At 35.5% G+C, this 57,671-nt stretch carries 48 protein-coding genes, 1 pseudogene, 1 riboswitch and 1 other annotated feature; of the genes and pseudogenes, 35 read left to right on the top strand and 14 right to left on the bottom strand.

The window, feature by feature from the left end; all coding sequences use genetic code 11:
* Positions 1–132: 132 nt before the first annotated feature.
* A riboswitch (glycine riboswitch) is annotated at positions 133–211 on the top strand.
* A 159-nt stretch (positions 212–370) separates the two neighbouring features.
* Complete coding sequence (locus H9632_RS16290; protein WP_191705130.1) at positions 371–1,708, top strand: amino acid permease; 1,338 nt, start codon at positions 371–373, stop codon at positions 1,706–1,708.
* Positions 1,709–2,089: 381 nt separating this feature from the next.
* Here H9632_RS16290 and H9632_RS16285 read toward each other — a convergent pair whose 3' ends face one another.
* Positions 2,090–3,298: an MFS transporter gene (locus H9632_RS16285; RefSeq protein ID WP_191705129.1), complete on the bottom strand. Its 1,209-nt coding sequence runs from the start codon at positions 3,296–3,298 to the stop codon at positions 2,090–2,092.
* 12 nt (positions 3,299–3,310) lie between these two features.
* Entirely contained in the window at positions 3,311–4,573 is a 1,263-nt protein-coding gene (locus tag H9632_RS16280; protein WP_191705128.1) for a helix-turn-helix transcriptional regulator, read from the bottom strand.
* A gap of 215 nt (positions 4,574–4,788) precedes the next feature.
* On the opposite strand from H9632_RS16280, the gene H9632_RS16275 reads away from it, so the two are divergent.
* The 10 genes from H9632_RS16275 to H9632_RS16230 all read left to right on the top strand — a co-directional run bounded on the left by H9632_RS16275 (position 4,789) and on the right by H9632_RS16230 (position 15,576).
* Entirely contained in the window at positions 4,789–5,340 is a 552-nt protein-coding gene (locus H9632_RS16275) for a GNAT family N-acetyltransferase (RefSeq protein ID WP_191705127.1), read from the top strand.
* A 144-nt stretch (positions 5,341–5,484) separates the two neighbouring features.
* The gene (locus H9632_RS16270; protein WP_191705126.1) at positions 5,485–6,390 is read left to right on the top strand and encodes an ABC transporter ATP-binding protein; all 906 of its coding nucleotides are present in this window, start codon (positions 5,485–5,487) and stop codon (positions 6,388–6,390) included.
* Entirely contained in the window at positions 6,377–7,315 is a 939-nt protein-coding gene (locus H9632_RS16265; RefSeq protein ID WP_191705125.1) for an ABC transporter permease subunit, read from the top strand. The genes H9632_RS16270 and H9632_RS16265 overlap by 14 nt, the downstream gene beginning before the upstream one ends.
* A gap of 264 nt (positions 7,316–7,579) precedes the next feature.
* Positions 7,580–8,308 (top strand): GntR family transcriptional regulator, encoded by a 729-nt coding sequence (locus H9632_RS16260; protein WP_191705124.1) that lies wholly within the window; start codon positions 7,580–7,582, stop codon positions 8,306–8,308.
* A complete protein-coding gene (locus tag H9632_RS16255; protein ID WP_191705123.1) occupies positions 8,308–9,447 on the top strand; it encodes an iron-containing alcohol dehydrogenase family protein in 1,140 nt (379 codons plus the stop codon). The genes H9632_RS16260 and H9632_RS16255 overlap by 1 nt, the downstream gene beginning before the upstream one ends.
* Complete coding sequence (locus tag H9632_RS16250; RefSeq protein ID WP_225223888.1) at positions 9,444–11,198, top strand: thiamine pyrophosphate-binding protein; 1,755 nt, start codon at positions 9,444–9,446, stop codon at positions 11,196–11,198. The genes H9632_RS16255 and H9632_RS16250 overlap by 4 nt, the downstream gene beginning before the upstream one ends.
* A gap of 3 nt (positions 11,199–11,201) precedes the next feature.
* On the top strand, positions 11,202–12,131 hold the full coding sequence (locus H9632_RS16245; protein WP_191705122.1) for a bile acid:sodium symporter family protein: 930 nt from the start codon (positions 11,202–11,204) through the stop codon (positions 12,129–12,131).
* Positions 12,128–13,090 carry an SDR family oxidoreductase gene (locus H9632_RS16240; RefSeq protein ID WP_191705121.1) on the top strand — a complete coding sequence of 321 codons (963 nt, stop codon included), beginning with the start codon at positions 12,128–12,130 and terminating at the stop codon, positions 13,088–13,090. Before H9632_RS16245 ends, H9632_RS16240 begins: the two co-directional genes overlap by 4 nt.
* 353 nt (positions 13,091–13,443) lie before the next feature.
* Positions 13,444–14,676 carry a DNA polymerase IV gene (locus tag H9632_RS16235; protein WP_191705120.1) on the top strand — a complete coding sequence of 411 codons (1,233 nt, stop codon included), beginning with the start codon at positions 13,444–13,446 and terminating at the stop codon, positions 14,674–14,676.
* A 423-nt stretch (positions 14,677–15,099) separates the two neighbouring features.
* Complete coding sequence (locus H9632_RS16230) at positions 15,100–15,576, top strand: hypothetical protein (protein WP_191705119.1); 477 nt, start codon at positions 15,100–15,102, stop codon at positions 15,574–15,576.
* Between the two features lie 733 nt (positions 15,577–16,309).
* On the opposite strand, the gene H9632_RS16225 is transcribed toward H9632_RS16230, so the two are convergent.
* A complete protein-coding gene (locus H9632_RS16225; protein ID WP_191705118.1) occupies positions 16,310–16,810 on the bottom strand; it encodes a nucleoside-diphosphate sugar epimerase in 501 nt (166 codons plus the stop codon).
* 266 nt (positions 16,811–17,076) lie between these two features.
* Here H9632_RS16225 and H9632_RS16220 point away from each other — a divergent pair.
* The 4 genes and pseudogenes from H9632_RS16220 to H9632_RS16205 all read left to right on the top strand — a co-directional run bounded on the left by H9632_RS16220 (position 17,077) and on the right by H9632_RS16205 (position 21,614).
* Positions 17,077–18,150: pseudogene (locus H9632_RS16220) on the top strand (aldo/keto reductase).
* Between the two features lie 468 nt (positions 18,151–18,618).
* Positions 18,619–20,103 (top strand): MFS transporter, encoded by a 1,485-nt coding sequence (locus H9632_RS16215; RefSeq protein ID WP_191705117.1) that lies wholly within the window; start codon positions 18,619–18,621, stop codon positions 20,101–20,103.
* 122 nt (positions 20,104–20,225) lie between these two features.
* Positions 20,226–20,675, top strand: coding sequence for a protoporphyrinogen oxidase (locus H9632_RS16210; protein ID WP_191705116.1), 450 nt, complete (start codon positions 20,226–20,228; stop codon positions 20,673–20,675).
* A gap of 3 nt (positions 20,676–20,678) precedes the next feature.
* The gene (locus tag H9632_RS16205) at positions 20,679–21,614 is read left to right on the top strand and encodes a TRM11 family SAM-dependent methyltransferase (RefSeq protein ID WP_191705115.1); all 936 of its coding nucleotides are present in this window, start codon (positions 20,679–20,681) and stop codon (positions 21,612–21,614) included.
* 250 nt (positions 21,615–21,864) lie between these two features.
* Here the strand turns inward: H9632_RS16205 and H9632_RS16200 are convergent, their stop codons facing one another.
* From H9632_RS16200 to H9632_RS16190, 3 genes are all read right to left on the bottom strand, one after another.
* On the bottom strand, positions 21,865–22,140 hold the full coding sequence (locus H9632_RS16200) for a hydrolase (RefSeq protein ID WP_191705114.1): 276 nt from the start codon (positions 22,138–22,140) through the stop codon (positions 21,865–21,867).
* Positions 22,141–22,431: 291 nt separating this feature from the next.
* Positions 22,432–22,581 carry a YjcZ family sporulation protein gene (locus H9632_RS16195; protein ID WP_191705113.1) on the bottom strand — a complete coding sequence of 50 codons (150 nt, stop codon included), beginning with the start codon at positions 22,579–22,581 and terminating at the stop codon, positions 22,432–22,434.
* Between the two features lie 162 nt (positions 22,582–22,743).
* Positions 22,744–23,193, bottom strand: coding sequence for a DinB family protein (locus H9632_RS16190; RefSeq protein ID WP_191705112.1), 450 nt, complete (start codon positions 23,191–23,193; stop codon positions 22,744–22,746).
* 453 nt (positions 23,194–23,646) lie between these two features.
* Between H9632_RS16190 and H9632_RS16185 the strand changes: the two genes are divergently transcribed.
* The 6 genes from H9632_RS16185 (at position 23,647) to H9632_RS16160 (ending at position 28,080) form a co-directional block, all read left to right on the top strand.
* A complete protein-coding gene (locus H9632_RS16185; RefSeq protein WP_191705111.1) occupies positions 23,647–24,081 on the top strand; it encodes a MarR family winged helix-turn-helix transcriptional regulator in 435 nt (144 codons plus the stop codon).
* A 40-nt stretch (positions 24,082–24,121) separates the two neighbouring features.
* Positions 24,122–25,105: a ring-cleaving dioxygenase gene (locus H9632_RS16180; protein ID WP_191705110.1), complete on the top strand. Its 984-nt coding sequence runs from the start codon at positions 24,122–24,124 to the stop codon at positions 25,103–25,105.
* Positions 25,106–25,135: 30 nt separating this feature from the next.
* Positions 25,136–25,738 (top strand): alpha/beta hydrolase, encoded by a 603-nt coding sequence (locus H9632_RS16175; protein ID WP_191705109.1) that lies wholly within the window; start codon positions 25,136–25,138, stop codon positions 25,736–25,738.
* Positions 25,739–25,972: 234 nt separating this feature from the next.
* Positions 25,973–26,416: a hypothetical protein gene (locus H9632_RS16170; protein WP_191705108.1), complete on the top strand. Its 444-nt coding sequence runs from the start codon at positions 25,973–25,975 to the stop codon at positions 26,414–26,416.
* A 367-nt stretch (positions 26,417–26,783) separates the two neighbouring features.
* A complete protein-coding gene (gene rnz, locus H9632_RS16165; protein ID WP_191705107.1) occupies positions 26,784–27,725 on the top strand; it encodes a ribonuclease Z in 942 nt (313 codons plus the stop codon).
* A gap of 124 nt (positions 27,726–27,849) precedes the next feature.
* The gene (locus H9632_RS16160) at positions 27,850–28,080 is read left to right on the top strand and encodes an acyl-phosphate glycerol 3-phosphate acyltransferase (RefSeq protein WP_191705106.1); all 231 of its coding nucleotides are present in this window, start codon (positions 27,850–27,852) and stop codon (positions 28,078–28,080) included.
* Positions 28,081–28,199: 119 nt separating this feature from the next.
* Here H9632_RS16160 and H9632_RS16155 read toward each other — a convergent pair whose 3' ends face one another.
* Positions 28,200–28,706, bottom strand: a complete 507-nt coding sequence (locus tag H9632_RS16155; protein ID WP_191705105.1) for a TetR/AcrR family transcriptional regulator — start codon at positions 28,704–28,706, stop codon at positions 28,200–28,202.
* 96 nt (positions 28,707–28,802) lie between these two features.
* Here H9632_RS16155 and H9632_RS16150 point away from each other — a divergent pair, with 96 nt between their 5' ends.
* Positions 28,803–29,624 carry an SDR family oxidoreductase gene (locus H9632_RS16150; protein ID WP_191705104.1) on the top strand — a complete coding sequence of 274 codons (822 nt, stop codon included), beginning with the start codon at positions 28,803–28,805 and terminating at the stop codon, positions 29,622–29,624.
* Between the two features lie 157 nt (positions 29,625–29,781).
* On the opposite strand, the gene proC is transcribed toward H9632_RS16150, so the two are convergent.
* A complete protein-coding gene (gene proC / locus H9632_RS16145) occupies positions 29,782–30,588 on the bottom strand; it encodes a pyrroline-5-carboxylate reductase (protein ID WP_191705103.1) in 807 nt (268 codons plus the stop codon).
* Positions 30,589–30,676: 88 nt separating this feature from the next.
* Positions 30,677–30,888 (bottom strand) — a binding site (T-box leader).
* 128 nt (positions 30,889–31,016) lie between these two features.
* Between proC and H9632_RS16140 the strand changes: the two genes are divergently transcribed.
* The gene (locus H9632_RS16140) at positions 31,017–31,958 is read left to right on the top strand and encodes an MBL fold metallo-hydrolase (RefSeq protein ID WP_191705102.1); all 942 of its coding nucleotides are present in this window, start codon (positions 31,017–31,019) and stop codon (positions 31,956–31,958) included.
* 210 nt (positions 31,959–32,168) lie between these two features.
* Here H9632_RS16140 and H9632_RS16135 read toward each other — a convergent pair whose 3' ends face one another.
* The 3 genes from H9632_RS16135 to H9632_RS16125 all read right to left on the bottom strand — a co-directional run bounded on the left by H9632_RS16135 (position 32,169) and on the right by H9632_RS16125 (position 34,104).
* A complete protein-coding gene (locus tag H9632_RS16135) occupies positions 32,169–33,326 on the bottom strand; it encodes a site-specific integrase (protein ID WP_191705101.1) in 1,158 nt (385 codons plus the stop codon).
* Positions 33,327–33,535: 209 nt separating this feature from the next.
* Positions 33,536–33,733 carry an Arm DNA-binding domain-containing protein gene (locus tag H9632_RS16130; protein WP_191705100.1) on the bottom strand — a complete coding sequence of 66 codons (198 nt, stop codon included), beginning with the start codon at positions 33,731–33,733 and terminating at the stop codon, positions 33,536–33,538.
* Between the two features lie 104 nt (positions 33,734–33,837).
* On the bottom strand, positions 33,838–34,104 hold the full coding sequence (locus tag H9632_RS16125; protein WP_191705099.1) for a helix-turn-helix domain-containing protein: 267 nt from the start codon (positions 34,102–34,104) through the stop codon (positions 33,838–33,840).
* Between the two features lie 594 nt (positions 34,105–34,698).
* Here H9632_RS16125 and H9632_RS16120 point away from each other — a divergent pair.
* Positions 34,699–37,497 (top strand): TrlF family AAA-like ATPase, encoded by a 2,799-nt coding sequence (locus tag H9632_RS16120; protein WP_191705098.1) that lies wholly within the window; start codon positions 34,699–34,701, stop codon positions 37,495–37,497.
* A gap of 236 nt (positions 37,498–37,733) precedes the next feature.
* On the opposite strand, the gene H9632_RS16115 is transcribed toward H9632_RS16120, so the two are convergent.
* Positions 37,734–38,363 (bottom strand): hypothetical protein, encoded by a 630-nt coding sequence (locus H9632_RS16115; RefSeq protein WP_191705097.1) that lies wholly within the window; start codon positions 38,361–38,363, stop codon positions 37,734–37,736.
* Between the two features lie 98 nt (positions 38,364–38,461).
* Here H9632_RS16115 and H9632_RS16110 point away from each other — a divergent pair, with 98 nt between their 5' ends.
* The 11 genes from H9632_RS16110 to H9632_RS16060 all read left to right on the top strand — a co-directional run bounded on the left by H9632_RS16110 (position 38,462) and on the right by H9632_RS16060 (position 55,766).
* Positions 38,462–39,313 carry a DUF7662 domain-containing protein gene (locus H9632_RS16110; RefSeq protein WP_191705096.1) on the top strand — a complete coding sequence of 284 codons (852 nt, stop codon included), beginning with the start codon at positions 38,462–38,464 and terminating at the stop codon, positions 39,311–39,313.
* Between the two features lie 364 nt (positions 39,314–39,677).
* Positions 39,678–41,642, top strand: coding sequence for a DEAD/DEAH box helicase (locus H9632_RS16105; RefSeq protein WP_191705095.1), 1,965 nt, complete (start codon positions 39,678–39,680; stop codon positions 41,640–41,642).
* A 110-nt stretch (positions 41,643–41,752) separates the two neighbouring features.
* Positions 41,753–43,228 carry a hypothetical protein gene (locus H9632_RS16100; RefSeq protein WP_191705094.1) on the top strand — a complete coding sequence of 492 codons (1,476 nt, stop codon included), beginning with the start codon at positions 41,753–41,755 and terminating at the stop codon, positions 43,226–43,228.
* A gap of 136 nt (positions 43,229–43,364) precedes the next feature.
* Positions 43,365–43,799 (top strand): helix-turn-helix domain-containing protein, encoded by a 435-nt coding sequence (locus H9632_RS16095; RefSeq protein ID WP_191705093.1) that lies wholly within the window; start codon positions 43,365–43,367, stop codon positions 43,797–43,799.
* Positions 43,800–44,144: 345 nt separating this feature from the next.
* Positions 44,145–45,230, top strand: coding sequence for a hypothetical protein (locus H9632_RS16090; protein WP_191705092.1), 1,086 nt, complete (start codon positions 44,145–44,147; stop codon positions 45,228–45,230).
* 127 nt (positions 45,231–45,357) lie between these two features.
* Positions 45,358–45,807, top strand: a complete 450-nt coding sequence (locus tag H9632_RS16085; RefSeq protein WP_191705091.1) for a hypothetical protein — start codon at positions 45,358–45,360, stop codon at positions 45,805–45,807.
* 169 nt (positions 45,808–45,976) lie between these two features.
* Entirely contained in the window at positions 45,977–46,231 is a 255-nt protein-coding gene (locus H9632_RS16080; RefSeq protein WP_191705090.1) for a TIGR04540 family protein, read from the top strand.
* 193 nt (positions 46,232–46,424) lie between these two features.
* Positions 46,425–49,520: a DUF499 domain-containing protein gene (locus H9632_RS16075; RefSeq protein WP_191705089.1), complete on the top strand. Its 3,096-nt coding sequence runs from the start codon at positions 46,425–46,427 to the stop codon at positions 49,518–49,520.
* 12 nt (positions 49,521–49,532) lie between these two features.
* The gene (locus tag H9632_RS16070) at positions 49,533–50,093 is read left to right on the top strand and encodes a DUF3780 domain-containing protein (protein ID WP_191705088.1); all 561 of its coding nucleotides are present in this window, start codon (positions 49,533–49,535) and stop codon (positions 50,091–50,093) included.
* Between the two features lie 15 nt (positions 50,094–50,108).
* Complete coding sequence (locus tag H9632_RS16065) at positions 50,109–53,051, top strand: anti-phage-associated DUF1156 domain-containing protein (protein WP_191705087.1); 2,943 nt, start codon at positions 50,109–50,111, stop codon at positions 53,049–53,051.
* A 15-nt stretch (positions 53,052–53,066) separates the two neighbouring features.
* Entirely contained in the window at positions 53,067–55,766 is a 2,700-nt protein-coding gene (locus H9632_RS16060; RefSeq protein ID WP_191705086.1) for a phospholipase D-like domain-containing anti-phage protein, read from the top strand.
* 56 nt (positions 55,767–55,822) lie between these two features.
* On the opposite strand, the gene H9632_RS16055 is transcribed toward H9632_RS16060, so the two are convergent.
* Positions 55,823–56,083, bottom strand: a complete 261-nt coding sequence (locus tag H9632_RS16055) for a hypothetical protein (protein WP_191705085.1) — start codon at positions 56,081–56,083, stop codon at positions 55,823–55,825.
* Positions 56,080–57,060: a ParM/StbA family protein gene (locus H9632_RS16050; RefSeq protein WP_191705084.1), complete on the bottom strand. Its 981-nt coding sequence runs from the start codon at positions 57,058–57,060 to the stop codon at positions 56,080–56,082. Before H9632_RS16050 ends, H9632_RS16055 begins: the two co-directional genes overlap by 4 nt.
* Positions 57,061–57,671 lie beyond the last annotated feature (611 nt).

Below are 57,671 nucleotides of genomic sequence, written 5' to 3'. Positions count from 1 at the left end.
AGTTGTTAGTATTAATTATTGTACAATAATAGTATCGTGAGCGACCTGTTTGGAGTTGGAGGTTGCCGACAACAAATAGGGATTAATTACATACATATCAAGCGAAGATCGTCGTGGATAGCACTACTGACGGGAGCAGTTTCTGGAGAGAGCGCGTGTACCGCGTCGCCGAAGGGTTCATTATCTCAGGCAAAAGGACAGAAGACAGGAATAATAAGGGACGTTATTATTCTTATCTACAGGAACTGGTGAATTATCAGTTCCTTTTTTAATTTTCAGAAAACATGATTGGATGAACCGCGAACATTTACCTATTATTTTGCGCTGTCCTTGTGGCAGACAAAATACTTATCCTTTGGAGGAATTCGTTTTGGAACAACATGAACTCAAGCGCGATCTTAAAAATCGGCATGTACAACTAATTGCGATTGGCGGAACAATCGGTACAGGGCTATTTTTAGGATCAGGAAAAGCGATCTCACTTGCAGGACCATCAATAATCATCGGGTATTTAATCGTAGGGATAGCTTTATTTTTCGTCATGCGGGCACTTGGAGAGCTCCTATTATCAAAAGGGGGCTATGCTTCATTCACGGAGTTCGCTACTGAATATTTAGGAGATTGGGCAGGGTACGTTACTGGCTGGACATATTGGTTCTGCTGGATTATGACGGCCATGGCAGATATTATAGCGGTCGGAATGTATACACAATACTGGTTTGATATCCCTCAATGGGTGCCGGCCATTGCCTGTTTAGTGGTCTTACTTATCTTAAATTTACTAACTGTAAAATTATTCGGTGAACTGGAATTTTGGTTTGCTCTTATAAAAATTATTACGATCGTTGCACTTATTGCAATAGGGATTGTATTGCTCATTATTGGATTTGAAACAGATGCTGGGAAAGTGGCAGTGTCTAATCTGTGGGAGCATGGCGGTTTCTTCCCGAACGGAGCATTTGGCTTCCTTATGGCTTTCCAAATGGTTGTCTTTGCATTTGTTGGAGTGGAATTAGTCGGGGTAGCAGCTGCTGAAACGGAAAATCCTCAAAAAAATATACCATCGGCCATTAATAAAATACCGATCCGTATATTACTGTTTTACGTAGGTGCGCTATTCGTTATTTTAACGATTAACCCTTGGGATACGTTAAGTGCGACAAGCTCACCGTTCGTTCAAGTATTTGCTTTGGTCGGTATTCCGATTGCGGCAGGGCTTATTAATTTTGTCGTATTAACATCAGCTGCATCTGCAGGAAATAGTGGGATGTTCTCAACGAGCCGTATGCTGTTTAGTTTAAGTAAAGGAAAACAGGCTCCGAAATCGTTCGGTAAATTAAATAAAAATGCCGTTCCGCAAAACGGGTTATTATTTTCAGCAATCATCGTATCGATCGGTGCACTGCTCAGCTATCTGATGCCGGATGATGCCTTTAGTATTGTAACGACAATCAGTGCGATTTGCTTTATTTGGGTGTGGAGCATTATTTTAATCTCGCATATCATTTATAAAAAGCGCCACCCGGATTTGCATGCGAAATCGATATTTAAAGCACCATTAACGCCGTTTGTGAACTATGTGGTTTTAGCATTTTTCGTATTTCTATTAATTATTATGGCGATTTCAGAGGCTACAAGAACTTCTCTTATGCTGACGCCATTATGGTTTATTATGCTATTTGTTTTATACGCATTTCGGAAAAAATAAATATAAGGAAGGCGCTCCGCATTTGCGAGGCGCCTCCTTTTTTATTAATTGACGAATATCGTGGCCAAAGTGGCGAATATCAAATGAAGGGTGACGATTAAGAGAGAAAAAGTGTCGAATATATAAATGGAAGTGGCGAATACCTGCATAAAAGTGGCGAATATTCCCATAGAACTGTCGAATATCCGCTTAAAACTGTCGAATATGTCAACTACTTTAGTTTACCCATCATGTGCTTTCTTGCCTCCATGTGGATTTTATCGTCGCAGCTATCACAGGAAAACTTTCCACTCATATTCCGTTTATACTTTTGGTATTTTGTTGTCCCTTCCACCAAAAGAAAGGGCTTTTTACAACAAAAGCAGACGGCCTCATAAGTAATCATTGTAACTCCTCCTGTACGAATAATAATGAATTTCTAATTAAATAAACATACACAAAGCAGGCGATTAGTACGCCAATAAAAGCAAATAAACTTGTTATGAGCTGGATTGAATAGAGTTCAGCTAAAAAACCAATGAGCAGGGTCAGCAATATTTGCATCACACTTTCGATTAAACCTAATGTACTGCCAAACCGGCCCATAATTTCAGTTGGAATCGTATGCTGATAAAAAGTTGCATAGCCCGCATTACTAAATGCCATGAATAATCCTAGTAAAATAAAAGAAGCGATGGCCAAAATCAGATTCGATGAAAAATAAAACACAAAATAGCATACTAAAGTTAATGAAAAGCCTGCTCCTATATATGAAATGAGCGATAGTTTTTTGACATATTTAGCAGCCATAAATCCACCAACGATGGCACCAATTCCTGTTAGTCCGACAATTATGCCGTATGCAGTATCCGACACTTTATGAAAATCCTTTAAAAACGACATTTCCTGTGAATCGAGTGAATAACAAATCATAAGAGCGGTTGAATATAAAACAAAAAAGTATAAAATCGCTTTTTTCTCTCGTATAAATTTCCAGACCACATAAAAGTCATCGCGAATAACGGCAGGGGTAATCGTCTTCAATAATTTTGTCATTTCGCCTTGAACATTTGGCAGTAAGTACATCATGCATGCACTAAAAAGAAGCATGCATGAGTTTATCCACATCGCAGTAGAAGTACTGCTAAAGGCAATGATTACACCACTTAAAGCAGGTCCAATCATAAAGCTTCCGGAGCCTAGCATAGCGTTAATAGAGTTGAAGCGTAGACGATCATTTGGCTGTACAAGCTTTGTAATCATATATGTACTGCTAGGATTTGAAAAACATACTGCGATATTTGCAAGGAATATGAAGCAGTAAATGAGCCAAATGTCCGTAAGTAAAGGCATCAAACAAACAATACCTGCACGGGATAAATCACTGAATATGAGAATCGTCCTTTTATTGGACCGGTCTACAATGGAGCCGGCAAAAAAGCTGCAAAGGATTCGGGCAATTGGACCAATGATATAAATTCCTGCAACTGCTGCAGGCGACTCTGTTAAATGCCAAACAGTTAGATTAAGCGCGATTAAATAAATCCAACTCCCTAACTTGGATACGCCAAATCCAAACCATAAATAAAAATACTCTTTTCTTAACTCCATACATTCACCCTCCTAGCTACTCATTCGTTGTCGTACTTTTTCACTTGCAAATAAAGCTTGTTTATAACATTGACTAGCATGCTTATAGGCATAGAGTTGTTCATAAAACTGTCCCCATAGAGGGGCATAAAAAAGGGTTAACGCATAGTACTGCTCTTCATTAAAATGATGAAAAGCCTGTTCTTCCAACTCTTTTAGACCTTGAATGGTATGCTCGTTCTGAATCGCATATTGTAAAAGCTTTCGCTGATAAATATGGTGCTGGATTGAAAATAGCTGTTCCTCATACCGATGGAATAGCTTTTCTAATTGAGTGAAATCTTTATTCTGATAACATGTGCGCATCCAGTTAATAGCAGAATGTAGATCTTCGTCATATTGATTTGCCGTTTCATAATGTTCACTCGCTTTTTGAAAATCATCCTGGCATTCGTAGCAGTAGGCGATGTTATTATGAAGCGAACTCCACTGCATCGGTGTTTGAATCGATTCAACATTTTCCAGTAGCTCAATACCCGCCTCATATTCCTGTAATGCTTCGCGGTATCGGTGGAGATCATTATAAATAACGCCCTTCATCGAGTACAGCTTCAACTGAAATAACGGTTTAAACTGATGAGTAAAATAATGTGCCGCAAGCTCAATATGCTGCAGAGCCTTGTGAAATTTGTAGCTGCGATGGTTCGCAAAGGCGAGATGATAATGATAATTGGCAAGCTCAAAAGGATGTACGTTAGTTAAATATTGCGCATCCTGTTCTTTTTCAGCTAAAAGGTCAAATTCCGAAAATGATAAATGACCAAATGCGGTAATCGATACAAATAGTTCAGTAATACGATCTTTTTTCCAGCTGACAACTGGTTCAATTTCATTCAAAAGCTTTCTTGCATCAGTATCTTCTTTTATGGAATACAAATATCGACTGTAAATAAGCTTGGCGGTGATTTGAAGTTCTATTGAGTATTCATTTTGCATGAGTGTCGTTAATAGTACCGTATCACTTTCCGAAACAGTAACATTTGATAAAAGCTTTTCGTACACAGATTCCAAAAAGGTTGTGTGTTCGGAAATATCATGCTGAAGGTTTGTAAAATCTATATTTAAATTTGCAAATAACTGTTCATACAAATCATATTCTGCAATGACGATGCCGTTTTCAATGCGGCTTAAATAGGAAGGGGTACACACTCCTAAAGCTACTTCATCTTGTTTTAATTTCTTTTTCTGTCTGTAGTATTTTAAAAGCTTTCCCCATGTTTGCTCTTGTCTTTTCATTTGAACACCTCTTACTCTATTTTATCAAAATAACGTTGGGGAATATTGTGAATTTTTTGATTAATATTAATTGTGAACAACTATAAATGGTCCGACTTACACAATTGTATAAAATAAAGCGTTATTTTATTGCATAATATAACCTTGCTCTTATATGATAAGGAAATAAAAAAGATAGTTTTGTTTTGAATGGGAGATTAGATAGGAGAGATCGTATGTTTTATTATGAAGTGGATAATGAAATACAATTAAAGTTAATTACGCAAAATGATGCAGAGGAAATTTTTGCATTTATTGACCGTTCCCGCAGTTATTTGCGTGAGTGGCTTGGTTGGGTAGACAATACAAAAACTGTAGAAGATACGCGTGCATTTGCAGCAATGAATTTAGAAAAGTTTGCAAAGCGTGAAGGTTTGGACACAGCGATTTTTTATAAAGGACAATTTGTCGGGAAAATTTCAATAAATACGATTAACTGGACGTTGAAAAAATGCGAGGTTGGCTATTTTCTCGATGAAAAGTTTCAAGGTGAAGGCATAATGACACGCGCGGTAAAAGGAATCATTGATATTGCCTTTCACGAATATAAGCTTCAGAAAGTGGAAATTCATGCTGCAGTCGATAATAAGAAGAGCCGCCACATTGCAGAGCGTTTAAGCTTTATGCATGAAGGAACGATTCGTCAGGCGGAATGGCTGTACGATCATTATGTTGATCATGCAGTATATGGCTTGATGGTAGACGAATGGGTAGGGGAATATAAGTAAAGAATGGACCTCATCATTAATTTGATGAGGTATTTTTTGTAAATAAATGAAACCTTTTTGTTATTTAAACAGTATAATAACTGTTATCATTTTTCAATGATATTTAAAATTACTTACATAGGTAAGGAAAGCAGGTGTGGGCAATTGACAAAACCAATTGTTGAAATTAAGAATTTGAACAAAAAAATCAAGGGAAAGCATATTATTAAAAACTTGAACCTCGATTTTTATCCGGGCCAGATTACAGGATTCTTAGGTCCAAATGGGGCAGGTAAAACGACGACTATTCGAATGATGACAGGATTAATGTACCCATCGGAAGGTGAAGTTGTAATTGATGGTCATATGTTATCAAAGAATTATGAAAAGGCGATTAGTAATATAGGGGTAATCGTTGAAAACCCGGAAATGTACAAATTTATGTCAGGCTATAAAAACCTACAGCACTTTGCGCGCATGCATAAAGGTGTAACAAAAGAGCGCATTGATGAAGTTGTAGCTCAAGTAGGATTGCAAAACCGAATTCATGAGAAGGTAAAAACGTATTCTCTTGGGATGCGTCAACGACTAGGTTTGGCACAGGCTATGTTACATCGTCCTAAGTTTTTAATATTAGACGAGCCTACAAATGGTCTGGACCCGGCAGGTATTCGGGAGTTCCGTATGTATTTACGTAAAATTGCGGCAGAAGATAATGTGGCAATCGTCGTATCAAGTCACCTATTATCTGAGATCGAGCTTATGGTAGACCGTATTGCTATCATTCAAAACGGCGAGCTAATCGATATTCGGGAACTCGAGCAACAGGTTGCTGCACAATATTACATTGAAGTAGGTCAACCAGAGCAACTGATCGGATTATTTGAAGAGCCACTGGAGAAAGAAAAGGGTGGCTACGTTGTAAATTTAACAAAAGAAGAAGTCCCTGCATTCGTCCGCAGGCTAGTTGAATCTGGAATTGATTTATACACAATTCAACCAATTCAAAAAGGTCTTGAAGATCAGTTTATCGAGATGACTGGTGGAGGTGCAATCGATGCAATACGTTAAAAATGAATGGATAAAAATGTGGTCACAAAAAAACGCTTGGATCATGCTGGGGCTTGTACTCGCATTGCTTGCATTTGTTTCAGGTATGAACAAATATTACGGTGTTGATTCCGATACGAAAGAAGCACGTATCGAAGCGAATGAAAATTGGCTGACACATAATAATGAAATGTTGAATGCTGAAGGTATGGCAGAGGCAGATAAACAATATTACCAGGATGAAATAGCGATGACTGAATACCGAATCGCGCAGGATTTACCTTCGTTTGATGCGACAATGATATCAGAGCATATGGAAATGTCGATCACTTTAACGATTGTCATGATAAGTATTTTTACTGTAGTTATTGCAGCGGGGATTGTGTCTTCGGAATTTGGGACTGGAACTATTAAAATGCTATTAACACGTCCAGTAGCGCGATGGAAAATATTGTTATCTAAACTTGTTACAACTATTCTATATGGACTAACTTTAATGGCAAGTGGCTTAATTTTTGCGTATATACTCGGCATTATTTTATTTAATACAGATCCAGCTGTTTCTTTATCAATTGTAAATGGTCAAGTAATGGAAGAGACAGTTAAAATTCCATATTTAGAAATGATTTTATATTCTGCTGGTTCAACGCTAATGACCATTCTATTTGCTTTTATGATTGGTACAATTTTTGGTTCAAGCACGCTGGCAGTAAGTTTATCGTTATTCATCCTATTAATGGGTTCAACAGCGACAATGTTTATTGCACAATATGATTTTGCTAAATATATTTGGTTCGCGAATGATTTATCGTTTTACGCACCAGGCAGCATGCCGCTTATTGAAGGGTTAACTTTTACATTCTCGTTAATCGTCAATATCGTATATGCGATTGTTTTTTTAGCCATTACGTTCATCTATTTTATGAAACGTGATATCACGGCATAAAAAATAATTTTGCTCACAAATATATACTAATAAAATAAAAATTATTAAATTAACCTCATCTATTATCTGTCAGGATAATAAGAATGAGGTTTTTTTATTTGGATAAAATTTCAAAATAATAGTTTGTGATATTATTTTAATATTATATATCAGAATTTTCAGAAAAATATATTGTAATTATCCAGTTTCAACCATATAATCAGTTTTAACAAAGTTAACTGGTACGGACGTTATGATGTTCGGACCAATGGAGGTGGACGATGGATGAACTTTGAGAGCCATATTCCATTACATATTCAGCTGAAAGATTTGTTGAAAACTGAAATTTTTGATGGAAAGCATGTTGAAAAAATACCGAGCGAACGAGAATTAATGGAGCGTTTCACGATAAGTCGTTCGACCGTAAGAGAGGCAGTAAGTCATCTTGTAAATGAAGGGGTTCTGAAAAAAATACATGGGAAGGGCACGTATATTACAAAAAACAAAACGGTGCATGACTGGTTAAATACATTGAACAGCTTTACAGATACAGTGCGGAATATGGGCATGAAGCCAGGCGCTAAGCTACTACATGCAAAGATGATCGACAATTTCCCGGAGCTGAAAGATTTGCTGAAGCATTCTACGTTATTTTCAATTGCGCGATTACGAACTGCTGATGACCAGCCCATTGCGATCGAACGACATTACTATAATCCGCATTTAGGTCAGCAAATATCTGCTTACGATTTAAACACTGCCACAATTTATGATGTTCTTGAGAAAAATCTTAATATCGCCATTATTGAAGCGGAACAAACTGTAAGATGTCACCCTATAAGTCTGGAAGATGCAAAACTATTAAACCTTCAGCCTAATATTAATGTCCTCTGTGTAGAAAGAATACTTTTAGGAGCACAGGGTGAAGTAATTGAATACTATAGCAGCTTATTTCATCCGGAATTATATATGTTAAAACTGAAAACGAAACGAGCGGTACAGGGGGTTGGCTAATGAATAATGAATTATTTTTACCTAAGCATGTCGTAAGTGGCATTGGCTCATTTAAGCAACTGCAGCACATTGCCGAACAAAAAAAGTGGGTAGCCCCTTTTATCATCTATAGTGCGAGTGCGCTTTCTGAACAGCTTCATACGATGAAGCAAAAGTGGAAACAAGCAAGCTTTTTTGAAATCTCAAAAGGCGAACCTACCATATCTGAACTAAAGCGAGCCATCGATGAATTGAACAGAGGGCAAAGAGATTGTGTGATTGCAATTGGTGGTGGGAGTGTCATTGATTTAGCAAAAGCGGTAGCTGTATGTGCGATAAATCCGACATTAGCCTTAACCGATATTCCAAATAAGCCTTTTTTAGACCGACTCCCGTTAATTGCAGTGCCAACAACAGCGGGTACTGGTTCGGAGGCAACGAAAATAACGGTGATTACGGATGAAACACTTCAAACAAAGCTCAATCCTGCACATCCAAGCTTAATACCGGATGTGGTCATCTTAGATGCATCGTTTACGGTGAATTTGCCGAAGCACATTACGAGCTTTACGGCTCTGGATGCACTGACACATGCAATTGAAGCTTATGTTTCGACAAAGGCAAATGACATGAGCGATTTGTATGCGTTAGAAGCTATTCGCCGACTGAAAAATGTAGAAAAAGTATTCAAAGAGCCAACTAATATTGATGTACGTCAGGAGCTGCTCATCGGAAGCTTTTATGCAGGGATTGCTTTTTCCAATGCATCTACTAATCTGGCACATGCAACAGGCCGGGCATTAGGTGCAAAATTCCATATGCCGCATGGTCAATGTGTAGCGCTTATGCATCCGTTCATCATTGATTTTTCAATGGAAAGTGCATCTGAACGCTATAAGGATATTGCAAAAATAATCGGACTTTCTGATCAAATGGAGTTAAGTGCTTATTTGGTTCAGTTGAATACAGAGCAACAAGTTTGGGATAGTGCACGCTTTTTAGCACCATTACTTACCGATGAAGTAATTGAATATTTAGCGAACCAAGCGCTTACTGGAAACGGAATCGTGACAAACCGACGTGTTCCAACAAAAGGGGATGTGGAGTCTATTTTTAAAGCATTAAGAAAGCGTTTACAAAATAAAGGGGGAAATGAATGATGGTATTGATGACGGGTGGAGAAGTTGTAGCGAAAATGTTGGCAAAAGAAGGGGTAGACAACGTATTTGGAATTATAGATGGTACGTATTTTGGGTTTTATTCAAATTTACAGAAGCACGGTATCGAACTAATTTCCCCGCGTCATGAAACGAGTGCCGCTCATATGGCGGGCGCCTATGCACGAGTGACAAATCGTCTGGGTGTTTGTATGGCAAGTAATGGTCCAGGGGTAGCGAATATTTTACCAGGCCTCGTTGTAGAAGAAGCAGAAGGTAATCGTGTTCTTTGTATTACGAGCGCAAGACGTACAGGCATCATGTACCCTGATCGTGGTGGAACGTATCAATGCTTTGACCAAACGGCAACGATTAAACAATTTGCAAAATGGAGTGAAGCGGTCCCTTCTTTTGACCGTATTCCTGAAATGCTGCGGATGGCTTTACGTAAATGCTATGAAGGGCGCCCGGGTGTCGTCCATCTGGACATTCCTGAAAATATAATGAACACAAAAGTGAATTGTGACCTTCATTTTTGGGAGCCGTCCGAGTATCGTATGCTGGAGCTGCCGAAAGCTTCGAATTACCAGATCGAACGTACAGCACAGCTTTTAAAATCTGCTACATTTCCGATCATTCATGCTGGTAGCGGGGTGATTCATGCAGGAGCAAAAAATGAGCTAACAGAAGTAGCGGAAAAATTGCAGGCGATGGTCACGACAAGCTGGGCGGGGCGCGGGGCGATGAGTGAGGAAAATCCGCTAATGATGCCAATGGTGCATATTGAAGCGAATAATAATGTGAGAAACGATGCGGATGTTGTCCTCGTATTAGGTTCCCGCTTAGGCGAAACGGACTGGTGGGGGAAAGCACCATATTGGAACGGCAATCAAACGGTTATTCAAGTAGATTTAGAGCCTTCCATTTTAGGAGCAAATAAGCCTGCCGAACTTTTAATTCAGGCAGATATTAAAGCGTTTTTACAGGACCTTTTAGTAGCGCTTAATAATAATGACTTTGATCAGCCGGTCGATACAAACCGTCAACAATTAATTGAAAAGCATCTGGAGAGTAAAAAACAGCATCGTAAAAAATTAAATGAACATATTGCGGATAAAAATAGCCCATTAAATCCAGCACAAATTCCGCATTTAGCCAATAAAATATTCCCTAAAAATACACCGCTCGTTATAGATGGTGGCAATACAGCGATTTGGACGAATTTCTATTATGAAGTAAATGATGAAATGCCGTTACTATCCACTTTTAAATTTGGAATGCTTGGTGCAGGGCTAGGTCAGGCGTTAGGGGCAGCAGTAGCAAAGCCGGAGCAGCCGGTTCTATGTATTATCGGTGACGGTGCAATGGGCTTCCATCCGCAGGAAATCGAAACGGCTATCCGCAATAATCTTCATGTCGTTTTCATCGTACTGTGTGATAAACAATGGGGCATGGTAAAGATGAATCAGCACTTCGCATTAAGACCGTTAAAAACAATGTGGAAGAAAACACTCGATCCACATGAAAGCATTAATGCGGATTTAGGTGAAATTCGTTTTGATAAAGTCGCAGAAGCTATGGGGGCACATGGTGAATTTGTAGACAGTATTGAACAACTTGAGAACGCATTACGCACATCGATATCAGTAGGGAAATGTACAGTTATTCACACTGAAGTTGACCCCGTTAAGCATATGTGGGCACCGGGTCTTCGTTATTTCAAAGATATGCATGCCGAGCCGAAGGGAAAATAGTGTATGGGAATAGATACAATTCAAATCAACTTTAATGAAACTGCATTATTAATTATGAACATCGTGATTGGTTTTATTATGTTTGGCGTAGCGCTTGATTTACAAGTTTCGGATTTTAAGAGATCGTTAAAAACACCGAAGCCTGCTTTAATCGGGCTTGCTTGTCAATTTCTATTATTGCCGGCGATTACATTTGTGCTCGTCAGCATCATTCAGCCTATTCCAAGCATTGCGCTAGGTCTGTTTTTAGTCGCAGCTTGTCCTGGCGGGAATTTATCGAATTTCTTAACGCATTACGCAAAGGGCAATACCCCGCTCTCAATAAGCATGTCAGCTATTTCAACGGTTATGGCAATTGTGATGACACCGCTAAATACGATGTTTTGGGCATCGCTATACGGTCCGACAAAGGAAATCATGACATCGTTCAGTATTAGTGTAGTGGATATGTTTACGACAATTTTCTTTATGCTGGGATTGCCTCTTATTGTTGGTATGTATATTCGGAAAGTAATGCCAAAATTTGCAGCACGATTCAATCAAATTATGATGAAGCTATCGATTGTTATTTTCGTTTTATTTGTCATCGTTATGGTAGCGAACAATTTCGATGCATTTATTGATAACGTTGGTGCGGTTGTATGGGTGGTAATTATTCAAAATGCACTAGCTATATGCATAGGTTATTTTGCATCCCGAGCATTAAAGGTTGTCGATCGGGATCGTCGTGCCATTGCCATTGAAGTAGGGATTCAAAATTCGGGTCTTGGATTAGTATTAATCTTTAACTTTTTTGGGGGGCTTGGTGGAATGGCCCTGGTAGCAGCATTTTGGGGTATTTGGCATATCATTTCAGGACTAATCATTGCTACTTACTGGTCAAGACGTGCTCCGGATAATACCGTTACAGTTCATCAGGAGGTCCATACATGAATGTTCTCATAACAGGTGCGGGCGGTTATTTAGGTCAGCAGCTCGTCCGTCATTTATTACAAACGACAAATCACAGCATTATTGCGGCAGATATTAGGGAAACATCGCCGTTTGAAGCACACGAAAATCTGCACTATATCGTGTTGGATGTACGGTCCAACGAAGCGCAGAAGTACTTTGAACAATATGATGTGGATATAGTCGTTCATTTAGCTTCGATTGTTACACCTGGAAAGAAAAGCAATCGTGAATTTGAATATTCGGTCGATGTTTTAGGAACAAAAAACATTTTGGAGGCATGTGTTCAAACGAATGTGAAACGTATTATTGTTTCATCAAGTGGTGCATCCTACGGGTATTATGCAGATAATGCCGATTGGATTGAAGAAACTGATCCAATACGCGGTAACGAGGCATTTGCATACTCCTACCATAAGCGGTTAGTAGAAGAGATGCTTGAGCAATACCGATTACAGCACCCTGAGCTTGAACAGACGATTTTCAGGATCGGCACGATATTAGGGGCGAATGTACGCAATCAAATTACGAATTTATTTGAACAAAAAATGCTAGTCGGTGTGGCGAAATCCAAAAGTCCGTTTGTATTTATTTGGGATCAGGATGTTGTAGGTTGTTTCGCTCAAGCAATAGATAGTGAAACAACCGGAATTTTCAATTTAGCAGGGGACGGCGCTGTCACAATAGATGAAATTGGTGGTTTATTGAATAAAAAGGTCATCAAAATACCTTCGAATGTAATTAAGGGAAGTTTGTTTATTTTAAAGAGGTTAAATTTAAGTCAATATGGTGAGGAACAGGTTGATTTTTTACGCTATCGGCCAGTGCTCAGTAATCGTAAGCTTAAGGAAAAGTTTCAATATGTTCCACGAAAATCTTCCATTGAGGTTTTTAAATATTATATGAATAGTCGGATGACCGAAAAAGTAAACGGGGAATAGTGGTACAACATTTGATTGGAATCTAATCAAGTGGGGATAGTCAGAAAACGGATTTTCGAGAAGTTTATCGAAACCGTTTTTTTATTTTTTGTAGTTTTTTATATAAAATCATGTTATTTTACAAAATATACAAGATATATATAGCATTTAAAAATAGCGCTTTATACTAGAAAAGTGGCAATCTATAGGGGATGAGTAGATGATTAACGATAAATATAAATGTGACAGGATCAATGCTACAATATAATCATGGGAACAAAAACAAGTACTTGAGGATTAAAGGCGATGAGGAACTAACAACATTGCTATTGACTTTAATTGAAAAATAAAACTAACGGATTGGAGGTGGAAAAATGGCAGCCAACATTATTTTCCATTTAGATATGAATAGCTTTTATGCCTCTGTCGAACAGGCGCACAATCCAAGTTTAAAAGGGAAACCAATTGCAGTGGCGGGAAATGTAAAGGAACGTCGCGGTATTATTGTGACGAGTTCCTATGAAGCGCGGGCAAAAGGTATTTATACGACGATGAATGTAGCAGAAGCAAAACGGTTATGTCCTGAGCTGCTATTATTACCACCGGACTTTCCGAAGTACCGGGCAGCTAGTGCAGCGATTTTTTCTATATTACGAAGCTATACTGAAATAGTAGAGCCAGTATCAATTGATGAAGGCTATTTGGATGTAACGGATCTTGCAAAAACTCGGCACCCATTACAAATAGCAGAAGAAATTCAGCAGCGTATATTACATGAGCTCGATTTACCTTGTTCGATCGGCATTGCCCCGAATAAGTTTTTAGCCAAAACGGCATCGAATATGAAAAAGCCAATGGGCATAACGGTTTTAAGAATCAGGGAATTAAAAGAGCAGCTCTGGCCGTTGCCTGTTGTGTCGATGCATGGAGTCGGGGAGAAGACAGCGAAAAAATTAAATTCCCTTCAAATTTTCACAATTGGCGATTTAGCGATTGCGAATGAACGGACTTTATACAAGGAGCTAGGCAAAAACGGGGTCCGCCTGATTAAGCGGGCGAATGGTATAGATAATCGAGCGGTCGATCCAAACTCAATATTCGATACGAAAAGTGTCGGCAACTCGACAACGTTACCGAGGGATGAAAGCGAATATTACATTTTAAAGGAAACGTTTGAGAAATTAAGTAAGAGTGTTGCGGAACGGTTAAAAGTTAAGTACTTAGCTGGAACAACCGTGACGATTCAAATTCGCAATTATGATTGGCAAAATTCATCACGCAGTAAATCGGTTCGTAATGCCGTTCAAAATGCAGATGAAATTTTTGAAATCGCCTGGAAGTTGTTCACGGATTACTGGGATGAAACACCTGTCCGGTTATTGGGCGTTACTGTTTCGAATGTGGTGGATCAATCAGAATTAACGCAACAGCTCAATCTTTTCAATTTCGAGCAGCATATTAAAGACGAGCCGATTGTCCAGTTAGTCGATTTAATTGAAACGAAATTTGGAAAAGGGACGATCAAGCGCGGTGTCCGGGTGAAATCCAAAAGCTACGCCTCGAAAACAAGCTTTAGCAAGGACTTTTTGGATGATCATATGAAGTGAATTTTTAGGGTGGGAACATGAAACATACTAACATTAGTAGTACAAACCAAGACCATGGTTTGTGCTACTATTTTTTTATAGTAGAAGTAAAGAAAAACCAAACTGACACATCCTTTTCGCCACTTTTGAGCACTGGGACTTTAATCGCCACTTCTTTCGCGATATTAGTCACTTCAGTTCACATATTCGCCACTCACTCCAGCTTATTCGCCACTTCATCATTGATATTCGTCTCTTAACACCATATATTAGTCACTTGCATTTTTATTGTCCACTTCAGTTCACTTATTCGTCACTTAACAATCTATAAATAAAGATAATAATAGATTAGATTAATATTTACCATTTATATTATATTTTGTAATAAATAGGAAATTTAAGTATATGTATATATATATTCAAAATAGAGGGGAGCATATATTTATGCAGAAAAAAGTATCTTTATCATTTCTAGTTGCTGTCCTCTTTTTCTCTTTTACATTTGTCGGATTAGGTAATGCGAAGGAGATTAAAATGGTTCCGGATGATGGAATAAAGAGAATGGCCAATGAATTAGAGTACATTTTTACTGAAATCCTTATAAAAAATGAATCAACAGGTTTTTATGATGTTAATTTGACAGAATTGAATAATTCCAATTACACGGACGCTGAAAAGAATGCATTACTTGCTTATGCCTTTATTCCATTTGGTGGAGTCCAAATGGCTAGTAATGAATTTACAAGATGTTTGGCTGAAGCATTAGATATTAGTCAAAATGCAGTGAGCCAGTTAATAAGTTATATTGATCAAGGAGATTATTTCGGTGCTGCAACTGTTCTAGGCACAATGGGAATTATGATAAATCCAGTAGTACTTTTTGTTTTCGCTATGACATGTGGACAAATTCGTGCATCATAAGTTAATTACGGGTATAGTTAGCCTAAAAGGGAGTTTATAACTTTTATGGAAATGCTCGAAAAGATTAATGGTATAGGTTCTCTCTTGTTATTGTTATGTGGTTATGTAATAATTTGGCGACTTAGAAAGATTAAATTGGGAAGAAAGCGAACGGGTTTTGAAAATCTTGTTTTTTATATGGCTAATATAGGCGCAATACTCTACGCTCTCACTTATTTAATGATGACTCTAGAAATAGGGATATGAATTAATAATTCATTTAACGGTCTTTATTCACTAGAAATAAAATATTAAATAACTTTATTTGGGGCCGGGACATAATTAGTTTCAGTTCATTTTAAAAGAGAAATTGCAATAGTAGTGACCCCTTAAAGTTAGAGTTTTTATTATGAGTTAATTGGTTGGTATGGATTCGGTATTTCACCGTGCTCATGCCAGCCAATTTTAGTTTCAAAAGTTAGGTTTCGTGATTAGACTTGAATGGCTCACTAAATTATTATAGACAAATCCCTGTAGCCTAAATTAATTGTTATAACTCGATTTGCTTCGTCATATTCAACTTTAAATGGATGCAGTGATTATCAATATTAAACATAATTCCCCCCCAATTTCATGACAATAAAGATTAATAAAAGGTTATTAATTCACTGCAAATTTTGCAAATAAACCAACCTCTCTGTGGGGAACGGTTCGGTTCTACATGAACGTTTCTCTCAGAGATTGAGGCAGGACATTATTTTATTTTTATATTTTCTATATATTGTTCAACATCTTTAAGCAATTGTTTGAATAATAGTTTATTTTTCCTTTTAATATTTATTTTCTTTCTTGCAGACTTTAAAGAGAACTCTTCATGCACGATACAGCTTCTTAAGTTCGCCAATAATTTAGTATTATTTTTAAACGTTAAGTAATCCCCCATTTTCTCCTCTAAATCAAGAATGATATTAATATCGGAAGTATTTTTATATTTACCTTTAAAAATAACTTTATAGATGTCTTTTAACAGTTGTTCAATTAAGGAATATAGCTCAACTGTAAGTGTTGCATATTTCCGATCTCTGCGCCTACCGTAGAATTCTTTTAATTCGTAATCGCTTAATAACTCCACCCATTTATAAGTACCTGAATTATTCGATGTATTTTTTACAACTTGCTGAAATTCTTTTTCAACTAAGTAAAGATCTGCAAATGCATGGTCCTTTAATTTTTTAATTTCTTTCTTTTTACTCATCTGAAACATTCCTTCCATCGATTGTATTTGACAGCAAAGAGGAAATATAATATTCCATTCCTCCCCTGTGCAACAACTCACTTATAAGTTCTTACCCAAACTTTTATACTAGTTAATCTTTTTTTGTTGCGCCCCTTCACTACAATGGATGCTAGCTTTTAAGGTGTACTGGTTGGTGGTCGACCTTTACCGGGGCTATTTTGTAACTAGAATAATGTTTTATTTAATGGGGAACGTGGAAAAACCCATGCATAGGAGGGATGATCATGGATTATAATTTATTTGGCAAATCAGATTTGAATGTTTCTAATTATGCTTTGGGTACGGTAATGTTCAGTACAAATGGTCTTGAAGAAGCAGGGGCAATGGATCAGGCAACGGCAAACTATATGGTGGATTACGCACTAGAGCATGGCATCAACCATTTTGATACAGCGAATATGTATACGAAGGGTGATGCAGAGGTTATTTTTGGCAATGCGATAAGAAATAAACGCCAAGATATGATTATCAGTAGTAAAACTGGATTTCAGCTGATAGATAAACCAACGGATACAGGCGCTATACTTAACGTTGATTCATCTATTGATATACTCTTAAAAAGACTTGGTACGGACTATCTTGATTTGTATTATGTACATTCCTGGGATGGTCAAGTACCGGTAAGCGAAACTGTCGAAATGATGAATGACCTTATTAAGAAAGGGAAAATACGTCATTGGGGGGTATCCAATTACAGTGGCTGGGCGCTAGCGAAGACACATACGTGGGCAGTAGAAAATAATATGATACCGCCAATTGCACAGCAAATTTATTACACACCCGAATCACGTGAGGCAGAGTACGAAATTTTGCCGGCCGGTAAAGAATTAGGCATTGCCAATAGTATTAGATCTCCACTAGGTGAAGGGTTGCTCACGGGTAAATATACAAGAAATAATAAAGCGGAACTAGATACAAGGCAAGAGAATGGTTGGCCGGAAACATATATTAAAAATCCGGATTTATTTTATAATGTAATCGATGTATTGCAAGATGTGGCTTCTAAACATAAGGTGACAGTACCGCAAGTTGTTCTAGCATGGTTACGAGATCGACCAAATGTAGATTCAATTGTCTTGTCGGCAAGAACGAAAGAACAGTTGCATGAAAACATTGCATCATATAGCCTAAAATTAACGGACGAAGATATTTCGCAAATTAATGACTTAACAGCACTTGAACCTATTTATCCATTATGACATCGCGCGATAAATTCATTGGATAGAGCTTCAAATGCAGAAAAGGTGTATATAGATGAATTCGTTAAGTTGATGAATAGCAAGAATCAAAATATATAAAAAAGAAGTAACACATTAAAGAAAACATATAGACGAACAATCTCGAATTTCTTGATATCAACTCGTGATTGTTCAATTTTTCTACACTAAAATTTATTTACATAAGAAGTGAGTGTAAGTGGAGGAGCGGGTGTTCATGCTAACTGGTTCCCTTTACTTGATAATGAGGGGAGAAAGTTGTTCGTAGTGAAGGCGGCGACTCCCAGGGGACAAGCACGCGGGAGAGACTACGGGCTCGAGCCGTGCCCCAGGAAAGCGTCCGCCGTAACGGAGAACAACGGATACGAAGTAGACATTTAATAATGATCACCCCCTGTCCAACTACATTTTATTTTAAATAATGGGAACTTTGTATATCCTATAAAAGTCTAAAATTTGACATTTATATGAGAATAATTTTCATCTAGTTAGGTAACATCGAAATACCCATGCTATAATAGTAGGGATTTCATTCTTCAGGAGGACATAATGGGAATACATCCGATACGTTTTTTACGAATAATGGGCTTACTTGATGGTTTATCGCTCATTACGTTATTATTTATTTCCATGCCATTAAAATACTTTGCTGATTTACCGCAGTTCGTGACGATAAATGGCAGTATTCATGGTGGCATATTTATACTTTATTTAATAGCAATTGCTATTGTTCAATTACGCATTCAGTGGAATATCGGTTGGTCCTTTTTAGCCGTTTTTGTTGCATTTATACCTTTTGGCAATTTTGTATTCGATTCTAAACTAAAAAAAATGCAGCCGTTATTACATATAAAGCCATTTCCAAAGCAGTGGCTTGTCTATGCAATTATTTTCTTCTCATTCTTTGACCTATTTGTCCAGCTACCGATAATGAGTACGTATGCTCTATCTGTCGGTGCCTCAACGTTTGTTGCAGGGATTGTCGTTGGATTGTACTCGTTTATGAATACTTTCGGGAATATTTTTTCAGGCATCTATACGGACAAAATTGGAGCGTTTCGCATATTAGTCTTTGGGTTACTAGTTTCTGTCCTATCGCTGTTATGCTACCAGCTTGTCGATAATACGACGGTACTATTAATTGTACGTTGTGTTCATGGTTTCAGCAGCGGATTTATAACACCGGCCGCATTTACACTGCTTGCTAATATGCGGGCAGCAAATGAACAAGGCAGTGGGAGTGCATTTACGGGCTCATTTGTTGGGATCGCGGCTATTGTTGGACCGGCTTCGAGTGGTATTTTAGCCAGTAAAATTTCAGTGGCAAATGTATTTAGCCTCGTTGCATTATATGGTCTTGTACTATTGATTGGTCTACTACTCTTTTTACGTAAAACACAGTTGCCTAAACGTGAAAAGAAAAAGACTTCCGAAACGCTGGAATGGAACAGTAATTTGTTAAAGGCATATGGTGGGGCCTTCTTCCTCATGTTTTCTCAAGGGGTACTCGCTTACTTGTTGCCGATTTATGTTCAGGATTTAGGATACGGCTCCAGAGTAGCGGGAACATTACTAAGTGTATTCGGTATCGTCGCTGTCCTGATCTTTATATTGCCGACGAACAAAATATTTGATTATCTTAATGCTCAATACACATTATTAATCGGTGTTCTATTAATGGGGATCGCCCAAATCGGTATTGGACTAGCATCCGAAATGACATTGCTATATGGCATTCTTGCTCTATACGGAGTCGGGTTTGCATTTTTATTCCCGTCCATAAATGCGCTCCTAATTGAGGCTACGACGCAGGAAATTCGCGGAAAAGCATATGGTTATTTTTATGCGTTTTTCTCTATTGGCGTAGTTGCTGGATCATCGGTACTAGGTGCATTGAATTTAGTAGGAACACCCGGATTTATGTTTACAGGCGGGATTTTGTTTACGTTCTGTCTCGTTATCATCATTTCATTAATTAAATCAAATAGCTCGTTACTGAAAGTGAGCCGTAAAGAAAATTTACATCAATCATAAAGCTGATGCGCCAAAGTACGTCAAATTTCGACTAAATACTTTCTAATGCGCATTATTCGATTGTCATGTATACTAAACAAGGTGAAATTTACGAGCGAATTATATTTGAAAGGATTTAAAACATGATGAAATTAAATTTAGAAGTATTAGAACGATGCAGTAAAGAAACAGAAGATACAATTACTGCAGAAAGTAGTGCATTTGCATCGACGCCTATTCAGTATTTGAAGGAAAATCAAGGCGAATTTATTTATGTTGAGTGTGCACAGTTTAATGACATCCGAATCGATGCAGTAGCACTTGAATTTGATGATGCATTTAACTTATATACGGCTTTGTTCGGATTAAAATTACAAAAGAAGCATAGCGAAGCAATCCGGGTTTATTTAAAGCAAAATGTTAAATCAGCTCTAGGCAGCAGCAGTGCAGCCTTTTCTGGTCAAGAAGGGCTTTGGGAACTCAATATTGCTGTCGATTGTATAGAAGGATTTAATGAACAATTATCGATCGAAGAAGTGTGTGAATTACTTTATCAATTTGTTGCGCAATTAAATGAAACTGTTGGAAAATAATCGATGAAGAAGTACTTATATAGCTTTGCCTGGCAAAAAGATGAATATGAACTTTCACGACTGGAAATGCGCACATTTTTTAATTTTCATGTGGAAGGTAATGTTTTAATGAGCCAGAGAAAAGTAGAACCAAGTCGAAGTCCTTATATGCGATTAAGACTTGATATACTATTTGAAGGAAATACGTTTGAACAACTTGTAGAAACTGCTAAGCAGCTGCAGTTAGGAGAACGGACTTTTAAAATTCATTGTTTAAATAATAGTAGAGATGCGATTGAACCCACTTTAAACCGTACGATTAGAAATGAGTATATGCTACAGCTTAGCTATGCGATAGAAGCAGAGCCGGATTTAGAAGAGCCTGATATTGTACTGGGGTTAGGCATTCATGATGGAACCTTTTACTTAGGGGAACTTGTTGCTGGAGAGTCTGTATGGCTGAAGCATATGCAAAAGCCCGAAATGTACTCCACTGCGCTTAGTACGCGTGATGCGCGGGCCATTGTGAATATTTCAGCTCCATATCCGGATGGGTTGAAAATTATTGATCCATGCTGCGGAATTGGTACTGTCTTAGTTGAGGCAATGAGTATGGGCATTAATATCGAAGGACGGGATATGAATAAGCGTGTCGTATGGGGTTCACGTATTAATTTACGCCACTTCGGATATGAACCGAATGTTGAAATCGGGCCAATTGAAGAAGCGGATGAAGGTTATGACGTCGCAATTATTGATATGCCGTACAATTTATTTACACATATATCGAGTGAATTGCAGCAGAGCATTATTACGAACGCACGTAGAATCGCAAAACGCGTTGTCATCGTAACTATCGAAACGATGGATGATAAAATTCATCACGCCAATTTAACGATTAAAGACCGAGCTGTATTGAAAAAAGGGAAGTTCGAGCGTCAGGTTTTAATATGTGAGTAACTGCAGGAGTAGGATTACTTTTTGCTTGCTTCTTACGAACAAGGCAGTGTTAAAAGTCAAATGACTGATAACACTGCCTTGTTTTTTATAAGGTATCAGTTAACCGAACGGAATACAATACGCTGGTACCTTGATGGTGAGAATTGCCTCACAATAGGTGAACTGGATTATTAAATAATTGAACCAAAGTGTCGAGTAAATCGAATTCAGAAGAAAGGCCACTTTCTTTAAGAAAGTGGCCTACTGAAACTTAGTCTACTTCAATTCGTATAGCATCAATTTTTTGACAGTCTACGATAAGAGTTGAACCACGTTCTGTTGTTGTATCAATAAAGAATGCACAGCAATTATTATGGTCAAATCTTTTAAAAACGACATCTTCTAATATTTGACCTCCTGATAAGAAAACGTCAACTTCTGTACCTTTTCTTAATTCTCTTAATAGGTCACAGATACAACCATTACAACGACCTTTATTATTCCCAGAACTTGATTCACGTCTACAATCATTACAATTACAACCCATTTGTAACACCCCTTTTCTTGTCTGTTTTTGTAAGGCTAGCATTACATTAATAGAATATGATTTGAAAATAAAAAGAGCTAGGTAACGTAACTAGAGAGAATATAGAACTTTTGATAAAGAATTAGTAGGTAAAAGAACTAAATTGTGCAGTAAGTAAGGTGTGAACTAAATATGTATGTGAAGTTAGGATTATAAAAGGATCACTCGGGGGGCGGGGAAGTGATCCTAATTCCAAAATAATATTAAAAAGATGACAAGCTAATTTTTATTGACTGTCATATCTAACACTTACTACTTTTTGTTACTACTTGTTTGCATGAAAGTAGCACCGACAATAACTAGAAGAATGAAAAGTACAACGATTAGAACGAAAGTTGAACTATTGTTATTGCTATAACTGTTGTATCCTCCATAGCAATTGCCATATCCTGAGTAGTCCATGAAAATTCCTCCTTCCCCTCTTATATTATTCTTTTATAGGGGAAAAGGTAGGGCAAAAGAACAGGGACAAATTTTGTGTGTAGCTAATAGATAAAATTTAGATACTAAACATATCGAACAAACTACGCAATAACTAGGGGAGAAATTCCCCTTGTAACGTAATTAAAATAACGGCTTTTGAAAACCATTAATGTGAGCGATAACTGGAATTTGCCCAACATGGTACGCCTCATGCGTGTAAACATGATGAAACAACCAGCTTAAAGTAGGAACAGAAGGTGGTATCCATCCATCAGAAAACTTAGGAACTTCCACTAGTTTATGGAGTTGCGATTGTTCTAAAGTATGTAAAATGTTATCAGTGTAATTTCTAATTTGTATATAGCTATCTAATATTTCTTTAGGGGAGCTTTCATCATCAAGATGTAAAATACAACTCTTTTTCAGCCCGATTTCATTCACCCAATAGTCTTCGCTACTTGAAATATGAGCTATAACCCAAGCTACGTTATTTGGATAGATATCTGATTTTTTAAGCCAAAGTTCCTCATCCAGTGTATTTAGGTAAGGGATTAAAGTTTTTCTAGGATCATTGCGATATGGGAACAGCATGTATATCCATCCTTTCGTTTCAAATGAGAATCTGATAGAGAAATAAGTGCATTAAAAAAGACTCAAGCTTTAGCTCAAGTCAGGAAAAATTATACAAGACCATTATAGCGCGTATGTTCCTATGCGGGCTACTCATTATACAATATATAATTCTATTCGAAGTAAAATTTCCATCAGATGAAACAGCGATTAATTCATTTACAATTTGCCAATCCTTCTTTTTAAGGAGTGGTAAATATGGAGAACAGATTTTTCATTGGCCTATTGAACGGCTTAATTTTAAGCATCATATTATGGACTTCTATTTTTGGCTGGATAAGATTATTATCCGGTTTATTTAAGTAATAGTGGATCGTGAAATAAAATCAATCGTTTGACAGTGTAAGGAATCAATGTTATATTTATCTCGAATTAAAGATAAATGAATTCGTGATAAAGAAGGAGTGAAACTTTATGAGTGAATTTGATAAACAACTAAAAGCATTTACTGTATTACACCGAGCAACGACAGCTGTACATGAAGCAACGAAGAAGGATATTCAGCAAAGTGATTTAAATTTAACGGAGTTTGCTGTAATGGAACTGCTTTATCATAAAGGCGATCAACCTATCCAAGTCATCGGAAAGAAAGTACTAATCGCAAGCAGCAGCATTACTTATGTTGTCGATAAACTTGAAAAGAAAAACTTTATCAAGCGTGTCGCATGTCCAACTGACCGTCGTGTAACATTTGTATCGCTGACAGACGAAGGTACAGAAATGATTGAATCGATATTCCCGTCACACGAGAAAAAGATTGCTTCCATTTTTGATGTTCTGTCAGAGGAAGAATTAGATACGTTGATCGATTGCTTAAAACGTGTCGGACATCATGCAAATACATTATAAAAAATGATATCTCGATTTCGAGAAAACGGAGGAATTACACATGAACCACATTAAAGGAATACACCATGTAACAGCCATTACAAGCAGTGCAGAAAAAAATTACGAATTCTTTACGTATACATTAGGTATGCGTCTTGTGAAGAAAACGGTAAATCAGGATGATATTCAAACATACCACCTGTTTTTCGCGGATGATAAAGGCTCTGCCGGAACAGATATGACATTTTTTGATTTCCCGGGAATCCCAAAAGGCACACATGGTACAGATGAAATTTACAAAACAGCGTTCCGTGTCCCAAATGATGCAGCACTGGATTATTGGGTTAAACGTTTTGATCGATTAAACGTAAAGCATGAAGGTATTAGTACTCTATTTGGCAAACAAGTATTATCATTTGTTGATTTCGATGATCAACAGTACATGCTTATTTCGGATGAAAAAAATGAAGGCATCGCATCAGGTACGCCATGGCAAAAAGGACCGATTCCATTGGAGTTTGCAATAACAGGCTTAGGACCGATTCATATCCGGGTTTCACAATTTGATTATTTCAAAGAGGTACTCGAAAAAGTAATGGTGATGCGTGAAGTTCAGAAGGATGGTTCATTGCACTTATTTGAAGTTGGTGAAGGTGGCAATGGGGCATCTGTCATCGTCGAGCACAATACAGAGCTAGCACCGGGACGTCAAGGCTTTGGTACGGTTCACCATGCTGCATTCCGATTAGAAAATACGGAAGTACTGCATGAATGGACAAAACGTTTGGAAGGCTTTGGTTTCGGTACATCAGGCTATGTTGACCGTTTCTTCTTTGAATCGCTTTATGCGCGTGTAGCACCTGGCATTTTATTCGAGTGGGCTACTGACGGACCAGGATTTATGGGAGATGAGCCGTATGAAACAGTTGGGGAATCGCTATCATTACCACCGTTTTTAGAAAGCAAACGTGAATATATTGAAAGCGTTGTTCGTCCGATTGATACAGTACGCTCAACTAAAACAATTGAAAAAGAGTATGAATAGTTTCTACTATATAAGAAAGGAGAATGGACTATGAACTATATTTTTAATAAAGGAAAAATTGATAAGCCTGTATTGTTACTGCTGCATGGTACAGGTGGAGATGAAAACAGCCTACTTGCACTGGCAGAAATCATTGATCCGGAAGCATCTGTATTAAGTGTACGGGGCAATGTGCTGGAACAGGGGATGCCACGATTTTTCCGCCGTTTAGCAGAAGGTGTTTTTGATATGGAAGATTTAGCATTCCGTACAAAGGAACTCTATGAATTTCTCGACAAAAAAGCTGCAGATTACGAGTTTGATCGCAACAATATTATTGCAATCGGTTATTCGAACGGTGCCAATATCGCAGCAAACTTGTTGTTTGAATATGAAAATGCATTAAAAGGTGCCATTCTGCATCATCCAATGGTGCCAAACCGTGAAACGACTGTTGCCAAACAGGACGGCACACCAGTCTTTATCGCAGCAGGCATCAATGACCCAATTTGCCCGCAGCAGGAAGCAACCGATTTAGAGCGTTACTTAAAAAATGCAGGTGCTCATGTAACATTGACGTGGGAATCAAATGGCCACCAGCTTACGATGAGTGAAGTGCAAAAGGCAAAAGCTTGGTATGATCAAACGTTTTAGGAAATAAAGAGGACCCTTTCTGAATTGAATTTCAGGAAGGGTCTAATTTTATGTATAGGTTTAACACAAGACTAGTCAAAAATAATTTAAGGTTCACAATATTTGTATTTTAATTCCATATAATTAAAAAATATAATAATCTATAGAGCTTCATGTCTTATGACTAGAGGTAGCTGCAGACAGTTATTAAAAAATTGTAAAATACTGGCGTGATATTGAATGGGGGATGAACTATTGCAAAAGAAAATAAAAATAATTGAGGACAGAAAAGCATTTATTTTAGCTATTGGTTTATTAATTATAATCTGGATTTTTTTCAGTAATTATTGGCATTATCCATCTCCACCGATTGATTCACTCACTGCAAAAGAGGTTATTCGTATTTTAGAGGAAGAGGATTCTGAGAGCGGGCTTATGAAAATCGCTACTGAAAATGATTTTGATTGGTATATATGTAAGGGTATTAGCTGTATAGATGAGGAAATATTTTTCCCGCTTTCAGATAGAGGTTGGCATAAACAAGGATCAATTGATAAACAAGATTATTATGTCCAAACTTTCACTAAAGATCAATTTGCAGGTAACCTAGGCACTACTCTCAAAATAGAAGTATACTACAGTTGGTTGGGAAAGGAAGATGTATTTTTTTTGAAAATACCTCAAGATGTTGAATTTTAGTTACGAGGTGCTTCATATGACCATGGAAGGAAGAGGGGGTTATAAATAAATAACCGGAGGAATTCCCCTTATTTGAAAAATTATTGGTTTTTTCATGAAAATAAGGGTAAAAATTTCCCTTATGTAGTGTGTATCCCCACTTTTTTATTGCTTTTTAGGGTAATAAGCGGAAATTCTCCCCTTATTTCGGGTGTTTTTTGAGCAATTTCGAAAATAAGCGGAATTCTTCCGTCTATTTTTCCGCAAGCTCTATCTATTACCGTGCCAATTTATACTTTGCATTAATTTATTTGCAACCTATAATAAAAACAACGATAGTAAAAGCTTCTACATGAGGCAAACTATACTCGTGTTAGGAGGAAAAGACATGCAAATACAGTTTTTGGGTACCGGTGCTGGAATGCCGTCAAAAGAACGCAATACGAGTTCCATTGCATTCAAACTTTTGGAAGAACGAGGATCAATTTGGTTGTTTGATTGTGGGGAAGCGACACAGCACCAAATTTTGCATACATCAATAAAACCGCGGAAAATCGATAAAATTTTTATTACGCATTTACACGGTGACCATATATTTGGACTACCCGGTTTTTTAAGTTCCCGGTCCTTTTTAGGTGGGGAGGGTCTGTTAACAATTTACGGGCCAGCTGGTTTAAAACAATGGATTGAACAAACATTACAATTATCGAAAACTCATTTAACCTATCCAGTCGAATTTGTTGAAGTAACAGAGGGAATCATATTTGAAGATGAGAAATTTACCGTCCATGCACTGCCGCTTCAGCATGTCGTCCCATGCTTCGGCTATCGGATTGAACAAAAGCCGATGCAAGGCGAGCTACTGATTAAAAAAGCGTTAGCATACGGGGTGCCAAAAGGTCCGTTATTAGGCAAATTAAAAGCAGGTCATTCCGTACAATTAGAGGATGGAACGATTGTTGAAAGCAGTGATGTGACGTCACCCCCGCAGCAAGGATTTACCGTGGCGATTTTAGGGGATACAAAGTATTGCGAAAACAGTATCCGGTTAGCACAGAATGCGGATGTTATGGTACATGAAGCGACGTTTGACCATTCGACAATCGAACTTGCCGCCCAGTACGGACATGCGACGAATACAGAAGCAGCTAAAATTGCAAAAAAGGCACAAGCAAAACATCTGCTGTTGAATCATATTAGCGCCCGTTTCCTGAAGCATGATTTAATCCCGTTTTTAGAAGAAGCTAAAGCGATCTTCGAAAACAGCTATCTAGCGAATGATTTCAGCCAGTATGAGTGGCGGAAAAATGAACTGATGGAAATTGAATAAGCAAATTTATATTGAGGCGTATAGTAAATGCTAGAGTATTTACTATACGCCTCTTTACTTATTTGAGAAAAATCTGGTCATTTACAGAAATAATTCGCTATAATGGAGAAAAGGGGGATGAATGATGCAGCAACCGACAATTTCACCGAAAGTATTACGATTGCTAGTTATTTTTCCAAATGTAATGAGTTATATTTTATTATTTGGAGTAGTCGTCTACATACGTACCAACCTAGATATGCTTAAGGCAACAGATAGCTTAAATACGTGGCTGATTATTGCCGCAGTATTAGGTCCGATTTCTTTGTATACGACATTCAGTATTGTGAAGCGAATTAAGAATGGAATGTTGTAAAAGATTACGGTTCCCATAAGGGATGAAAACAATTAAATTATTAATCATATTTCTAAACACTCAGTCATTATTTAAACTGAGTGTTTTTAATATTTAGCTTAAACTGGTGAATCAATCTATTAAATATTTACTTTTGAAGCCCAATTTGTGAAACCGATTTTCATTAATTTTTCGGCAGCTTCACTTGGACTAATGAGGAAGTCATTTTCTACCCAATTTTTTAAGAAGCCAATTGTGCCGAAACTTGCAAAAATGGCATAATCTAAATCGTTATAAACGTGCATTAAATAGTTGCTCAGTTCAATGGAAAGATGATGAAAATCGAGTGTATCTTGTAATGCATGTTGATAATAAGAGCGGTATTTAATAATGTGTTGACACAGGTTGAGAGTAGTTGTACTACTGAATTCATGAGGATTTTTTATTTCATAATGCATGAAAAATTCCCTGTGAATCTGCTGTTTTACATACAAATGGAGCTGCTCTCGATTGTCGAAATGGGTGTAAAAGGAAGAGCGTGATGTATTAGCAACTAGAACAATTTGTTTTACTGAAACCTGGGTAGGGAGATGTTGATGAAGGAGTTGCAAATAAGCTTCCTGAAACGTGTTTTTTAATGATTTCAAATGTGACACTCCTCGGACATTTTCACTTGAAATGTCTGAATTATATTAAATGAATGCGGTTACAATTAAAATATAAAAGTATAGGAGGTATGTCAAATGACAAATCAAGTTTATGTAATTACAGGTGGTTCTGGTGGAATGGGTAAAGCGACTGCTGAACTCGTAGGGAAATACGGTACAGTATTACTTGCAGATATTTCTGAGGAGCGTTTAGAAGCAACAAAACAGGAGTTAGCTTCAAAAGGGATTACGGACGTTCATTATCAAACAGTTGATATTACTTCTAAAGAAAATGTAGATGCTTTAGCAGCAAAAACGAAACAACTAGGTACATTAAAAGGTTTAGTACATACAGCAGGGATTTCTCCCACTATGGGTGATGCAAAGAAAATTTTAGATGTTAACCTAACAGGAACAATTAATGTATTAAATGCATTTTATCCGCTAGCAACTGAAGGTACATCTGCAGTTATTATTTCATCTATGAGTGGCTATATGGTACCCCCACAAGGACCTCATATGGAAGTAATCCGCAATCCATTTGGTGAAAATACTGTCGAAACGCTAGAGCAATTCTCTCAAGGGAATTCTGGCGCAGCATATACGTTTTCTAAATTAGCTGTACAAGTAATTGCTGAAGATCAGGCTTGGCATTGGGGTGAAAAAGGCGCACGTATTAATTCACTTTCTCCAGGGACGATCAATACATCAATGGGTCGCCAAGAGGCAAAGCAGTCTGAGCAAATGGCACAATTACTTGCGATTACACCATTAAAAAGGGAAGGGGAAGCACGTGAAATTGCAACGGCTGTTGAATTCTTATTGAGCGATGCAGCTTCTTACATTACAGGTATCGATTTACGTGTAGATGGCGGAACAGTGCCAAACTTACGTAAAGTACAAGCAGCCCAACGATAATATATTCTTTTAAAAATGTTCATAAAGAAGAGCTTGGGTGCAAAAATACCTCAAGCTCTTTTGCATACAAACTATTTTCATTTGCTATTATATTAATTGCCATGTCCGATACGATTTTGTTTAGCATGTGATTTATCAAACGTTCGAATTAAGTTTTTTACTCCCCGCGCGCCAATTCTCTAGACCGGTTTTCTGCGCTTCTGACACAGTTTGCAATTGTCTCGTTAAAGGACATCGATTCCAGTGCTTTAATCCCAGCCTCTGTCGTTCCACCTGGACTCGTTACTTTTTTGCGCAGTATTTGCGGTTCGACATTACCGGATTTCAGCATTTCCGCTGATCCCGCAATCGTCTGAACCATTAGTTCCCGTACAATTTCCTTTGACAAACCATATTCAGCCCCAGCCTGTTCAAATGCTTCAACCAAATAGTATAAATAGGCAGGACCACTTCCGGAAAGCGCTGTAACGGCATGAAGCTTTTCTTCCTCAACTTCAATGACAATGCCGACCGCTTCAAGCATTTGAATATAAAGTGCATGCTGAACAGTTGTGACGTGTTTATTGAATGCTATACCTGAAGCAGACATTCCAATAGTTGCGGAAGTGTTTGGCATGACACGAGCAATTGGTCGGCTGCCGAGATATTGTTCGATCGTCTCAATGCTTACGCCAGCCAGTACGGATAAAATCGCGGTATCAGCACCTAAATGTGGTGCAATTACCTCCATTGCAGCGCGGGCATCTTTTGGCTTCATCGCTAAAATAACGAGATCAGCATCGTGCAGCTGCGAAATATCCTCCATTAGGTTGACATTATAGGCTTCAACAAGCTCCTGTAAGCGTTCTTTATTGGATCGATTGGATATGAACAGAGCCTTTGGGTTAACGACACTCTTTTTGATCCATCCATGAATGAGCGCTTCTGCCATGGAACCAGCACCGATAAATATAATCTTTTGCATATTGTATCCCTCCGATTTTTAAATGCGATTCCTGTAAACGTTAAGATTTTTTTATGAACATAAAAAAAGCATCTTCATCCCTACAATCAGTAAGGACGAAAATGCATTGATTTCCGCGGTACCACCTTTATTCACACATAATGTGTGCAGCTTCAGCCTTTTTATCGCAAAGGGTACGGTTATGTTGTCATAACGGCTCAAAAGGAGGTTCGATTATTTCAGCGGGTTATGCCGATTTCAGCAAAGACGGCACTCTCTAAAACCTTAAAATAATGTACTTAGCTTTCTCATTGCCTGTAAATTTCGAATTATCAAAAATTATAGTGGTGTATTGAAAAACTGTCAACCTTTAACGTGACGAATAAGAAAAAAAGAGTTAAAATAAATGAATAGTCATTCAGAACGAGCAAGCCAAAGGGGATTAAAACATGGAAGTACATAAAATTGTTATACCAACACCATATGCAGTAGGGGATGTAAATGCTTTTCTAGTAAAAGGAGATGCCCTCACTTTATTCGATGCAGGACCAAAAACAGAAGAAGCATATGAGGCGATCAAATGGGGTCTACGCAGTGCAGGTTATGATTTGAAAGATGTGGAACAGGTCGTATTAACTCATCATCACCCGGACCATGCAGGATGGATTGATGCATTTCCTGGCGCGGAAGTGTTAGGTCATGAATATGTCGATTACTGGATGAAAAAGGAACCATCATTTCTACAGTATCATGAGCAGTTTTTTAAAAAGCTATTAAAAGAGCAAGGTGTACCTGAAAAATATGTGAACCGTATTTTACACGTAAAAGGGGAAATCGAGCTGTTCGGTACGATTCCGCTAACAGGTTATTTAAAAGAAGGGGATGAAGTGCCAGGCCACCCAGGTATGAAAGTATACGAAACACCCGGCCATGCACAAAGCCATTTAATTTTCGTTGATGAGCAGACGAGAGAATGTATCGGCGGAGATTTACTACTGGAACGCACATCTTCCAATCCATTAGTCGAGCCACCAATTGATTTATCGATGGAACGTCCTAAATCACTTCTGCAGTACAATGAATCACTAAAACGCCTGAAAAACTTAGGGATTTCAAAAGTGTACTCAGGACACGGCGGGGAATTGACACAAATCGAACCCCTCATCGATGAGCGTTTGGAAAAACAAAGACAGCGCGCTTTCAAAGTATACGGACTGCTTGATAAGCCGCAAACAAACTTTGAAATGACGACCCAATTATTTGAACGGATCTATCAGCAACAATTAGGCCTGACACTGAGTGAGACGTTAGGGCAGTTTGATTATTTGGTTGATCAGGGAATGGTTGAGATTGAGGAGCGTGGGGGAATTCAGTACTATAAAAAACGTTGATTTATTCTCTTTGTATTTAATGGAGTTTTTGGACGCGGGTTCGACTCCCGCCGTCTCCATAATATGGATTTCATTGAATTTCACCTGATTTCAATGAATCTCAAAACCCTTGATATTCAAGGGTTTTTTGCTTTTTTAGAGATCCATTTACTTTCATCTAATTTCATTGAATTTCAACTTTATATGGTCAATTTTATGGTCAATTTATGGTCACGATTTTAAGAAGTCTGCGAACAAATTGACTGTTTCTTTTTCGGCATGCGCAGTTAAATGCGTGTATATATCCATAGTAGTTTTGATGTCGGAATGACCAAGGCGCATTTGGACCTGTTTCATGTTAGCGCCCGCCTCTATTAGCATTGACGTATGTGTGTGGCGTAATCCATGCGTTGTAAGTGGCGGAAGTTTATACTTCTCGATGACATAATTGAGCCATTTCCGTGTTTTAGTCGGTTGCAAATAGCTATTGTCCTCGTTCGGTAAAACTAACTGCTTTTTCTTTTTAAATCGTCTACCTAAAGAGTTTTTAAGGTCAATTTGCCATTCTTGTAGAAGATTAATTGTTTCATTGTCTAAGCTGATAGTTCGACTAACACCAGTCTTCGTTGATTTCTCATACATAGTATTTTCTAATCCGCGCGCAATCGCTTTATTGATTGTCATTTCCTTTTTCTCGAAATCAATATCCTCCCAAGTGAGCGCTAATAATTCACCTTTACGCATCCCAGTGAAAGCTAAAACATGAATTGCAACGTATGCCTTTCGATTAGTTTCTTCTTTCATTAAAGAAAGGAGTTTGTTTAATTCTTCTTTCGTATAAAAGTTCCGCTCAACGCGATTAACGCTTTTTTTAGGTGCGCGTTTCTTCGGCATTTCGACTAATTTAAATGGATTAGTGTTAATAAGGTTTCTAATGACAGCGTAATCTAATACCTTTGAAGCGTATGCTTTAACAGTGCGCGCTTTTACTAACTTCTCATGAAGTTTATTAACAAATCTCTGGCAAATATCCACATTTAGCTGTTCAATACGATAGTCGCCAATTGCAGGGAGAATATGATGCTCGAAGTATTTAGTTGTTTTATTTAGCGTACTTTCTTCTACTGTACTTTTATATGATTTAAACCATGCTTCATACAGTTCTCGATAAGTTTCGTAAGTTCGCTTTTGATACTTCCCGTTCGCAATTTCAAGTTGGATACGTGCCAGCGCAATTTCTGCTTCTTTTACGGATCTAAAACCTCGACGCGTTGTATATTGTGGTTTGCCAGTCATAGAATCTGAGCCGAGATATACTTTGAACATATAATATGTTTTACCATCTTTTTTCTTATAAGCTTTAATCGCAGAGTTTGATTTCTTTGGCATAGTTAGTATTCCTCCTATAATTACGGGGACAAATTACAAAGGGAATATAACCAGCGTTACTCAAATTTTAGTAACACTTATATTATAAAATTACGGGTTCGAGTTGTCTAAAAAATAGCGTAATTTGCCACCGTAAGTTTTGAAATGATGTTGGATTTTTTCGGGTTTTTTAGAAGTTGATGAATGTGGATATGCTAATCGAGGATAGCTTACTTATTTAATTGAATTTCAAGTAGAATTTGTTTGTAAGCCATTTCAGCGTCATTGAAAGTTTTATATCCTCGTCTTGTTGTATATTGGTGTTTACCTGTTAATGGATTTATACCGATGAAGACTTTAAACATAAAATAAATTTCACCGTCTTTTTTCACATACGCTTTAATTACTGAATTAGTGAGATTGTTCATCTTCAATATTCCTCCTGCAATATAGAATTTTTGGATAAATAACATAGTAGGTTATAAGAAGTTGTAAAAAGGGATTGTAAAATTATTTCGAAAGTGAAAATGGTTTAAAATGAATTTTCACGAAGGAAGCGATCAATTTCACTTTTGGCTACGCGTTTTACACGATCAACTTCAGCAACTTTTAGTCCCATGATGCGGAACTTGTTGAACGTGTTGTATGAAATATTTAAATATTTACATGCCTCTTCAATGGACATCCACTCCTTTGGTTCGTTTTTATTGTTGCTAACAATTTCCTCCAGTAATTCAGCGAGTGTATTTAAAACAATCGCTTGTGTGGAGGATTGAATTTCTAATGCATTTAGCTCCATTTATATTGACCTCCTAATCAAAGTATTTATTAAAATGATAAGGTTACAAATGTAACTACATAAGGTGTTCCTCCTTTCGTAATATGTAGGTGGTTTAATTGGCAGGAGGAGGGCGGACAAAATAAAAAACTGGCTTATTTAAAGATACATTTATACTTAGAGTGCGCAATTAGCCTATAAATGGGTGCACTACACCCATTACTTGCTAAAAAAGCATTCTAAATAAAAACATGTACTTTTAAATAAACCAGTTAAAAACTATTAAACAAAAATTTATATGTTAAATTGCCTATATTCAATTTTTGATTATAATTTACAAAATATTTTGTTTGTTGTCAACAAGAAAGTTTTAAAAAATTCGAAGTGAGTGCTCAGGTCACCCCCAGGAAAATAGAATCCTGTTCCCATTATTTAATTTATAGTATGCCTTATAGGTGAAATTAGCTTAAATAAGTAAATAGATTTCTCGATTTAATGAAAAATAGTTGTATTAGTAAGCTTAAATTATTTATTCGCTCTAATAAACTTGATATTTTTTACATTTATGTAAATATAGTATATGTAAATAAATAATATACTAAAGGAGCGTTGTTTATGTTAAATAAAGGTTCTGAATGGAGTCGTTGGGATTTACATATTCATACACCATTTTCTATACATAACTCATATGGTGGCCAGAATGAAGAAGTTTGGGAAAGCTTCATAACTCATTTGGAAGGTTTGCCAAGAGATGTCGATGTAATTGGAATAAATGATTATTATTTTATCGATGGTTTTGAGAAAGTAATGGAATATAAGATGGAGAAAAATAGATTACAGAACATCAAAAAAATATTTCCGCTTCTTGAATTTCGAATAGATACCTTTTCAAGTGCAACAGAAACTAAGCTTCAAAAAATAAATTTTCATATTTTATTTAATATAAATGACGCTGATTGGAAAAATGAGATTAGAAGAATAAAAGAAGAATTTATTCAACAAATTAAAGTGTCTAAGTTCCACCCAACTAAGTCATTAAGTAAACAAGCATTTACTGATATAGGAGGGTCTTTACAAGAAGGGTTTTCACAATTTGTTCCAGATACAGATGAAGTGTTAAAGCTAATAGATAATGAAGTTTGGAGAAGGAAAGCGTTCATACTAATTGGTTATAAAGAATGGAATAACTTAGATAAAGGTTTGCAAGTAAAGCCATACAAAGAAATGCTTTTTGAGGTAGCTGATGGATTATTTACAGCATCACCTGAAGTAGACGTTAGTAGAAAAGAAGCTATCTTAGATGATTTCGGTGGTAATGTTTTAATCCATTCTGCGGATATTCATAATTTAAATGATTTAAAGCCAGAAAATTATAAGTGCTTTACATGGATTAAAGCAGAGAAAACATTTGAAGGGTTAAAACAAATTTTATTCGAGCCTAAAGAGCGTATTAAAATTCAAGCAAATAATCCTTATTATGATGAACAAAAATCTGTTGTGTTAGATTCTATCCAAATTGAGAGCACTAATAATTGGTTTGATACGCAACCAATTCCATTAAATAGGGGATTGATTTCTATTATTGGTGAAAAAGGTGCGGGAAAAACAGCACTTCTTGATTTACTTGCAATTGCAAATGAAGAAGGGATATATGAACCTGATAAGTCTATTTATTATTCATTTATTAGTCGAGCTAAAAAAGAATTACTTAATTCTAAGGTTTTGATGAATTATGTAGGAGGTTCAGAAACTAATACATATTTATTAGATGGATATGTAAGAAATGAATCTAATGTTAATGCTAAAGTAAGATATTTATCATTGAAAGAATTGGAAGGTTATGTAGACGAAAAAGATAAATTCCAGGATTTCATTAAATCAATTATCCATTCTAAATCTCCTGAATTAGATAACTTTGCAAATAAAATTAAACAAGAAGTAGAGATTATTGCTAAGTTAAATTATGAGATAGCTGAATTGGAAAAGAAAACGGATAGCTTCGTAGAAATTTCAAAAGCCTTAGAGAATAAAAAAATAGAATTAGCTCTGCATGAAAAAAATGAACCAGAAATAAAAACAAACCTCTCTGCAGAGGATGTCGAACTATACAAACAGTTAATTACACAAAAACAGCTTCAAATAGCAGAGATTCAAAAAAATACAACCGCAAGTAATAAAATTCAAGAAATAATTACTTGGATTGATAAAGAGATTGAGGTATTCAAAGAATCTTTTAGTAATAGACTTACTTCAAAACTTATTGAAGTTAATGGGTCACAATTAAACTATAATGGTGATCAATTTAAATTGAACATTGTTGTAGAAAATTTAGAGTTGTTAAAACGTACAATTGATAATTTATCAGAATCCAATAAAAATATTAATGAGTATATAACTCAGATTAATAATCAGATAACACCATTAGCTGAGAAAAGTGAAAATTTTGAAAAAGAACAACAAAATACCGTTAGTTGGATTCAAACAAAAGAAAGATTAAAGACAGAAATAGATAGTTTTATGAATCAATTGGCGTCTTTTGAAAAAATAAAAGAGCAAATCTTGGAATTAAAAAAGCAAAGAAAAAATCATTATAAAGAAATAATTATGATTAAAATTAATCAAAAAGAAAAATATATGAGGTTAAAATCTGAATTAGAGTCAAATAATAATATAACATTTAAAGTAAAAATAGAATTCAATAAAAATAAATTTTTGGATAAAGAAAACGCGATTATTAACCATAGAGTTGGAAATTCTCAAGAAAAAATATTAGAGGCACTACAAGATATTATTTTTTCAAAAGTAGAGCAAATAGATAATATTGATCTTGATGATAATTTAGATTCTTTGACAAGCTTTATAGATGTTGTTGAAAGCGATTCCTTTGTTAAATATGTTTTTGGAGAAAAACGTACAAAAGATAATTTAATGAAAAGTAGTTTTACAATTAAGGATTTTTATAACTGGATTTTCGATGATTATTTTGACGTGAATTATTTTATTGAGTTTAAAGGCAAACCATTAGAGAAATTATCACCAGGACAAAAAGGTTTAGTGCTGATGAAAGTATTTTTACGATTAGATAATAGTACAAAACCATTACTAATTGACCAACCAGAAGATAACTTAGATAATAAGTCCGTTTTTGAAGATTTAGTGGAGGACTTCAGAGAAATTAAAAAGAAAAGACAAATTATTATAGCTACACATAATCCAAACTTAGTTGTAAATACTGATAGTGAACAAGTAATTATTGCGAAATTTGAAGACAATAATGATTTGGACAATAAACCTAAAATAACATATATATCAGGTGCATTAGAAAATGAACAAATCAAGAGTGAAGTGTGTAGTATTTTAGAAGGAGGAAATGATGCCTTCATTCGAAGAGAAAAAAGATATTCACTTGTTTAAGTTGATTTAGTTAGTATAAAGACTCAATAGATAAATATTAAATGCGTCAGTTTAAGTGGTCTTAATTGAATGTTTTTATATAGTAGGAGCATCATTAAAATAAACTAAGCAGTTGTAATATTGAAAGGGTTTGCTACGTCCTCAGTGCATATTATTTGCGACAAATACAACAAAAGCTGGGCGTATTATGCCCAGCTTTATTCTTTTTGTACAATATTGAATATTCGCTTAAAATTTCACCAAAACTCAGGCACTTCAAAGGGCATATTGAAATAAGAGCTTTGTCCATGTTCATCTATTAGCCAATGCTTTTTATAATTCTCATTAAAGAGGTTCAAAAGAGATTGGTCTAATTCTGACTCTATAGCTGGGTCAACTAATGGTGGAACTAAGTAAAATGTATCTGCTTTGATTTTGCTATATGCTTCATCTCTAATATCTGCAAAGGCAGTAGGTGCATTGTTAATATTCACCCATTTTAATCCAGTCCATTTCTCTAAGGAGTCGGATGTTGCGTTTATGTATGGAGCGAAATCAACGTCCGTCAAAAAGCGATTATAAAAGTAGATCGGGTGCAAATATAGGACGTCTTCATCATGGAAAAACACCATATAGGATTCTACAATTTGTTTTGCTTCATAAAAGCGGTAAAAATGCACATGAAGTTCAATTGATAAACCGCAGTTTTCGTCTTCGACAAATGTATAGTTGTCTATCATATCTTTTGAGATTTTATCTTTGTTATGAGTAGAAGTCCTTTTGAATTTGTGGACTGAACCATTGATAGTTACAGCGATACGCGAAGGAATAGTTTGTTTTTCGTTGTAATAATTAATTAGCTCAGTCATAGAAGAAAATACTGCCATTCAGCTACCTCCAAGATACTTAATTATTATTAATGGATTTTGGTAAAATATAATTTACAATAAAAGGATAAATTTTTCAAGAGTGCAGTGAGGACAAAATGAACCGTTTAAAAGAGGGAAGATATATACCGTTACAACAATATTTAATGAATGTAACAGCGAATGAAATAAAGCTTACATTTAGTGAGATAGAATCGATTTTAAAGGAATCTTTACCAGCCTCAGCATATAAGTACAAAGTGTGGTGGGGCAATACTGAGCGCTCACAAAAACATGCAGTTACATGGTTACATGCTGGCTATAAAATTAAAGAAGTTGATTTCGGCAATTATGTAATATTCATTAAAGCAGATGTGGCTGAAAATAAGGTGTTATTTAAAGTAGAACATGGCAACCAAGCTAATGTAGTTGATTACACGGAAGCGGGATACATTGAAAAAATCTCGAACAAATTGATAGAAGCACAGGCTTATTTAAATAATGCAGATGTTGACGGCTTTTCAAAGTTAGAAGTAATCGAGCAATTTGAACTTTTAAAAGGACTTCGAAGAATACTCGGCAATATAGATAATGATATGAGTTTCTTAGGCTGTTTGTTAATAAAGGAATTTTTGCAGAGTAGACATGGTTTGTCCGATTTAAAGATGGCTCTAAAACCAGGTTTGGATATAGATGAATTGACTGCTGATGGCAAAAGAGTAATTGGAGAATTAAAGACAACATATCCATATTTGGAAAATGATTTTGGTTCACAGCAAAAGAGTAGTTTTCTAAATGACTTTGAAAAATTGCAACGTAATGATGCGCAATTTAAATACTTCTTCGTAACGGAGCCACGTACTTATGAAATTGTATGTGCAAAATACTTAACATATTTAGAAGGAGTTAAAGTCGTGTTGTTACCGAATGCTTTAAGAGATAATAATTTTATTGTGGATGTTATGAAATAATGATATATTTTTGATGTTTGTTTTAATTTTAATGGATAAATTTGTATATTATTAAAAATTTCCGAGAAAATGTGTTGACAATAGGCAAAGAGTGTTTTAATTTATACTTGTATTTTGTAAATAGTTTTTTGTATATATTATTTTTTCTATTTTTAAATGGCTTTGTATACTTATATAGATAGTTAGACTGGTTTTTATATACATGTTTATTTCAAATGAATACTTGAGTGGTTTTATAAATGGGATTCTTGTGTCCTTTTATGAATCTATGATGGTTATTTTTTTTGATATTGCATGTATGTAATTAACCAGTCTTTTTTGTGTTTTCATCAGTTTATTAAGTAATACAAGGAGTGGATGTAATATGAAATCAGCATTAAAAAAGAAAAATTTAGTGGTGCTTAAAGTGAAGGATGTTAAAAGAGATAAGGAACTTTATTTGCATCAAAGAGAAGCAATGATGGCATTAGATCAATCAATTATAGATAAGGAAAACAACCGATTTGCGGGACTCATAGTTTTACCGACTGGCGGTGGAAAGACAGAAACGGCAGTTCGCTGGGTATTAAAAAATTTCATTAATCAGCATAAGAAAGTAATTTGGATTGCACATCGTCGCGAATTGATTGAGCAAGCTTTTGAATCAGTTGAGAAAAATGCTATTACAGCATTAATCGATAAGCGAAAGCATTTTAACTGCCGTATTATTTCGGGCGAACATGGAAGCGCATCAACGATTGAGCGTAATGATGACTTTATTATTGCCAGTAAGGACAGTTTGTATCGAGGCTTGCATCATTTAGAAGAGAAGTGGTTGAAATATCATAAAGAAGTCTTTCTTATTATTGATGAAGCACACCGCGCTACTGCAAAAACGTATCGCAAAATAATGGAAAGCATCGATAAAAATGCAAAGAAATTTCAAGTAATTGGCTTAACGGCTACACCATTTCGAACTGCACAATACGAAAAAGGACTACTAAAAAAGGTATTCAAAAACGATATTGTGTACCAAGTGTCTTTACGAACATTAATTAGTAGAGGGATCCTCGCTCAACCTATTTTAAAAACATTGCAGACGTATATTAATGTTGCAGAAGATGTTTCAGAGGAAGAAGCGCAACTAATTGAGAAAAATGATACTATTCCACCTGATATTGCGAATTTTATTTCCAAAAATAAAGTTCGGAATAATCGTATTGTTCAAGAGTATATCGACAACAAAGATGAATATGGTAAAACGCTTATTTTCGCAGTTAGTCAGACACATGCAGTCGTATTAAATACGCTGTTTCATGAGCGTGGTATACGTTCAGAATATGTCATTTCAAATGGCACAGATCTATTTGGTAAAGGCATTATATCCGATTCCAATAAGGAAAAAATTAAACGCTTTAAGGAAAATGCGTTGGATGTTCTGATCAATGTGAACATTTTAACAGAAGGAACGGATATACCAGATACGCAAACCGTATTTTTGACACGACCAACAACTTCTGAAATTTTAATGACACAAATGGTAGGGCGTGCATTACGAGGTGAGCAAGCTGGCGGAACGAAAAATGCTTATATCGTAAGCTTTGTAGATGATTGGCAAAATAAAATTGCTTGGATTACGCCAGAGAAGCTATATGTTGGACAAGGTGTTTGGCAAGATTGTGAGAATAATCCTGCCAGCTTCCGAAGGTTATTGCCATTAAAGCAAATTGAACAATTTGCAAAAATCGCAGACGATACAATTGACACAACAGAATTAGAAAAAATAGAGTTCATCAAAACTGTACCATTAGGCTTTTACTCATTTTCATTGGAGAAAACCAATGAGGATGGCTCTACTTTTAATAAAAGCTGTGAGGTATTAGTTTATGAAAATAATAAAACGTCGTTCGAAAAGCTTATGGATAAGTTGACCGCTTATTACAGTATTCCAGATGCAAAAGGTGCAAAAAAGTTAGCGAAAATCTTTGCAGATGCAGAAGATCTTTCGGTTATTTCATTCCTGGCATCGTTTGGCTTTTATAGCTCAAATGATTCTCCGACAATTAATTTAATTGATGATGTAAAAGATATAGTAAGTCATTTTGAAATAAATCGAACAGCGCCACCATATATCGAGTTTAAAGAGCGTGAGCAAATTGATATTCGTGGTATAGCGCAGAAAGTCTATGATATGGAATTAGGCGGAAAGAAGAAAAAGGCGTATATCGATGATGTATGGGAAAGAAATAGCTTCCTGCAAGCGTATTTCAATCATAAAAAGCTCTATTTCAGAAAAGCGATAGATACTGAGTTACTGAAATTAGAGGAGCCAGAGCTTTATTCAGCATAATCAATTTCATTGAAAGGGGGTGTTCGACCATGTAAGGACAAATTTTAGTAGTATTTTTGTAATTGATGCTTATAATTTATTAAAAAATTTAAAGAAAGGACTGGTTACGCATGTACCAAACTGAATTATTATCTATTGTATCTACTTTACTACAAGAAAATGCAATTTCTTGCGAGGACTACCGACCAAATGAGGTTCTTGTTAAATTGGAAGATATTGATCAAGAAATTAATGGGAAAGATGTGTGCATTTATCTTAGAGAAGGATTGTTAATGCACGGATATGAAGAGATTGAATTTGAATTTGATGACGATGATGACAAAGTATTAATTGTAAGCGCTATTCAACCTCGTAATGATGTAGAAGAACGAACACGATTAATAACTACTGTATTAACGCTTTTAGGAGAGAATGTAATCGAACACGAGAGATTCCAACCCGATTCGATTACGATGAATTTAGTGAATATAAATAAAAAATACGAAGGGAAAAGTATTTTTGCTTTCCTTGTAGAAGCATTAACATTCCACGGTTTTGAAGATATTCATTTTAATTGCGGGGATCGCAACTGGATGACTGTCTACGCAAAAGACCCTCAGGATTCCTTTGCTGAACAATCCAGATTAATGACAACAGTGCTGGTTTTATTAGGCTCACAAGTGCTTGAATTTGAAGAGTATCAGCCAAACTCAATCACTGTAAACTTAGTAGATGTAAACCAAAAAATTAATGAGAAGGATCTTTTTGAATATCTAAGAGAAGCATTAGAATTCCATGGATTTGAAAAAGTTCACTTTAATGCTTGTGATGGCAATTGGATTACAGTGCTTGCTAAAGATGGACGAGATATGTTCGCTAAAAAAACTAAACTGACAACAGCGGTATTAACTTTATTACAAGATGATGTAGTCGAATACGAACAAGTAGAGCAAGATATGATTGCCGTAAATTTAATCGATTGTAATATGAAAATTCAAGGTAAAGAGGTGGAAGTCTATTTAGAAGAAAGATTATCACAACAAGGCTTTGAAGATATTCGATTCACATTTGGAGATGGGCACTGGTTGTTTATAGAAGCGCAAGATCCACAATACAACGATGTAGAATTGTCAAATTTAGCTACTACGGTATTAACTTTATTAGGAAACACCGTTTATGAGTATGGTATGTATTATCCTAATTCTATCTCGGTCAATTCATTTAATTGCAACAAAAAATTTAATGGAAAACGTGTGTATGAGTTCCTTAGTGATGCATTAGAGCTTCAGGGCTATAAAGACATTCAATTCTTTGGAGAGAACGGGCATTGGTGGACAATATTCGCTACTGAACCTGAAAGTTTTGAAACAGTAGATTTAGTAGCAGTCTTAGATACACTTATAGGAAACGATGTCCTTGAATACGAAGAGATTGCTCCAGGGTGCTTAACAATGAACCTGACAGATTGCAACAAGCAATATGGTAGAAAAGATGTGCACACGTATTTAGAGGAAGCCCTAAAATTATTCAGCTATAAAGAACTTCAATTTAACTACGGTGACGATAACTGGTTGACTATCATCGCTAAACAACCTCAGACCATTTAAACTTCAAATAAAATCCAATTAAAAAATCTATTAAAATAGTTATAATCCTCTTCTTCAAATCTATCATAATAAAGATCATCTGATCAGAGAAATGGCATTCCATTTGTGGAATAATGCATGAAGGAGAGGATTTATAATGGAAAAAGATGAAATGTTGATTTCGGATGAATTCGGTAAGATGCTGAAATCATTGCGCAAGAAAAGAGGGTTGACATTAGCTGATTTGAGTGACTTGAGTGGCATATCGATTTCGTACTTGAATCGACTTGAAAAAGGTGAGCGTAAGAGTCCAGGTTTCACTAAGATTTTAAAACTTGCTAAAGTCTTGAAAGTAGATCCTGCTTCGTTAGTAGGTTCAGATTTAAATATGTCTGATAAGCCTATGAGTATTAGCGAACTTCTTTTCAGCACACAGATTGAGCACAATGATGAAATTCTAACAGCATCACAAAAAGAGTTGTTGGTCGAAATCATTGAAACGGTATTGCTTGTAAAATTTGAAGGAACAGGTGTTATAAACGACCTTCAACAAATTGCCGAATTGATCAGCGAACTAAAAGAGCTACAATAAAAGCTCTACGGTGACAGGCATACTGTTGCCGTGCTACATAATCATTAGGTAATTGTTATATAGTTTTGCAATAGCTGTTTAGCACTGATGCAAATGTTATATAAATATTACACAACAGTTAACTAACTTTTATGTAATGAGGAACGTATGTTTCTTTTTGTTTGACTATAGCCAAATCGTTTTTTATAATTTTCTCAAATTAATCGTGAGGTGATTTATATGTTTAAGCGATGCAATTTAAAATTTGAATACGATTAGCACTTACCTGTATCTGAGGTGAGTGCTTTTTTTGTGCAATTATTATTTACCAAAAATGAAATTAGTGATGTAATGGAGGCGAAGTACATGAGTAGGAACGGTTCTATGAAAGAAGCAATATTGGGCATATATTTAAAAGAACGCCCTAAGATTATTAGCGAAGTATTGGGTTTTGAAGTACATCATATGGCATTAGAGCAGAAGCACGGAGCGTATCATGTTGATGTAAAAGCTGTTGATAAGAAAAGACGAATTCCAGTATTATTTGAACTGCAAGTAAAGCCAGCAAATAAAGCTTACTTGAATCGCGTGAAGAAGATGATTACTTCAACTCAAGAGGGTGTCATTGTTTGGGTGGCGCGTGAATTTGATAAAGAGATGATAAATGAATTACAGCATTGGCTCAAGGGTAATCAATCTTCTTATGTAGACTTTTATGCAATCACACTCAATAGTGAAGTGATTCCAATATTACAACAGCTCAATGACATGTATAAATTAGAGATATATGAAAATCTGCATCTATTAGATGAAGTAGAGGCACGGTTATCAATAGTGTTACAAAGTGAACGAATTCCACCGAGCCATTGCGGACATTTAATTGTTGATCCACCGCCATTAATTTACGAATTAGACCAAGATATAAAGCATGGATTACTTTTGCATTTAAGAAAGAAGATACCTCAATTTTTGAACTTTCATTATGACAAGAAAGCAAACCAGTACGACAAAATATTGAATATTGGGGCAGGTAAGTATGGTGTTGTATATCGATGCAGTGCCATCGACCGCCGTGGAAAAGCATATATAGAATTGTATTTCGATAAGTGTCTTACGGGAGAATATGACGCTTTTAAGGAACAAAAGAGTTTGCTTCAAAAAAAGATACATCCAGAATTAATTTGTAATAAACGTCGCATCGGCGTCTACTTCACGCCAGAGGATACGCATGAACAAACATTTGAAAAAATCACGGAAATTTTCCGCAACATGATTAAAACCTTTTCGCCATATTTCTACGGAGGAAAGCCAATAGAACTATTGAATCCGCCTGATAGTCGAGAAGAGATGATAAGTCACCATCTCTTACTTTTTGAAGAACGCGATTTTGAAACGGAAGATAGCTACCGCATACGGATGGAAAGCTTAGGAGAACGGTTTAGTGCACATTAATGAGATGCTCAAACATGGTAAAGCACTTGTTGTATTGAAAAGTATTTGACTTGTAAATAACATATAAGTAGATGCATTGGCCTTGCATTAAACAAAGAATTTAGCTTATGAAAGGAGTAATTATTTTATGAGTAAATTAAACTTTGAAAACACATTTGGTCTAAAAACTTATGGTGTTCCAGTGAATATCTATTTAGCAGTTAAGCAGGTGGAAAATGCAATTCGACTTTTCGCGTATGATCATTTAAAGAAACTTCAATTTGATGGGTCATTTAGTAGCTTGCCAAATATTCTGTCAGAAATGTCAATCGATATGGTATTAAGTATGGAGAAGATAGAAGATGATTTTGATGCGTATTATGTGATATATAACCGACTTATGATATTTGAAAAAAATTTAGTGAGCTCACTGAAAAACGCTGATTTAATTGAAGAAGGGATATGGGTGTTATTTGAAATATATCGAGCCCTGCAAGAATTAGATAAATTAGATGTACCAATTAAACCGAAAATCCGTGATTTAGAAGAAAGCTTTGAAAAGTATATTGAAAATATCAGTAAGAAACTATTGAAGTGAATTCTGTATGCAAGAGGTGATGCTAACGAGAGCACACCTCTTTTTGTTTGGAGAAAACTTTAATAGTTAATTGAAACCGTTATCAAACAAGGTTAGAATAAGAATAGAGTAAGAAAAAAATAACGAATTAATTAAAATTGAATAATGATTTTAACAATGAGGTGAGCTCTTGGAACTGAAGCGTTTTTATCGAACTCAAAGGGAATTAGCGATTGCTTTAAATCAATTAATTGATAGCTATTGGGAAAATGAAATCAATGAAGATGAACTAATGGGAAATATTAAAGTAATTTACGAAAACAATAATGATAAACTATTGAAGGGTAATGATTATACAAAAGTTGTTTTACAGCAATGTGGCAAAAGAAGGTTATCGATTGTTAGTAAAATTTTGGATATTTCGAAGAAGAATAGTATTGTTTGAAAGGATATAATATAAGACAATATATAGTAGAAAATGTTTGTTCTAAACTCAATGTCTATAAAGTGTTATGAAGAGTAAAAATTCGACAACGAGAGGGAAAGGAGAACAACATTCATTTCTAAAGTTTAGTATCAATAAAGTTTTATATATTAATGTAATAAAAATTTGATATGTAATTGTAGGAGGAACTTGAATGAAAACTTTATTTGAAGCATGTAAGCCAAGAGCGAGTGTTTTTGATGAAACCAAAAGAGACGATACTTTAGATTTAGCTAATCTAATAGATGATTCAGTAGATGCTGAAGCATTTTTTAACGAAACATACGTTACTGAAGGCATGCAATTATTGTTTGATACGGCTTTTAAAAGATTCGATGGAAAAGGTACGAGTGGTATTGTAAAGTTAACACAATCAATGGGTGGTGGTAAAACCCACAACATGGTAGCACTTGGACTTTTAGCTCAAAATCCTGAAATTAGAAAACAATATTTGAATAGTTCGTTTAATTTTGATCAAGAAATTAAAGTTGTAGCTTACACAGGGCGAGAAAGTGATATTTCATATGGGATTTGGGGAGAAATTGCTCGTCAATTAGGCAAAGAAGAATTATTTAAAGATTACTATTCACCTTTAAGAGCCCCAGGTCAATCTGCTTGGATTAACTTATTAAAAGGTGAACCAACATTAATATTACTCGACGAGTTACCACCGTATTTAGAATATGCTCGAACAATTCAAGTTGGTACAGGAACACTTGCTGATGTTACTACTAATGCACTTTCAAATTTATTTAATGCAATTGGTAAAGCTGAGTTACATAATGTTTGCCTTGTAATCTCAGATTTACAAGCTACGTATGAAGCGGGTTCAAACTTAATTCAAAAATCGTTTAAGAATTTAGAAAACGAGATCGGTCGTCAATCAATTAATATTGAGCCTGTGGGAACTACCTCTGACGATCTTTATCATATTTTAAGAAAAAGACTTTTTGAAAATAAAGCTACAGATGAAGAAATTCATGAAATTGCTTTAGCTTATCAAGAAGCTGTTAAAGAAGCTAAACAAATGGGGTATACAAATCAATCACCTGAACAAATATATACAGGAATTAAGGATGCATATCCTTTCCATCCGTCTATCAAGGATTTATTTGCGAGATTTAAAGAAAATCCTGGTTTCCAACAAACGCGAGGATTTATACGATTAACAAGAATAATGGTAAAAAATCTGTATGATGGTACTGATCCTAAGGCGAAGTCAAATTATTTATTAAATGCATTCGACATGGATTTAAACAATTCAGAAATGTTTTCAATGATAAGAAGTATTAAACCGAGGTTATCAAATGCAATTTCTCATGATATAGCTCAGAATGGAAAAGCTGTTGCTGAAGATCTTGACGCATTATCAAATTCTAATGACATTCAAGATTTAAGTAAATTGTTATTAGTTTCTTCTTTAGGTGATGTGACAGGTATAGTCCAAGGCCTATCCATACAAGAAGCTATTGGTGTTTTAGCTAAACCAGGCAGAAATATAACAGAAATTAAGAATAGTTTAGAACAGTTTAAAACGAAATCTTGGTATTTATATACTGATTCTAACAATAGATTATTCTTTAAAGATGTCAAAAATGTAAATGCGGAATTGTTATCTTTAGTGGATACTTATACAGATGAAATTGCAAAGCAAGAGATTAAAAAAATATTAATGGAAAAATTCTTGCCTAATTTAAAGGATTGCTATCAAGAAGTTGAAGTTTTTCCAGCTATTGATGAAATTGAAATTAAACAAGATAAAGTTACGTTGATTTTATTTGAACCAAACCCAAATGGTATAGGGCTTAAGAGAGATTTAGAGGAATTTTATGAAAATGTTAAATATAAAAATAGATTAATGTTTTTAACTGGGCAACGTAATTCAATGGAGAATTTGTTGGAAGTTGCTAAACAATTAAAAGCAATCCAATCAATTATTAATCGAATGAAAGAAGAAAAAGTACTCGAAAATGATACACAATTTCAATCAGCCCAAGAAATTCTTCATAAAGTAGAATTGAATTTGTTACAGAATTCAAGAGAGACATTTATTACTTTATACTATCCAACTTCAGATGGTTTTGAATCAAGTGACTTTAAGATGGAATTTAAACATAATAAATTTGACGCTGAAGAACAAATTCGTAATGTATTAGTTGATGTAATGAAATTTGATAAAGATACCACAAGTGATACTTTTAGAAAGAAATTTGAAGCACGAATTTTTACATCTCGCCAAATGCGTTGGATTGATTTAAAAGAAAGAGTTGCAACTACTACATCTTGGTCATGGCACCCACCTAAAGCTTTAGAGGATTTAAAAAGTGAGTGTTTGAAAAAGGGAATATGGATTGAAGAAGGTGGTTATCTTGATAAAGAACCACCTGCACCTGAAACTTCAGTAAATGTTCGCGAAACACATAGAGACGAATCAACGGGTGAAGTAACCTTAAAAATCACGCCTCAAAATGGAGATAAGGTATATTATGAAATTAATGGAGAGGCTACTCCTGGATCATTAGAAGTAAAAGATTTAAATGCATTTAAAACAACAGAATTATCATTAACGTTTTTATGCGTAGATTCTACTGGGAAACATAAAACAGGTACATTAACACCCTGGAATAATAACGTTCAATTACAATACAATGTATTCGATAAAAACGGAAGTAATTACATCGAACTGAAAGCGTCTTCTCCTAAAGTAACAATTAAATATACAACGGATGGATCTAATCCTAAAAATAGTGGTGGAGTGTATGATGATATATTTGAAGTCCCTAAAGGTACTAAATTTATCCAAGCGATTGCAGTACATGAAGGCTTTGAAATATTCTCTGAAACTATTACAATTCCGATTACAGAAACAAAATTTGAAATTGATAAAGAGAAGCCTTTAATTCTTAATCAAATCTTAAGAGCATCTGTGACATCAGAAGTTTATAAACAGCTTGAGATATTAGATAAGCATAAAGTGAAAGTCTCAGGGGTTAGTTTACAAGTATTCGAAAAAACGAATTCGATACAACAAAGTTGGTTAGAACTTTCCTTTGACAATTATGTATTCCATGAAACGAAATCCTTTGTTAAACAATTGGATGAGTTACGAGATGTTTTCTTTAATGAAAAAAATGTAGAAGTATCTATGAGTATTGAAAAAAGTAAGTTTGAAAAAGGTCAAAATTTTGAGGATTGGGTTGCCGAGAATAAACAGAGTATAGAGGCTTATAAAAATAGCATTAGCCAATAAGGAGGAGATTAAATGGCGAAAAAAAAGGCGTTAGGTTTTGGTTTCGTGCCAGAAGAATCTAAGCATCATTTTTTACTTGTAACGCCTAAAAGCCAAAAAGAGGATGTGGCGGTATACGAACGTTTTGAATGGGATAGTGATTCAGAAGAGCAACATGCTGGCCTCCTTGAAACTAATTTAAAGGTTGTATTAGATAGGCATAAATGGAATTTAATCAAGGATTCTTTAGCAAGTTCTTTTAATAATCGATTGAAGGAAAAGGATGTAACTGTTGGCAAATTTAAAGCTGGTCATATTCCCATTGAACGTTTGTTAGGAAAAGAAATGGTATTGCTAATGTGGGCTATAGAGGATTCAGACCCACAACTTATCTCAACAGCTATTAAAAATTGGGCAGGGCTTAGTCGGGAAGAAAGATGGTGGTTATTCACTATGGCAAATGCAGTTACAGGCCATGCTGATGATAAAAGAGGTTGGAGAAAAGCAATTAGATTCGCATTAACAGAAAACCCTGTCGATGATATAGAAAACAATCAAGGAAGTATCTTGGAAATGTTGTATAAAAATGTATAGTTTGGAGGAAGTTTTTTGTTAGATTATAGTAAGTCGTTTATTGAAACACAATTTCCAGTTTCAAAAGTATCCAAGGAAAGTTATAAAGAGCGTAAAGCAGTCCAAGGACAAACCTTAACTGGACTGGGGAAATGGTGGGGACGAAAACCCCTTATTCTTGTTAGAGCTACAATATTAGGTATATTACTTCCTGTATCTGATAATCCGAAAAAGGATAGGGAAGTATTTCTAAAATTACTTACCATGGATGATGAAGGATTGTTATTAAGAAAGTCAAAAAATTTATCGACTAAGGACGTTTTTAGGCTTCTTACTAACAAAGAGAAGGAAAAATATTTTTCTGCATCATCAACTGATGAAAAACCAATTTTTAAGAAAGAAATAACTAAAGCTGAAAAATTAAGCTTACAAGAATTATCGTTTAATAGATTATCTTACGATGAAAAGATGATGTACTGTGATCGACCTGAACATGTGGCAAATTTAAATAAAAAAGCTTGGATGGAAATAAATAGTCATTTAGGTACCTCGGCATCCAGTATTAAGGAATTAGTAAAGGAAATTGGTGGAAAGAGGTATGGGCATACTCCGAAAATTGGAGACTGTTTTGCAGGGGGAGGAAGTATTCCTTTTGAGGCCGCTCGGTTAGGTACGGATGTTTATGCTTCAGACTTAAATCCAGTAGCGTCATTGCTGACTTGGGCTTCTTTAAATATTGCTGGAACAAGTGATGAAGAAGTAAAAACCTTAGTTGAATTTCAAAAAAAAGTATTTGAAGAGGCAAATAAGATTATTCTATCTTGGGGAATAGAGGAAAATGAACGAGGTTGGAGAGGAAATGCATATTTATATTGTAACGAAACAACATGTCCAGAGTGTGATTACAGTGTTCCCTTGCTCCCTACAATGATTATCGGAAGAGGTCCTACTAATACAATCGCTAAATTAGTAAAAGAACCTTTAGAAAAAGCTTTTAATATTAAAATTGTAGAAAATGTTTCAAAAGAAGAATTAAAGCAATCAGAAAAAAATGTAACACTTTTTGACTATTCCCTTAAATGTCCAAATTGTAACAAATTAACACCTATACCAAGCATAAGAAAAGACATGGATGATGGGGTTACAAGGGAATACAGATATAATACTCCAAACCAGTTAAGAAAATGGGGTATTAACGATTTTAAAAACTTAGAAACTGATATTTATAAAGAAAGATTATATTGTATTAGATATGAAGAAGTAGTGAAAAATAGTAATGGAGAAGATAGAATTATAAGGCATTTTGTAGAGCCAGATGAAAAGGATTTAGAAAGAGAGTATAAAGTTGACCAATTATTGAGAGAGAGATTTACAAAATGGAGAGAACTTGGTTATATACCCAGCACATTAATTGAAAAAGGTTGGAATACCAATCAATTAACATATGAAAAAGGGTGGACTTATTGGAGTAACTTGTATAATCCAAGACAATTGTTAGTTACAGGTTTACTTATGGAGTTAACTGATAAATTAGCTGAGAATAATAAACAAAGAGTAATAGGCTTATTAGGGGTAAATAAAAGTGCTGATTGGAATTCTAAATTGTCGATGTGGGATAATGGTAAAAGTCCTTCAGTAAAAAATGTATTTTATAATCAATCGCTTAACACTTTATTCAATTATGGATGCAGGGGATTAACATTGTATAAAACTATTTGGTTTTACAATATTAACAATTTTAAAATAGATTCGCACACATTAGTTAATCCTTTAAATGCTACAGAAATTAAAGAAAAATGTGATATTTGGATAACTGATCCCCCATATGCAGATGCTGTTCATTACCATGAATTGACTGAACTTTTTTTATCATGGGATAAAACAATGATTGAAAAAATATTTCCTGAATGGTACTCAGATACTAAAAGAGTATTAGCGGTACAAGGTGTAGGAGAAAGTTTTAATAAAAAAATGATTGATATCTATAAAAACCTTGCATCAAATATGCCTGATAATGGTACACAAGTAGTTATGTTTACACACCAAGATGTTAAGGTTTGGGCTGAATTAGCAATGATTCTATGGTCTTCAGGTTTGAGAGTTATATCAGCATGGAATATTGCAACTGAAACTGAGTCAGGTGGTTTAAAAGATGGCGGGAATTATGTAAAAGGTACTGTATTACTTGTACTAAAAAAACAAACTTCTAACGATATTGCATTTCAGGATGAATTATATAGAAAGATAAAAAAAGAAGTTCAATTTCAAATTGATAGTATGAGAGAACTTGATGATAAGGAAGATCCAAACTTTACGGATGCAGATTATCTCTTAGCTTCTTATGCATCTTCATTAAAAGTGCTAACAGCATATAAAGAAATAGAAGGAATTGATGTACAATATGAGTTATCAAAACCAAGGAATTCTAATGAAGAAAGTCCGATAGAAGCACTAATCAATAAGGCTGTTAAAATCGCATATGACTACCTAATTCCAGACGGTGTAGATAGTCTCGTCTGGAGAGATTTATTACCTGAAGAAAGATTTTTTATTCGCGGACTCGAATTAGAAATGGGAAATGTGCATCAAATCAGTGCTTATCAGGAATTAGCAAGAGGATTTGGCGTAGGTGATTACCAGGATATGTTTGAAAACTTTAAAGCAAATTCTGTACGTTTAAAGACTGCTTCGGAGTATAAAGTAAAAGGAATTGATAGAGATGCCTTTGGGAGTTCATTGATGAGACATGCACTAATGGCTATTTATCAATGTGTTAAGGCTGAATCCACAGCAGAAGGTAAGAATTATTTAAAGGCAAAATATGATCAAAATAATGAATATTGGGATAAACGTTCTGCAATAATAGAAATCCTTGGGTTTATATCCAGATTTGAAAATATTACACATATGGGACATTGGCATCAAGATGCTTATTACGCACGACTGTTAAGAGAAGCTGTTAGAAATGATGGTATTTAAGGTAGGTGCTGTATATTGATACGGAGGTATTCTACGAGAAGAGAGGCTATCAACGCCTCTCTTTTAAATCATAAATTAAAAAATGCTAAAAGTTACGATAGAATTGCTGGTTATTTTAGTTCTTCTATTTTGGAAGTTGCTGGCGAAGCTATTGAACAAATTGAAGGGAAAGTTAGAATTGTCTGCAATTCAGGTCTGAATATTAAAGATGTGGAAACGGCAAGGCTTGCTCAGTCGGCAATTAGAAAAGAATGGTGTGAATTTAAGCCAGAAGAATTACCTAACTCGTCTAACAGATTTAGAAAACTATATGAATTACTTTCATCGGGAAAAATGGAAGTAAGAGTTGTACCAGATGAAAAATTTGGCTTGATACATGGAAAAGTAGGGGTTATTACTTTAGAAGATGGGACAAAAACTTCTTTTTTAGGTAGTGCTAATGAAACATATAGTGGCTGGAAGCTTAATTATGAACTCATTTGGGAGGATGATTCCCCAGATGCAATAGAGTGGGTACAAGAAGAGTTCGACGCACTCTGGAATGATCCAACTGCCATACCTCTATCAGAATTTATTATTGAAGATATTAAACGTATTTCTGAGAGGGAAGTCATAGACGACATAGATGAATGGAAATCGGATCCTAATCCTGCTTCGACCGCAGTAGAGTCTCCTGTCATAAGAGGAGAATTCGGTTTATGGGAACACCAAAAATTCTTTGTCAATTTGGCATTTAGAGATCACCAACGAAGTTATGGAGCAAGGTATATACTTGCGGATCAGGTTGGGCTTGGGAAAACGATTCAACTTGCAATGTCTGCCCAATTAATGGCTCTGTATGGAGAAAAGCCCGTACTGGTTATTGTTCCAAAAACACTTTTATGGCAGTGGCAAGATGAACTAAATACATTATTAAACATTCCTTCTGCAGTGTGGAACGGTAAGGAGTGGATTGATGAAAATGGATTTAATTATCCAAATAAGGGTTCGGAAGATATAAAGAAATGTCCAAGAAAAATAGGAATTGTTTCGCAGGGCCTAATTGTCTCTAAGTCTCCAATAGCTGAGCATTTATTAACAAGAGATTACGAATGTGTAATTGTTGATGAAGCACATAGAGCAAGAAGAAAAAATTTAGGTGAAAATAAAGAATCTCAAAGTCCAGACCCTAATAATCTCTATGAGTTTTTACTTCAAATTTCATTGAAAACAAAAAGTATGTTGTTGGCAACGGCCACACCAATTCAAATGTACCCAATAGAATTATGGGATTTAATGAATATTCTGTCTCAGAAGAATGATAGTGTTCTTGGGAATAAATGGTCGAACTGGCGTAGGAAAGAGAAAATATCAACAGGTTTAAAGCTAATAACTGGCGAGGATAAGCTGGAATTTTTTGACCCTGAAAATTGGGAATGGATAAGAAATCCTTTCCCTCCATCTTATGAAGATGAAATGACGTTTGGAATGATCAGACGAAAAGTAGGTTTAAAAGATGATCAATTTGTAATTAATATTAATCATTTTGAACTTTCAAAGCCAGATCAAGCTAAGATAGGTCGTATTTTGGATAATGGGTTTTACCAGAAATATAATCCATATATTCGACATGTAATCCGCAGAGAAAGAAGTTACTTAGAAAGTACAATTAATCCCGAAACTGGTGAACCTTATCTGCAAAAAGTTGAAGTCGAGTTACATGGGGAATCGGATGAAGATGCTTTAGTATTATCCAGTTACTTAAAACAAGCTTATATGTTTGCAGAGGAATTTTGTAATTTATTAGGTAAACGTAATAAAAGTAGTGGTTTCCTTAAAACATTACTATTAAAACGAATAGGAAGTTCCGTAGTAGCAGGATTAAACACAGGAAGAAAAATGTTAAATGAATGGAATACTTCATTTTCTGAATGGGCGAATGAAGAAGATGAACAGTTTGATGAAAGTGACGTTAAAAATCTTACTTCTGAAGAAGAAGAGCTTCTTGTTAAATATGTTAAAGCTTTGGAGACTAACGAGTCTACAGATCCTAAGTTTGAAAAGATAATTCAATTACTTACCGAATGGAAGTGGCTTGAAAAAGGTTGTATTATCTTTTCGCAATATTTCGATACTGCCAGATGGGTAGCTCAGAAGTTGTCTCAAAAATTCCCAAAAGAAAGCGTTGGGCTTTATGCTGGAGGAGAAAAATCAGGTATATTCATCGACGGTAATTTCACTAAAAAGGAAAAGGAAGAATTAAAGACCTTAGTAAAGCAGAGGAAGCTAAGATTATTAATTGGTACTGATTCTGCAAGTGAAGGGCTGAATCTTCAAACTTTGGGAACTCTGATTAATCTTGACTTACCTTGGAATCCAACCAGACTTGAACAGCGAAAAGGACGTATTCAACGTATTGGACAAGTGAATGAAGTTGTACACATTTTTAATTTAAGATATAAAGACTCAGTTGAAGATAGAGTTCATAGTTTATTATCAGAGCGTTTTAAAAATATACATGGTGTATTTGGACAATTACCAGATGTCTTGGAAGATGTTTGGGTAGATATTGCTTTGAATGATATTGAAAGAGCTAAACAACGTATCAGCGAAGTACCTGAAAAACATCCTTTTGAAAATAGATATAACAATTCAGTTGGTAAAATTGACTGGGAAAGTTGTACAAAAGTATTGGATCGAAAAGAAATGCGTAAATATTTTTTAGAGGGTTGGTAATTAATTATGTACCAATGGCAGTATAAAACTGCCTTTTTAAAACAACTGCTCTATAATCATTTTTCATCAAAGTCTACTTGTTCAGATTGAACAGTAGGCTTTTCTGCATTTGTAACTATTTGCACTGCACCCAGTTTGTCCGCAATCGCTTGTGCTACTGCGTCGATTGAGATGTTATTTGGAATGCCTCTCATATCCTTGTGTATTAGATTTCTGATATACCCACTAATACTTTGTCCCTGCTCCCGAATCGATTGCAAGTGTGCTACTATATCGTGGTCCTCCGCTAAAAAGCTTATCGTTATTCGGTTTCTCATAAATTATTTTTGATTTTTAAGATGGATAAGAAACTCTTTACATTACAAAATTGCGGATTAACAACGATATGAGCATGTGGGAAATATTCTTTAATACAATTGTGCAGTAACAAAGCTCCACCGCCACAGAAGCAAATATTTGTGTTGTTAAACGTATAGCCACGACTTTTCGCAAAAGAGATAATCTCCTGGAAATGTGCATCTTTTAACTGTTCAATTAAGTGATGGCTGTCGGAAATAATAGCTCCCTCGGACATTAAAAATCCATCGTGAATGATTCGCTCAAGGTCATTAGATGCAACAGCGACGTTGAACTTTTCATTTATCATTCGTCCGATTTTCCCTTTCAAAATATTACATCCGTTATTCGAAACGACCATACTATCGAAGTTTGGGGTCAAAGAATCGAATTGACATAGGGTAGCATTTAGACCTCCAATATCGATTACGGTTGTATTAACATTTTTAGATGCTTTCACATCATGAAAAATGGCTCCCACGCCTTCAAATACAGCAATTGTATTATGAAGTTCAAAGATAAAAGGTACACCGTTGACTTCGATCATAATAGGGTTATTAAAGTTTTCAATGAATTCAAGGTAACGCTTTTTTGTAGTAGCATCCTTATACGCTGAAATGGGGATATTTACTGCGACTTTCAAATCGACAATTGAGGGATTAATATTCGCTTGCTTCAATAACTCGGCAATGGCAACGTAAATGCATAATTTATGAATATCCTTTTCTTTGGATAAATCATAGCTGGAGAAACTTTCGTCGACCATATTACCGATGATATAAGTTTTACCATTATATTTGACCACATACGAGCCAGCAGGAACATCGATGTCTAATGCTGTTGTCACTTCCTGCATTTTGGTTCGGAAGTAGACGTAATGCTCTTTGTTATTGTGCAAGAGGATTGCTTTCGTTCCATATTTTCCGCTGTCGACAGCAATGAGTACTTTTGGTTTCATAGAATAATTCAGCTCCCTAAAGTTTTTCTTTTATACTATGCACTCGTAAAAAAAATATAAGACATTTCATAAATTTCTTGCCGAATTAGGTTCGACGTTTATGAAATGTCTTATTTTTGTTGGTTTGCAATTGTGAAGAGAGTTTCTTCTTCAAATTCATATAATATTTGGTCTATCACTTCTGTTGAGTAAATTTTTTCACTTATGAAATAAGCGATAATCTGATCAAACATACTTGCATCATTAGAAAATGCACGATTGAAATTAGATAGGAGCGTATTAGTTTCTTCAATCAGACAGTTCAAAAGCAATTGTTAATTTGTAGAACCAGCTCCCTTTTAATGGATTCCAGGCTGTAGTTGAAAGTATAGCTCTCTGATTTTGAAGTGCAATCAAGGCAAAAAGGAGGTCAAACAGGGTCGAACACACATGCTATTGAAAGGGACTTGCCTTTTTAATATTTTGTAATTAAGCAAGGAGGTGAAGACGAAAAAATAGCAACTTGGCTAAAAAGTGAAATTTAATACTGATAACTTAAGGAGCATTCCTGTTAGAAAGATTTTCGGGGACTTGAAAACAAAAAAGCCCTCTTGTATGATGCTTGAGTGTCA

The organism is Solibacillus merdavium, from assembly GCF_014836935.1.
GTDB classification, from domain to species: Bacteria; Bacillota; Bacilli; order Bacillales_A; family Planococcaceae; genus Solibacillus; species Solibacillus ferritrahens.
This window is presented reverse-complemented; position numbering and strand designations above follow the sequence as displayed.

Coding starts and splice junctions, on each gene's coding strand:
- H9632_RS16285 (WP_191705129.1), bottom strand. CDS start 3,298: ATGGAGTTAAGAAAAGAGTATTTTTATTTATGGTTTGGATTTGGCGTA.
- H9632_RS16280 (WP_191705128.1), bottom strand. CDS start 4,573: ATGAAAAGACAAGAGCAAACATGGGGAAAGCTTTTAAAATACTACAGA.
- H9632_RS16275 (WP_191705127.1), top strand. CDS start 4,789: ATGTTTTATTATGAAGTGGATAATGAAATACAATTAAAGTTAATTACG.
- H9632_RS16265 (WP_191705125.1), top strand. CDS start 6,377: ATGCAATACGTTAAAAATGAATGGATAAAAATGTGGTCACAAAAAAAC.
- H9632_RS16260 (WP_191705124.1), top strand. CDS start 7,580: ATGAACTTTGAGAGCCATATTCCATTACATATTCAGCTGAAAGATTTG.
- H9632_RS16255 (WP_191705123.1), top strand. CDS start 8,308: ATGAATAATGAATTATTTTTACCTAAGCATGTCGTAAGTGGCATTGGC.
- H9632_RS16250 (WP_225223888.1), top strand. CDS start 9,444: ATGATGGTATTGATGACGGGTGGAGAAGTTGTAGCGAAAATGTTGGCA.
- H9632_RS16245 (WP_191705122.1), top strand. CDS start 11,202: ATGGGAATAGATACAATTCAAATCAACTTTAATGAAACTGCATTATTA.
- H9632_RS16240 (WP_191705121.1), top strand. CDS start 12,128: ATGAATGTTCTCATAACAGGTGCGGGCGGTTATTTAGGTCAGCAGCTC.
- H9632_RS16235 (WP_191705120.1), top strand. CDS start 13,444: ATGGCAGCCAACATTATTTTCCATTTAGATATGAATAGCTTTTATGCC.
- H9632_RS16230 (WP_191705119.1), top strand. CDS start 15,100: ATGCAGAAAAAAGTATCTTTATCATTTCTAGTTGCTGTCCTCTTTTTC.
- H9632_RS16225 (WP_191705118.1), bottom strand. CDS start 16,810: ATGAGTAAAAAGAAAGAAATTAAAAAATTAAAGGACCATGCATTTGCA.
- H9632_RS16215 (WP_191705117.1), top strand. CDS start 18,619: ATGGGAATACATCCGATACGTTTTTTACGAATAATGGGCTTACTTGAT.
- H9632_RS16210 (WP_191705116.1), top strand. CDS start 20,226: ATGATGAAATTAAATTTAGAAGTATTAGAACGATGCAGTAAAGAAACA.
- H9632_RS16205 (WP_191705115.1), top strand. CDS start 20,679: ATGAAGAAGTACTTATATAGCTTTGCCTGGCAAAAAGATGAATATGAA.
- H9632_RS16200 (WP_191705114.1), bottom strand. CDS start 22,140: ATGGGTTGTAATTGTAATGATTGTAGACGTGAATCAAGTTCTGGGAAT.
- H9632_RS16195 (WP_191705113.1), bottom strand. CDS start 22,581: ATGGACTACTCAGGATATGGCAATTGCTATGGAGGATACAACAGTTAT.
- H9632_RS16190 (WP_191705112.1), bottom strand. CDS start 23,193: ATGCTGTTCCCATATCGCAATGATCCTAGAAAAACTTTAATCCCTTAC.
- H9632_RS16185 (WP_191705111.1), top strand. CDS start 23,647: ATGAGTGAATTTGATAAACAACTAAAAGCATTTACTGTATTACACCGA.
- H9632_RS16180 (WP_191705110.1), top strand. CDS start 24,122: ATGAACCACATTAAAGGAATACACCATGTAACAGCCATTACAAGCAGT.
- H9632_RS16175 (WP_191705109.1), top strand. CDS start 25,136: ATGAACTATATTTTTAATAAAGGAAAAATTGATAAGCCTGTATTGTTA.
- rnz (WP_191705107.1), top strand. CDS start 26,784: ATGCAAATACAGTTTTTGGGTACCGGTGCTGGAATGCCGTCAAAAGAA.
- H9632_RS16160 (WP_191705106.1), top strand. CDS start 27,850: ATGCAGCAACCGACAATTTCACCGAAAGTATTACGATTGCTAGTTATT.
- H9632_RS16150 (WP_191705104.1), top strand. CDS start 28,803: ATGACAAATCAAGTTTATGTAATTACAGGTGGTTCTGGTGGAATGGGT.
- proC (WP_191705103.1), bottom strand. CDS start 30,588: ATGCAAAAGATTATATTTATCGGTGCTGGTTCCATGGCAGAAGCGCTC.
- H9632_RS16140 (WP_191705102.1), top strand. CDS start 31,017: ATGGAAGTACATAAAATTGTTATACCAACACCATATGCAGTAGGGGAT.
- H9632_RS16135 (WP_191705101.1), bottom strand. CDS start 33,326: ATGCCAAAGAAATCAAACTCTGCGATTAAAGCTTATAAGAAAAAAGAT.
- H9632_RS16130 (WP_191705100.1), bottom strand. CDS start 33,733: ATGAACAATCTCACTAATTCAGTAATTAAAGCGTATGTGAAAAAAGAC.
- H9632_RS16125 (WP_191705099.1), bottom strand. CDS start 34,104: ATGGAGCTAAATGCATTAGAAATTCAATCCTCCACACAAGCGATTGTT.
- H9632_RS16120 (WP_191705098.1), top strand. CDS start 34,699: ATGTTAAATAAAGGTTCTGAATGGAGTCGTTGGGATTTACATATTCAT.
- H9632_RS16115 (WP_191705097.1), bottom strand. CDS start 38,363: ATGGCAGTATTTTCTTCTATGACTGAGCTAATTAATTATTACAACGAA.
- H9632_RS16110 (WP_191705096.1), top strand. CDS start 38,462: ATGAACCGTTTAAAAGAGGGAAGATATATACCGTTACAACAATATTTA.
- H9632_RS16105 (WP_191705095.1), top strand. CDS start 39,678: ATGAAATCAGCATTAAAAAAGAAAAATTTAGTGGTGCTTAAAGTGAAG.
- H9632_RS16100 (WP_191705094.1), top strand. CDS start 41,753: ATGTACCAAACTGAATTATTATCTATTGTATCTACTTTACTACAAGAA.
- H9632_RS16095 (WP_191705093.1), top strand. CDS start 43,365: ATGGAAAAAGATGAAATGTTGATTTCGGATGAATTCGGTAAGATGCTG.
- H9632_RS16090 (WP_191705092.1), top strand. CDS start 44,145: ATGAGTAGGAACGGTTCTATGAAAGAAGCAATATTGGGCATATATTTA.
- H9632_RS16085 (WP_191705091.1), top strand. CDS start 45,358: ATGAGTAAATTAAACTTTGAAAACACATTTGGTCTAAAAACTTATGGT.
- H9632_RS16075 (WP_191705089.1), top strand. CDS start 46,425: ATGAAAACTTTATTTGAAGCATGTAAGCCAAGAGCGAGTGTTTTTGAT.
- H9632_RS16070 (WP_191705088.1), top strand. CDS start 49,533: ATGGCGAAAAAAAAGGCGTTAGGTTTTGGTTTCGTGCCAGAAGAATCT.
- H9632_RS16055 (WP_191705085.1), bottom strand. CDS start 56,083: ATGAGAAACCGAATAACGATAAGCTTTTTAGCGGAGGACCACGATATA.
- H9632_RS16050 (WP_191705084.1), bottom strand. CDS start 57,060: ATGAAACCAAAAGTACTCATTGCTGTCGACAGCGGAAAATATGGAACG.